This is a genomic window from Maribellus sp. YY47 (assembly GCF_023111095.1).
GTDB lineage: Bacteria > Bacteroidota > Bacteroidia > Bacteroidales > Prolixibacteraceae > Draconibacterium.
Genome location: NZ_JALGYW010000028.1, coordinates 1 through 57,671 on the forward strand (window position 1 = coordinate 1; position 57,671 = coordinate 57,671).

Annotated in this window: 44 protein-coding genes (1 of these 44 running past the window's edge); 13 read left to right on the plus strand and 31 right to left on the minus strand. The window is 42.0% G+C overall.

Going from position 1 to position 57,671, the window contains the following annotated elements; genetic code table 11:
- Window positions 1–161: 161 nt before the first annotated feature.
- The 12 genes from MR764_RS18080 to MR764_RS18135 form a co-directional block, all read right to left on the minus strand.
- Window positions 162–1,148: a hypothetical protein gene (locus tag MR764_RS18080; protein WP_247980860.1), complete on the minus strand. Its 987-nt coding sequence runs from the start codon at window positions 1,146–1,148 to the stop codon at window positions 162–164.
- A gap of 109 nt (window positions 1,149–1,257) precedes the next feature.
- Window positions 1,258–2,142, minus strand: coding sequence for a transglutaminase-like domain-containing protein (locus MR764_RS18085; RefSeq protein WP_247980861.1), 885 nt, complete (start codon window positions 2,140–2,142; stop codon window positions 1,258–1,260).
- A gap of 89 nt (window positions 2,143–2,231) precedes the next feature.
- A complete protein-coding gene (locus tag MR764_RS18090; RefSeq protein ID WP_247980862.1) occupies window positions 2,232–3,128 on the minus strand; it encodes a LamG domain-containing protein in 897 nt (298 codons plus the stop codon).
- A 325-nt stretch (window positions 3,129–3,453) separates the two neighbouring features.
- Window positions 3,454–4,800, minus strand: coding sequence for an alpha-L-fucosidase (locus tag MR764_RS18095; protein ID WP_247980863.1), 1,347 nt, complete (start codon window positions 4,798–4,800; stop codon window positions 3,454–3,456).
- Window positions 4,801–4,951: 151 nt separating this feature from the next.
- Window positions 4,952–5,323: a heavy-metal-associated domain-containing protein gene (locus MR764_RS18100; RefSeq protein WP_247980864.1), complete on the minus strand. Its 372-nt coding sequence runs from the start codon at window positions 5,321–5,323 to the stop codon at window positions 4,952–4,954.
- A gap of 85 nt (window positions 5,324–5,408) precedes the next feature.
- A complete protein-coding gene (locus tag MR764_RS18105; RefSeq protein WP_247980865.1) occupies window positions 5,409–7,613 on the minus strand; it encodes a TonB-dependent receptor in 2,205 nt (734 codons plus the stop codon).
- Window positions 7,614–7,715: 102 nt separating this feature from the next.
- On the minus strand, window positions 7,716–8,192 hold the full coding sequence (locus tag MR764_RS18110; protein WP_247980866.1) for a hypothetical protein: 477 nt from the start codon (window positions 8,190–8,192) through the stop codon (window positions 7,716–7,718).
- 221 nt (window positions 8,193–8,413) lie between these two features.
- Window positions 8,414–9,592 carry a TolC family protein gene (locus MR764_RS18115; RefSeq protein ID WP_247980867.1) on the minus strand — a complete coding sequence of 393 codons (1,179 nt, stop codon included), beginning with the start codon at window positions 9,590–9,592 and terminating at the stop codon, window positions 8,414–8,416.
- Window positions 9,589–12,690, minus strand: a complete 3,102-nt coding sequence (locus MR764_RS18120; RefSeq protein ID WP_247980868.1) for an efflux RND transporter permease subunit — start codon at window positions 12,688–12,690, stop codon at window positions 9,589–9,591. The genes MR764_RS18115 and MR764_RS18120 overlap by 4 nt, the downstream gene beginning before the upstream one ends.
- An 11-nt stretch (window positions 12,691–12,701) precedes the next feature.
- Entirely contained in the window at window positions 12,702–14,216 is a 1,515-nt protein-coding gene (locus MR764_RS18125) for an efflux RND transporter periplasmic adaptor subunit (RefSeq protein WP_247980869.1), read from the minus strand.
- Window positions 14,217–14,417: 201 nt separating this feature from the next.
- Entirely contained in the window at window positions 14,418–14,864 is a 447-nt protein-coding gene (locus tag MR764_RS18130; RefSeq protein ID WP_247980870.1) for a DUF6769 family protein, read from the minus strand.
- A 155-nt stretch (window positions 14,865–15,019) separates the two neighbouring features.
- Entirely contained in the window at window positions 15,020–16,582 is a 1,563-nt protein-coding gene (locus MR764_RS18135; protein WP_247980871.1) for a Zn-dependent hydrolase, read from the minus strand.
- Window positions 16,583–17,429: 847 nt separating this feature from the next.
- Here MR764_RS18135 and MR764_RS18140 point away from each other — a divergent pair.
- Window positions 17,430–18,314: an SDR family oxidoreductase gene (locus tag MR764_RS18140; RefSeq protein WP_247980872.1), complete on the plus strand. Its 885-nt coding sequence runs from the start codon at window positions 17,430–17,432 to the stop codon at window positions 18,312–18,314.
- Between the two features lie 116 nt (window positions 18,315–18,430).
- Here the strand turns inward: MR764_RS18140 and yidC are convergent, their stop codons facing one another.
- From yidC to MR764_RS18190, 10 genes are all read right to left on the minus strand, one after another.
- Entirely contained in the window at window positions 18,431–20,386 is a 1,956-nt protein-coding gene (gene yidC / locus MR764_RS18145; RefSeq protein ID WP_247980873.1) for a membrane protein insertase YidC, read from the minus strand.
- A 3-nt stretch (window positions 20,387–20,389) separates the two neighbouring features.
- A complete protein-coding gene (locus MR764_RS18150) occupies window positions 20,390–21,997 on the minus strand; it encodes a CTP synthase (protein WP_247980874.1) in 1,608 nt (535 codons plus the stop codon).
- A 616-nt stretch (window positions 21,998–22,613) separates the two neighbouring features.
- Window positions 22,614–23,123 (minus strand): flavodoxin, encoded by a 510-nt coding sequence (locus tag MR764_RS18155; protein WP_247980875.1) that lies wholly within the window; start codon window positions 23,121–23,123, stop codon window positions 22,614–22,616.
- A 12-nt stretch (window positions 23,124–23,135) separates the two neighbouring features.
- Entirely contained in the window at window positions 23,136–25,187 is a 2,052-nt protein-coding gene (locus MR764_RS18160) for an alpha-ketoacid dehydrogenase subunit alpha/beta (protein WP_247980876.1), read from the minus strand.
- Between the two features lie 7 nt (window positions 25,188–25,194).
- Window positions 25,195–26,508 (minus strand): dihydrolipoamide acetyltransferase family protein, encoded by a 1,314-nt coding sequence (locus MR764_RS18165; protein ID WP_247980877.1) that lies wholly within the window; start codon window positions 26,506–26,508, stop codon window positions 25,195–25,197.
- Between the two features lie 265 nt (window positions 26,509–26,773).
- Window positions 26,774–27,685: a dihydroorotate dehydrogenase gene (locus MR764_RS18170; protein ID WP_247980878.1), complete on the minus strand. Its 912-nt coding sequence runs from the start codon at window positions 27,683–27,685 to the stop codon at window positions 26,774–26,776.
- Window positions 27,679–28,455: a dihydroorotate dehydrogenase electron transfer subunit gene (locus MR764_RS18175; protein WP_247980879.1), complete on the minus strand. Its 777-nt coding sequence runs from the start codon at window positions 28,453–28,455 to the stop codon at window positions 27,679–27,681. Before MR764_RS18175 ends, MR764_RS18170 begins: the two co-directional genes overlap by 7 nt.
- 754 nt (window positions 28,456–29,209) lie before the next feature.
- On the minus strand, window positions 29,210–29,623 hold the full coding sequence (locus MR764_RS18180) for a helix-turn-helix transcriptional regulator (protein WP_247980880.1): 414 nt from the start codon (window positions 29,621–29,623) through the stop codon (window positions 29,210–29,212).
- 921 nt (window positions 29,624–30,544) lie between these two features.
- Window positions 30,545–33,424: a hypothetical protein gene (locus tag MR764_RS18185; protein WP_247980881.1), complete on the minus strand. Its 2,880-nt coding sequence runs from the start codon at window positions 33,422–33,424 to the stop codon at window positions 30,545–30,547.
- Between the two features lie 102 nt (window positions 33,425–33,526).
- Window positions 33,527–34,228, minus strand: coding sequence for a DUF975 family protein (locus MR764_RS18190; RefSeq protein WP_247980882.1), 702 nt, complete (start codon window positions 34,226–34,228; stop codon window positions 33,527–33,529).
- 180 nt (window positions 34,229–34,408) lie between these two features.
- Here MR764_RS18190 and MR764_RS18195 point away from each other — a divergent pair, with 180 nt between their 5' ends.
- Window positions 34,409–35,353: a LuxR C-terminal-related transcriptional regulator gene (locus MR764_RS18195; protein ID WP_247980883.1), complete on the plus strand. Its 945-nt coding sequence runs from the start codon at window positions 34,409–34,411 to the stop codon at window positions 35,351–35,353.
- Between the two features lie 114 nt (window positions 35,354–35,467).
- On the opposite strand, the gene MR764_RS18200 is transcribed toward MR764_RS18195, so the two are convergent.
- From MR764_RS18200 to MR764_RS18225, 6 genes are all read right to left on the minus strand, one after another.
- The gene (locus MR764_RS18200) at window positions 35,468–36,718 is read right to left on the minus strand and encodes a tetratricopeptide repeat protein (protein ID WP_247980884.1); all 1,251 of its coding nucleotides are present in this window, start codon (window positions 36,716–36,718) and stop codon (window positions 35,468–35,470) included.
- A gap of 260 nt (window positions 36,719–36,978) precedes the next feature.
- The gene (locus tag MR764_RS18205) at window positions 36,979–38,397 is read right to left on the minus strand and encodes a M56 family metallopeptidase (RefSeq protein ID WP_247980885.1); all 1,419 of its coding nucleotides are present in this window, start codon (window positions 38,395–38,397) and stop codon (window positions 36,979–36,981) included.
- Entirely contained in the window at window positions 38,381–38,776 is a 396-nt protein-coding gene (locus tag MR764_RS18210; RefSeq protein ID WP_247980886.1) for a BlaI/MecI/CopY family transcriptional regulator, read from the minus strand. Before MR764_RS18210 ends, MR764_RS18205 begins: the two co-directional genes overlap by 17 nt.
- Window positions 38,777–38,868: 92 nt before the next feature.
- Window positions 38,869–39,267, minus strand: coding sequence for an energy transducer TonB (locus tag MR764_RS18215; RefSeq protein WP_247980887.1), 399 nt, complete (start codon window positions 39,265–39,267; stop codon window positions 38,869–38,871).
- A gap of 228 nt (window positions 39,268–39,495) precedes the next feature.
- Entirely contained in the window at window positions 39,496–40,179 is a 684-nt protein-coding gene (locus MR764_RS18220) for an energy transducer TonB (RefSeq protein WP_247980888.1), read from the minus strand.
- Between the two features lie 278 nt (window positions 40,180–40,457).
- Window positions 40,458–41,228 (minus strand): amidohydrolase, encoded by a 771-nt coding sequence (locus MR764_RS18225; protein ID WP_247980889.1) that lies wholly within the window; start codon window positions 41,226–41,228, stop codon window positions 40,458–40,460.
- Between the two features lie 479 nt (window positions 41,229–41,707).
- Here MR764_RS18225 and MR764_RS18230 point away from each other — a divergent pair, with 479 nt between their 5' ends.
- From MR764_RS18230 to MR764_RS18245, 4 genes are all read left to right on the plus strand, one after another.
- Window positions 41,708–42,634, plus strand: a complete 927-nt coding sequence (locus tag MR764_RS18230; RefSeq protein ID WP_247980890.1) for a glutaminase — start codon at window positions 41,708–41,710, stop codon at window positions 42,632–42,634.
- A 187-nt stretch (window positions 42,635–42,821) separates the two neighbouring features.
- Window positions 42,822–44,090 (plus strand): metallophosphoesterase, encoded by a 1,269-nt coding sequence (locus MR764_RS18235; protein WP_247980891.1) that lies wholly within the window; start codon window positions 42,822–42,824, stop codon window positions 44,088–44,090.
- Window positions 44,091–44,147: 57 nt separating this feature from the next.
- Window positions 44,148–44,378 (plus strand): hypothetical protein, encoded by a 231-nt coding sequence (locus MR764_RS18240; protein ID WP_247980892.1) that lies wholly within the window; start codon window positions 44,148–44,150, stop codon window positions 44,376–44,378.
- Window positions 44,368–44,712 (plus strand): type II toxin-antitoxin system PemK/MazF family toxin, encoded by a 345-nt coding sequence (locus MR764_RS18245; RefSeq protein WP_247980893.1) that lies wholly within the window; start codon window positions 44,368–44,370, stop codon window positions 44,710–44,712. Before MR764_RS18240 ends, MR764_RS18245 begins: the two co-directional genes overlap by 11 nt.
- A gap of 100 nt (window positions 44,713–44,812) precedes the next feature.
- Here MR764_RS18245 and MR764_RS18250 read toward each other — a convergent pair whose 3' ends face one another.
- Entirely contained in the window at window positions 44,813–46,417 is a 1,605-nt protein-coding gene (locus MR764_RS18250; RefSeq protein ID WP_247980894.1) for a fumarate hydratase, read from the minus strand.
- A 398-nt stretch (window positions 46,418–46,815) separates the two neighbouring features.
- Between MR764_RS18250 and MR764_RS18255 the strand changes: the two genes are divergently transcribed.
- The 3 genes from MR764_RS18255 to MR764_RS18265 all read left to right on the plus strand — a co-directional run bounded on the left by MR764_RS18255 (window position 46,816) and on the right by MR764_RS18265 (window position 52,197).
- A complete protein-coding gene (locus MR764_RS18255; protein WP_247980895.1) occupies window positions 46,816–48,765 on the plus strand; it encodes a sialate O-acetylesterase in 1,950 nt (649 codons plus the stop codon).
- Between the two features lie 87 nt (window positions 48,766–48,852).
- Entirely contained in the window at window positions 48,853–51,261 is a 2,409-nt protein-coding gene (locus tag MR764_RS18260) for a carboxypeptidase-like regulatory domain-containing protein (RefSeq protein WP_247980896.1), read from the plus strand.
- A gap of 102 nt (window positions 51,262–51,363) precedes the next feature.
- Window positions 51,364–52,197: a PhzF family phenazine biosynthesis protein gene (locus MR764_RS18265; RefSeq protein WP_247980897.1), complete on the plus strand. Its 834-nt coding sequence runs from the start codon at window positions 51,364–51,366 to the stop codon at window positions 52,195–52,197.
- On the opposite strand, the gene MR764_RS18270 is transcribed toward MR764_RS18265, so the two are convergent.
- On the minus strand, window positions 52,184–53,428 hold the full coding sequence (locus tag MR764_RS18270) for a PQQ-binding-like beta-propeller repeat protein (protein ID WP_247980898.1): 1,245 nt from the start codon (window positions 53,426–53,428) through the stop codon (window positions 52,184–52,186). The two genes, MR764_RS18265 and MR764_RS18270, sit on opposite strands and share 14 nt — an antisense overlap.
- A gap of 115 nt (window positions 53,429–53,543) precedes the next feature.
- Here MR764_RS18270 and MR764_RS18275 point away from each other — a divergent pair, with 115 nt between their 5' ends.
- From MR764_RS18275 to MR764_RS18290, 4 genes are all read left to right on the plus strand, one after another.
- Entirely contained in the window at window positions 53,544–54,251 is a 708-nt protein-coding gene (locus tag MR764_RS18275) for a class I SAM-dependent methyltransferase (RefSeq protein WP_247980899.1), read from the plus strand.
- A gap of 253 nt (window positions 54,252–54,504) precedes the next feature.
- A complete protein-coding gene (locus MR764_RS18280; RefSeq protein WP_247980900.1) occupies window positions 54,505–54,735 on the plus strand; it encodes a hypothetical protein in 231 nt (76 codons plus the stop codon).
- Between the two features lie 266 nt (window positions 54,736–55,001).
- Window positions 55,002–55,811 carry an FRG domain-containing protein gene (locus MR764_RS18285; protein ID WP_247980901.1) on the plus strand — a complete coding sequence of 270 codons (810 nt, stop codon included), beginning with the start codon at window positions 55,002–55,004 and terminating at the stop codon, window positions 55,809–55,811.
- A gap of 81 nt (window positions 55,812–55,892) precedes the next feature.
- On the plus strand, window positions 55,893–56,816 hold the full coding sequence (locus tag MR764_RS18290) for an aldo/keto reductase (protein ID WP_247980902.1): 924 nt from the start codon (window positions 55,893–55,895) through the stop codon (window positions 56,814–56,816).
- Window positions 56,817–56,882: 66 nt separating this feature from the next.
- On the opposite strand, the gene MR764_RS18295 is transcribed toward MR764_RS18290, so the two are convergent.
- On the minus strand, window positions 56,883–57,671 hold the 3' portion of the coding sequence (locus tag MR764_RS18295) for a Gfo/Idh/MocA family oxidoreductase (RefSeq protein WP_247980903.1). Its footprint extends 261 nt past the window's final position; only the last 789 of its 1,050 coding nucleotides appear in the window; the start codon falls outside the window, past its right edge — the gene reads right to left on this strand; the stop codon is at window positions 56,883–56,885.

The following is a 57,671-nucleotide window of genomic DNA, read 5'->3' on the forward strand; positions in this document are numbered from 1 at the left end:
ATAATTGCTTGTTTGCATGCAAAAATCCGTATTTTCAATTCAAATCGTCACGCTATCAAAAATCGCTACAAGTACGACTAACAAAGAATTTCAAAGAACGTCTATTAATTTTTAATACCCACTAGTGGATTAACTTCTATATCAACGCCTGTTCAGCGCGTTTATTTTCTTAACTCTTTCGATGTTGCCAGCGCAATTACCCGGCCGCTATCACCCACCGCATTGTAAAAATGGTATACCACTCCGTTCCACTTTATCACCCAGGGTTTATGGGCATATTGGGCGTCGTAATCTTCCGACGGAGCCACCAAGTCCTCGCCCTCCCAGTCTGTCCAGTTGATCAGATCGTACGAACAGGCAAAACGCTCAAAGGCGCCGGGTTTCCAAAAAGCGCCAAAATAGAACATGATGTAAAGATCGTTGTATTTGGCGATTTGCGCATCGCCACAAATTCCGGCTCTGCGTGTAATAACCGGATCGTTGCCGAAACGTTTCCAGTTTAAAAGATCGTCAGAAACAGCCATTCCAATGCTTTCGAAATTGCCGGAACCGCCTTTGGCATTATAATACATTACAAACGGATAACCTGTTTTTAAAGTAGTATCGCGAATTACGAGGCTTTTATAAATGGTTTTATTCTCAAACCAACGGGCATCTTCATCTTCGGGCGATAACACCGGACTGCTGTTGGTTTCCCATTCACAGGCTTTGGTCAGCGTATCAGAACTTGCAATCCCGATTTTTAGCACTCCGGCTTCATAACCGTCTGTGCTACCCCCCAAGTATGTCATCCAGTATTTATTCCGGAATTTTCCGGCAGAATAATCGCCACCCCAATCGGTGTTTACCAACGACAGATAACCCGCTTTTTGATTGGCATCCCAGGCACCTTCCGAAAAAGAAAGTAACTTCCCTTTCACATCCCAATGAAGCAAATCGGAGCTCTCAGCCAGCCAGGTTTCGTAGCCCTGTCCGTCAAAAACAATGTAGGTCATGTACCAGCGGTCATTCTCCCTGAAAATGGTGGGGGAATCAATCATTTTCGCGGTATAAGGGTGCTGAAGAACGATCCCGTATTTGTAGGGCGTTTTTATTTCCTCGTAAACGCTTTGCATTACCTCAGGCGCTACCGGATTTATTGAAGCCATTTTTTTCTGATTGCAAGATACCAGTAACTGGATGATTAAAACCATCCATGAAAATTGAAGTAATAAAATTCTCTTCTTCACCATATTTTGCAATCAGATTTGTTATGGTTTACACTTTAGGCTTTTGATAGAAGTCTTTTAGCGAATGTGTATAAAAACAATAATTGATTTTATTACTGCGCTGAAAAACTGTAGGTTCCTTTTCTCCCAACGGAACCAGCATCAGTTTTGTTTTGCCGTCGATGCTTTTATAATCAGTTTCGTGCTTAATTTGCTGATCAAACAACACATCGAAATAAAACAGGTATTTTCCGATCCAATCTATATACGCTTGTGAATCTTCAGGCGAAACATTACCATCCATATTCACCATTTCAATACTTTCGCGATTGCTGATAATTGCCTCCTGGAATTCAACTGCATTTAAAGGAATCCCATGAAGCAGAGGCATCATATTCATTTGCGGATCCATGAAGATCCACTTGTTGTATTGCTGCGAATAAGCCTCAGTAACCACATGTCCTGCTCCCATTCTCACCTTTTCAACATCTCTCGTTTTAAGTCCAAGTACACGGGCCGGAATTCCTATGCTGTTCAGGCAAGACGATGCCAGAATCCCGTACTCCACACACCTGAACTGTCTGCCATTTCTTGCTTCTTTCAGGATCGTCAAAGCATCAGGATTAGACGGAGAATTGCTGCCATTGTGTTCCCATTGCGTGGCCGACCAGTTTAGAACAGCTTTTATTTTATCGATTTCGCTATCGTACGATGCCGCCAGTCTATCAATCTCGTATGATTGACGTAACTCCCGCAAATAACTGTTATTTAAAGTGTCAGAATAAAAGAAAGTGTATTTCGGGTTGAGAGCGTCATCCGAAAATGAGATCTTCTTTACTTTGGCTGACGGGCTATAATTCAGCATTCGGGCAAGCGGAGCACAAGCCCCGGAAATAAGGCCAATCAACAGGATTCCAAAAAGTTTACTTTTCATCGGTTAGTCGGTTATGAATTATACGTTGGTATATAAGTATGTTACAGTCTTTTAAAAAAGCAGAAAAATGGCAAAACGTAATTAAAAACTCATTCCCTGCCTTTATTTGCAAACATAATAATTTCCTTTTCATTTAGGGCACGATTAAAAACCGCTAATCCTCCTATCTGCCCTTTAAAGAAATTTCCCATACCGCGTTTAAGCAATACGGCGCCTACCGTAAAGTCCGATCCGTTGTTTCCCATCCCGTCGGGAAAATGATACGGATTTTTACGTTGGATGATCCCGTCAGGATAACCGTCAAAGCCTTTGGTATGATCGATCAATTCGGGCTCACGTGCTTCAAACTTTCCATTCAGAAACGATTTTATGTATTCGCCATCGTAGGTAAAAGCAATCACACACCACTGATTGGCAGGAACGGTTTGTTTACTGGCCGAATAATCGATAGAATAGGGAAACGGCGACGTGGGTCTGCCTGTTTTTGAGATATGGCCGCAAACCTGGTTGGCTCCGTTGTAATATGGCAGCGACACAAACAAGCCGTATTGCCGTTTCCCGCCGTCCTGATACTCGTTCCACATGCCTCCCACAAAACCGGTTTGTTCGCCGGTCCATTTTACCCAGGCCACAACCGTTACTCCCTGGTTTTTACCGTAAATATTTAATTCGGCGGTTTTGGCGTTCGAAAGCCGCAAAAAATTATCACCGTCAAGTTGAATCGAATATCCGGAAACTGGACCTTCAGCTATCCGTTCAACCGGACCGTTTCCTTCCGCTAAAAGAAATTTCCCCTTCCCTACTGCTTTTCGGGCTTTTCCGGGCTTTTCATTGAATTGCCACAAGGCAACAAATCCGTCAGTGGATGTCAATTGTTTGATTAAGGTTTTGTTCGGATTTTTATAATCTTCCTGTGCACCCAAGGTTGATACTAAAAACACGAGAGCGAAAAGAATAAACAGGCTTATGATTGGTTTGCTGGTCATAGGTTTCCTCTTATGTTTCATATTAATTTAAACCAGCTATTTCGTTTTTCAAAATACCGGCAATCGAATATTACAGAAGTTGAATTTAACGAAATAATTGATCTATCGAAGCAGAATCCGGAGGATTCGAATGTTTATAGCACCAATACGCCACCTGCTGCGATACGACTCCGGCCGGAGTCGAACCTGTTAACCGGCATGTGCTTTTTACAGACATTCAATTCCTCCGGGATTAAAAAGTTCAGGCAAAAATCGAATACTTTTTCATAAAATAATTTTATCCGAAATGCGCCAAATTCCAACGCAAACCACCAGATCGCGAATTTTATTCATTAACATCCACTTCGGTTACTTTAACGACAACCGGATTATTCCATTTACGGTCGTTGTAGATTCTTTGTGACCGTGTAACCGATATCTCCATCCCGTTGCTCGTCTGCTTAACATTTGGAGCAGGATTTGCATCCTTGTTGTACTCCAAAACCTTTCCGTTGTGCCCCAACACAGCTATCTGGCTTTTATCGGTTGCGTTAAAAGCTTTAATGGTAAATGCCTTACGTTCGCCATGTCTCCATTCGTCCTCGTCAATAAACAGGTAAGCTGTTTTCCTGTCTTTCGTTGTTAAAAACCAAATATTGTCTTCCCGGATGATTTTGTTTGGTATGGTTTGATTAAAAGCTTCCTGATTAATAAACATCCACAACGAAATTTCATTCAGAATTCCCAGTTGTTCAGGCGGAAAATTACCTAAAGCATCAGGGCCGAAGTTTAACAACAAGTTGCCACCTTTTGCCCTTATCTCAATCAATTTGAGAATGGCATCTTTGGCTGTTTTGTAATTTTCGTTTGTAGGGCGGTATTGCCATTGATCACCAAGCGTATAACAGGCTTCCCACGGTGACGGGATCGGGCTTTCAGGCGTTTCCTGTTCCGGTGTATTGATGGCGCCACGAGTAACCACCACATCCGGATTGATTTCCCAACACACCTTTGCCAACTCCGTTTTTGCAAACTGCTCCATACCGTCTAAAAACACAATGTCAATTTTGCCGTATTGAGTCATGAGCTCCCTCATTTGCTCTTTCACATACACATTTAACTCCGGATTACTGCTGGCAAGCGCCTCGTTTCTAACCCTCGAAATAAGCGTTCCCTGTTGATGAAGAAAATAAAAATCGTCGGGTGAGAAATACAACCCGACGGCAATACCTGCTTCACGACAAGCATCCACAAACATCTTTGTAATATCTTTTCCGTAAGGGCTGGTCATAATCCCAAAATCGGTTGTTTTGGTTTTGAACATACAATAACCATTATGGTGTTTAGTGGTAAAAACCAGGTATTTCATACCGGCAAGTTTGGCCGCACTCACCCACTTTTTGGCGTCAAAGTCTACCGGATTAAAGGTCTTCGGAAGTTCATTAATGTACCTGTCGAGATACTCCCCGGAGGCACCTACCATACTGTGACTGATGACCATCCCCAATTGCACATCCATGCTCCAATGAATAAACATCCCGAACCCAAGGTCGGTAAACCATTGTTCCCTTTCTGGTTTATTGAGATTTAACGGAGGCTCTTCCTGTGCGTAAACTACTGTCGTCAATAAAAAGCACAACAGCGTACAGAGGATTGCGAAGCGAAATTTATCTGTTGTTAGTTGTAGTTTCATGGTAGTCGGTTTTGGTTTATCGTTTTGATTGTCATCGGAATAAAAATAAACATAAAACCAATCCGGATGATCAAATAGCTGATTAAAAACGAAAAAAGGATTTCATCCTCCAACTGACGAAATCCTTTTCGATACCAACATCTCTTCCCTGCTATTCCCGCTCCTTATGTTGTTCGTGCTCATGTTCGTGACCAGCTTCCTTGACATGCGCCACTATTTTATCGTAAGCTTCGGTACTAATTTTTTCGGCTTTGTAGCCTTTTTTCTCCACTGCTTTTGCCAACGCTTCGTCGGTGTTTTTTCCGTCCTTGTACTCCACCCGAATGGTATTCGAAACGTGGTCCACTTTCAGGTTTTTCACCCCTTTTTCAAATTTCAGGTATTCCGAAAGTGTTTTTTCACAATGCGAGCAGTCCATGTTGCTTTTAAAACAAACCACTTTGTTGCCTTCTTTCTGCGCGTACAACGGATTGGAAACGATACCAATCAGCAGTACAACGGTCATCAATACTAGTTTTTTCATTTTTTTTGTTTTTTAGCTGCGAGTTTATAGCTGCGGGCTACGGGCAAGAACCGCTCGAAGCTCGTGGCTCACATCTCGTAGCTTCTTATTCATAATTCAAATTAAATCGTAATCCTAAATAAATCTTACGTCCCATAACCGGTCCCCACACTTTGGTGGCATCGAAATTGGGTCCGAAAGGATCATCGGCTCCCTGAATCGGATGGTGCTGAGTAAAGTCAGTCAGGTTTTCCGATCCGAGGTAAACGCTCCAGTACCTGAAATACTTGGTGACCTGCGCATTCATCACAATGTAAGGATCGAACGTAAGTGCACCGGTATTTGCTTCTCCCGGATAAGTAGGGATACGGCCACCGCCGTTAAACTGAGCCGTATAATCAAACATCCATTTTTTCAGGCGGGTGGTATAATTCAGGTTGATTAATCCTTTGTAATCGTTCGACAGCGGTTTATCCACCAAATTACCACCAATGGTTTGTTTGATGTTGTTGATGCGGTATGCGAGCAGCATGTCCAACCGTTCAATGGGTTGCCAGCGCAAATCAAACTGTAAACTGTTGGCAAACGAAGTTCCGTTTAAAGGCATCAGCTTTACGAAATCAGCCGATGTTTCACGGTCCACAATTAACTGTGTATCAAAATTCGTCCTGAAGAATTCGGCATTCAGCGTTAGCTCCCGTCCAAGCAGTGTATAATTCTGAATAAAGGCAAAACCATAATTCCAGGCTTCTTCCTGCAGGGCATCTTCGGTCCATTGCAAGGGCCGCGACCCTGACAAAAGGTAAACATTTTCTGAAAGTACGTTGGCCGTTCTATAGCCTTTCCCCGCGCTGGTACGAACCGTAAAATGTTCAGCAAAATGATAACGGAAATGCATACGCGGCGTTACAAAGGTGCCGAACAGGTTATGAAAATCGGTGCGTAATCCGGCCATCAATGTCAGATTCGGATTCGGTTTAAATGTATATTCGGCAAATAACCCGGGTACTTTTTCGGTACGTTTGATGTTCTGGTCATAAATCGCCTCATTGAAATCGTCGTACACAAAACTGGCACCGGCGTTCAACACGTGGAGTGCGTACTCATCCAAATCCTGGGTAAGAACTGCATTGGCATAAAAACGGGTTTCATCGGCATCGTAATGTGTCAAACCATAAAACGACTCTGTCTCGTGACGCGAGAAATTCGACAACCATGCCACGGCCGATTTACCTCTGTTAAAGGTATATCCCGATTTAAAAAAGGCATCAATCCGGTCGTTTTTGATATTCACTCCGTAAGGATTGCTGATTGATGGTTCCATGTTCCATTCCACGTCTTTCTGTCCTCCAAGGCGTTCTTCCGTAAGAATATTCAAATAAGCCTGCGCCATATATCCTTTCTGGTTGTTGTATTTCCAGCGGTTTCCTACCTGGAACATCTTAGACATCGGCTCATCCAGAAACCCATCGTGGTTATGGTCGTTCCGTTTTGAAAGGTCGTGCCCGTGAACGAAAATTCCGGTGGTTAGCGTATCGCCTTTTACTTTAATATTTCCGTTTCCGTTGAATTCCAGTCGGCCATCAATGTTGCCAAACAGGTTTAGAAAAAGCTTTTCATCCGAATCGGGCTTTTTAAGTTCTGCATTAATTTGCCCGGCAATGGCATCGTAACCATTCACTACAGAAGCGGCACCTTTCGAAACCTGGATCGATTCCATCCATGGCCCGGGAATGTAGGTCAGCCCAAAGGTCGTTGCCAATCCGCGCAGGTTGGGCATATTCTCGATTTGCATCAGCGAATAGGTTCCGTCGAGACCCAGCAACTTAATTTGCCTAGCACCGGTAATCGCATCGCTGTAGCTCATATCCACCGACGGATTGGTTTCGAAACTCTCGGCCAGGTTACAGCAGGCCGCTTTGTGCAGCTCAGCCCCGCTGATATTTTCAACCTGAATCGGGTTGATCGTAGACAAATAAGTTCCGCGGTTCTTTTTCACCACTTTCACTTCTTCGATTTCCAGATTGGGTTCAAGCACCACTTCGAGCGCTGCCATTTCGTGCACATGAACCACTTTCTTTTCGAACCCCACAAAACTAAATACCAGCATGTGCTGTTCGTTTTTCTGGCTGATGGAAAAGCTACCGTCAGCTGCTGAAGTGGTTCCCTTGGTGCTTCCTTCCCAGTAAATATTTACCCCGGGAAGCGGTTGTGTGTCACTACCCTCTTTGGCATATACTTTTCCTTTTATTTCATCGGAAAAAGAAAGGCCCGGTAGTATCATTAAGATAAATAATAAATATTGTTTCATTGTTTAAGATATTGCAGCCGAAATAAAACGCAAAAAGCGTTATTTCAACCGTTTAGAATTGATTAATACAGTAGCCGGCCAAAAGCCGGACATTAAACGATCTTAAGCCAATGAAGGGATTTTAATTTGCTGAATGCTGATTAAAAAGTCGAACGAAGATGTGACTTTTAATGGCGGTGAATGAATTTCAAATTCATTTTCAGGCGCTTCGGTATCCGAAAGCAAGGCTTTGGGAACATCTGCTGTGAATACATGAAGGAGCTGCGGTGTTGAAACAATAAATTTGCTCCGTTCGCTGATCACATTGTCCTTTAACTGAAAAAAGTAAACCTCTGGTGAATCGCAACCACAATCATTATGTTGTTCACCTGAAGTATTACATTCGTGACATTCTCCGGCAGAACATGCATGCTCTTCTCCAGCTGTATCATGTTCGTGATGCTTATGAAAACTGGTTTCACAGGTTTCCGGGCGAACAAAAACACTGGTGTAATTCTCTCCCGAACACAAACATGTACTGGAATAGATCACATAGCCCGACGACGATAACAGAAATATCGACGAAAGGACTACAATCATTATGTTTCTGAAAACATTCACCCTGCAAATATAACACTAAAGGTTAAATTGAAGTTGTTAACATCTTGTTAAAGGCTATTTTATATTCTTGTCCGGCTTTCATCAAAATGAGACTCTCCGCAGCCAAGCTGGCAGGGAATCTCATTTCGTCAAAGATGTTTAACTTCTTTTAGCTACGCAAGTCAAAACTACCTGCGAATGTGCTAACAGAAATTCAAATACTATTCGTATTGCATCAGTTCCGCCTGGGTTTGGTGAAGTTCTTTTTGAATTTCAATCATATTGTTGAAACTCTCGTAATATACCGACAGTTCCATAATGTAATCGATCATCGAAATTTCCCCTGCTTCCAGCGCTTTGGCTGCAAGTCCCGTATTATTGCAAAGGTTCAACTCCTTTTGATAATCATTCAAACTGTTTTGCAGTTGAAGAGCTTTTGCATGCAAAGCTTTCAGCGAGTTATAGAACCTGAGTTTATTGTCGTATTCCACTGCCTGGGCCACCTGGGTTTGTGCACGCGCCTCTTTCACTTTATTTTTACTCTCCCACAAGGGTACTGAAACACCCACAGTAAGCCCCTGGAAATGCTCACCTACCACTTTTTCACTCATGTATCCGGCCTGAAATTTGGGCAAAGCGAGGGCAGAATTCAACTTTTCGTTTTGACGACCTACTTCGGTTTCCAGTTTCAGCCATGCCAAAACCGGATTTTTTTGTTCGGCCTGTGTATACCAGTTTTCAAAATCGTTCGGAATGAGAATTGACGGAAATTCAGCAAGTGTGAACTCAATTTCCTTTCCTCCATTCAAACGGGTTAATTCTGCCAATTGCTCTTCCCTGGTCACCTGCACCGCTTCCGCTTTTTTAGTCAGATCAAGCAAACCCAAACGGGCTTTGTTGTAATCCAGAATATTGGCTTCGCCGCTTTCAAATTTGGTTTGAAAAAGTGTAACCATTCGCTGCGCATTTTCAATTCGTTCCGAGTATTCTTTCAAAATCGAATTCAGATATATCAACTGATTACAAACCTGGCGGGTATGCAAAAACAAATCCTTTTGCAGTCGTTCGTATTCCAGTAAAACCTGTTCGTTCCTTAAATTCGAAAGATCGCTTTTGCGACTGTAAACCGTAGGAAAATCAAAACCCTGGGTAACGCTGATATCCGTGCGGTTGCCTATGGAAGACGGACTCCCGAATAAGTAATTAAATTCCACTTCGGGATTGGGTAACGACAGATTGGTTTTATTCCCAATCGTCTCAGCATCCACTCTTCGTTTTAAAGCTACCAGCGTAGTGTTATTTTGCTCCACTTCGCGCAGTACCTGCTCAATGCTTGTTTGCGCACCAGCATATACAGTTATCCAGAAAAATGCCAGAAAATATATTATTACTCGCTTCATTCTTTTTCGTTTTTGATGATTCCACGTTTTCTTAATTCAAAATACACAATTGGCACCAGGAAAATATTCAGCATGGTGGACGTAAGTAATCCGCCAAGAATCACTTTTGCCATTGGACTTTGAATTTCATTTCCGGAGACATTTCCGTTCAATGCCAGCGGAATTAAAGCCAATGCTGCAGTGAGCGCTGTCATTAAAATGGCATTCAAGCGATCGGAAGAACCTTTGATAACAGTTTCTTTCAATGTATCGATACCGGTATCCAGTTTATGATAATTGGAAATCAAAAGAATGCCGTTTCGCGTGGCAATTCCAAACAAGGTAATAAAACCAATAATTGCCGGTATACTCAGGATTCCGGAAGTAAAATAGATGGAAAACACGCCGCCAATCAATGCCAGCGGCAGATTCAGCAAAATAATTCCTGCCAGTTTAAAGTCTTTAAATTCCTGGAAAAGCAGGAAAAAAATCAGTAACACTGCAATGATCGAGGTCAGCATTAAAGTGCGTGATGCCGACGCTTCGCTTTCAAACTGCCCGCCGTATTCGATTCTGTAACCTTCAGGCAAGTCAATTTCCTGCTCAATGTTGGTTTGGATATCGTTTACCACACCGCGTAAATCCCGTCCTGCAACGTTAGCCGAGATTACTATTTTACGCTGAACATTCTCGCGTGAAATGGAGCTGGGACCAGCCACCGAAACCACATCGGCAACTTGTTCGAGCGGAACTTTTTTGCCGTCTTCAGTATCAATTAAAGCTGCTTTTATTCCATCAATGCTTTCTGTAAAGTTCTTGTTCAACCGCAAAATCAGATCGAAACTGCGTTGCCCTTCGTAAATATCGGCTTGTTTTTCGCCACCAAAAGCAACATCCACAAACTGGTTGAATTGTTCGAGCGAAATCCCATATTCAGCCAGCATATCACGGTTCGGGCGGATCTGAATCTGTGGAATTTCCACCTGCTGATCGACATTTACATCCACCAACCCGTCAACATCAGCAATGGCCGCTTTTACCTGATTTCCGATGGCGAACATTCGATTGAGATCAGTCCCAAACAGCTTGATCGCAATATTTGCACGCGTTCCTGAAAGCATGTGGTCGATGCGGTGCCCGAGTGGCTGCCCAACGGTGAACGCAATACCCGGAACATGTGCCAGTTTATCCCGAACATCTTCCAGAAATTCCTCAGAGCCGCGTTTATCAAGAGTAAATTTCACATCGATTTCGGCACTATTAGTAGTCTGCGAATGTTCATCGAGTTCTCCCCTTCCTGTTCTTCGTGCCGTGTGAGTAATTTCGGGTACCGACAATAATTCCGCTTCCACCAGGTTGCCGATTTTATTGCTTTCGTCCAGCGAAGTTCCCGGTTTGGTAATCACTGATATTGTCAAAGAACCTTCATTAAAGGCAGGTAAGAAGCTGCGTCCGAGTCCTGATAAAGTGATAATTGCCAGCGCTAACACTGCCAGCGTTGAAAAGACAATCACTCGCTTGTGATACAGCGCCCAGTTCAGCGCCTTTTCGTAGGCGGCCGAAAGTTTTCTTACCAGCCATTTTTCCCTTTCGTTTCTCTTCAGATACTTTTCGTTGGTAAGCAGCATTTTCGACAACAAGGGTGTCAAGGTCATGGCTACAATCAACGAGACAAAAAGCGATACGATAAACGAAATCCCGAGAGGCTTCAACATACGTCCTTCCATTCCCGTCAGGGAAAAAAGAGGTAAAAAGGCCACCATGATAATCAATGTTGCATTCAGAATGGAAGAACGAATCTCTTTCGATGCTTCAAAAACCACGTCAAATGCCGAATGTCTTTTTAATTCGGGCAATTGCTGATTTTGCCGCAGTCGTTTGTAGACGTTTTCCACATCAATAATGGCATCATCAACCAGCGAACCGATAGCGATGGCCATTCCTCCCAAACTCATGGTATTGATGTTCTGGCCCAGTAATTTCATGACAACAATGGCTCCGAGCAAAGACAACGGAATTGCCAGCAATGAAATCAGTGTGGTTCTGAAACTTCCGAGGAAAAGAAATAAAATGATCACCACCAGGATACTGCCTTCAATCAAGGCCTTTTGTACATTGTTTACCGAAGTCTCAATAAAATCAGCCTGACGAAAAATTCCGGTATCCAGTTTTACATCAGCAGGCAATGTTTTTTGCAAAAGTTCCAGGTTTGCCTGTATCCGGTTGGTAACATCGATCGTGTTGATATTAGGCTGTTTGGAGATCGAAATAATCACCGCCGGTTTTGCATTTTCAGAGGCGTATCCCATTTTTACAGCACTTCCAATTTTAACTTCTGCCACATCGCGCACGCGTACCGGCTTACCATCGTTTGATTTGATATAGGAATTAGCCAGTGTCTCTAAGTCAGAGGTTCTTCCGATCCCGCGAACTACGTACTCATTCCCAAACTGGCGGACCACACTTCCGGTAGAATTGCGGCTCAACGACTGACAAACTTCTGCCAGTTCAGTCATTGAAACACCAAAAAATCCCATTTTATAAGGATCGGCCAGCACCTGGTATTGTTTGTAATCACCTCCTATGATTGTAACCTGCGAAACGCCGCCGGTTGACAGAACCAATGGTTTTACGTTCCATTCGGCAATGGTGCGAAGATCCATCATACTGGTGCTGTCGGCCTGCATCCCGATAAAGAAAATCTCACCCATTACGCTCGATTGCGGGGCAAGCATGGGTTGCCCAACGCCTAAGGGCATTTGCGACGACACGCTGATCAGTTTCTCGCTAACAATCTGCCGGGCTTTAAAAACATCGGTTCCCCAATCGAATTCAACCCATACAAATGAAAACCCGTAGGCCGAAGTGGAACGCACACGACGCACATCGGTAGCGCCGTTTACGGCTGTTTCAATGGGAAAAGTTACCAGTCTCTCTACTTCTTCAGAAGCCATTCCGTGCGCATCGGTCATTACCACCACAGTAGGCGCAGTCAGGTCGGGGAAAACATCCACATCCATTCGGGAGGCCGTGCGGGTTCCCACCACAATCAGTGCCACCGAGCAAAACAGGATGAAGTATTTATTATTAAGTGAAAATCGAATGATATTATTCAACATAACTTCCTGTTTTAATGTACGTGTCCGGCGTGCGGGTCCAGCGCCCCGGTTGCCTGCGACAGTTTGATGAACATGGCTCCCTGTGTTACAATTCTCTCATTCGCAGAAATTCCTGATTTTATCTCGGTTGAAAGTCCGTCGGTCTCGCCTGTCTTCACTTCCCTTTTTTCAAATAATTCGGGCGTAAGCTGAACATACACAAAGAAATATCCCTGTTCTTCGAGTAAAGCTGAATTTGGAACTACCAACTTATTTTCTTCCGACGCGGTTTTAAGGTACAATTCAACAAAATCGCCCGGAATAAGATTAGCTGAAGCATCGGTTCTTAAATGAACCGGGATCATGAAATTTCCTTCGCTTGCACTATTTCCGCTGGCGATCAGTTTGCCATCCAAATCCTTTAAATCGTAGGTAATATTGCTTCCCATAGTCCGGATTACCGCATCCGAATAATGATTCATGCTTTCGCGGTATTTGGGCTGAATTTCGGCGTGCAACATAAATCCACGGTTACGGGTAATGGTTGCAAGCGCCTGACCAGGATTTACGTAATCACCATTTTTTACGAACATTTGCCGGATGTAACCACCGGAAGGACTTTTGACAATTTCGCCGCGATCGTTAAAATTGTTCTCCAGATTCTGATAAATTACCCGTGCGTTCTCATATTTATTCTTTGCTTCAAGCAAATCTTTTTCGGAAACGATTTTTTCCTTGGCCAATTCCTGTTTACGCTCGTAATCCAGTTTTGACGTTTCGTAGTTGTTTTTTGCTTCGGCATACATTACCGCCGAATTATTTACCGCCAGCTGGTTTCCGCTAATGCTCATTAAGTTTTCATTTTCAGAAACTGTTTTCCCTTCGACCAAATTATTGCTTAAAAACTGCACCATCCCGTTTGATTTGGCGGTGAGTGTCATTTCATCCGAAGGAGCCGACTGAACCTGCGCAACCGTTTTTATTACCTGCCCAAAAGGTTCGTTCGCAGGTAACTCGGTACAGAAGTCAATTTTCCAGGACTGCTCTTTGGTAAAAACCGAGGTATTAACGCTTGAAATTTCAGCTTCCTCTGCCGCCTCATGGGCAGCTTCATCATCCTGAAAAACAGTAATACCGGGAACCTCCACCTTGTAAATTTCATTACCCGATTGAATTTCATAAACCAGCTTACCGCTTCCCGCAATTTCAGGCTGCAGATTGAAACTGTAGATTCCCGGTCGATCCGAGCCTTCCAACGTTTCGCTCACTTCGCTTGTATTTACCTGCAGCTTTAGGGTAATCTTTGCATTTTCCAGCGGTTTAAAATTGCTCAACCAGGTAAAATGAGACAATATGTTGCTTTCTTCTCCCAAAACAAAAGGATCGGCTTCGGCAAAATATTCGAGGCTTTCGGAATAGCTGGTGTATTGAAACTTCACTTCCTCATGCTCGTGGTCGTGCTCCGAACTGATCTCCACTTTTGCATTTTCTTTACAACCAAATACCAATAACGAAAATGCCATGATAAAAGATAATATTCTTTTCATCTGTTTATTGTTGTACTATGAATTGAAATTATGATCCGTTTAAGATCTCTTGAAAAATTTGTGCACATTTATTCTGAAATACGCAATACGCTTAGGCTGAATTGATTTCAAACTAATTTTTTGTATTGGATTTCAAAAGGAAATGCAGATTGATTCCGGTCAGAAATCTGAAGAATTAAAAGCAGTTTCGGTCTGCCGGAATTAACAAAAGTAAGGAGGAGCCCGCAATCCAAAGGCACGGCTTGCCAGTGAATGATAAACCGGGATATGATCGTTGAAAACAATCTCGATAAAAAAATGTGGATTTGAAATCCCTGAATTTTCGTTGCCTTCAAGGGCAAAAAGCGAAACATGGTTTATCAGATCGTGCGAACTGATCGTTGCGCGAATGTTTTGTTTGATATCTCCGTTAAAGAGCGCAACAATATGAGAAAGCATGCAATCGTCAGAAGCTTTGTCCGAACTATGCTGATTGTGCTCAGTATCTGAATCGCAGCTTTTGTCGCAGCATTCACTCCCTGTGGTTTGCTCTGCAACAATGCCGTCAAAACAAAGGTTGCTATCGTGATGATGATGCGGAACAACAGCATGGACAAACAAAACCAGGTTTGCCATTACAATAAAAAATGCTGCCAGAATCCGTTTCATTTCGCGAATTTTGTTGCAAGATAAAAAATTTTCCGAACCCAATCTCTTCAAAATCAATAATTGACATGAGTAAACACTGCTACTACGTTTAAAATCAAAAAAAATACCTGTCTGGAAAAATCCGGACAGGTATTTTGTATCATTTCAACTTTGACCTACAATCCTACTACTTCAGGTCCCTGTTCAAATACAATATCGCGCGGAATGCCCGATTCGCCAATGCGATCGAGGTCTTTTTGCAAAGCTTCGCGAATAAAGCCTTTTTCTTCGATCATCTTTTTAGCGGTTTCATAGTCTCCGTCTCCCTGAATAGTCAAAATCGTTCTGGAAAGATCGAGCATTGCCTGCTTCATTTTTTCAAAATCAACCCGGTACGTTCCTGTGGCTTCATCGCGGGTAAATGCACCGGTTTCCTGGAAGTAATAAAATCGCATCATATTCGATTTTCCATGAGCACTGGCAGCTCCAAACCGCACCGAACGGAAAATACCGGCCATGAAAGTCACAAAGTTATCCATCATGTCTTTGTCGCCCAACTCTCCCATTTCATTGAGCTGATACACGCACCACAAGCCCAAGATATCAGCCTTTCCTTCTTCAATCGAGGTATAGGTTTCCTTGAGTGCTTCGCGTACGGTAGAACTTTTATCCACCGTGTTTCCCAGCCCCAGTCCGTGAGCGACTTCGTGAAACATCGTATTTTCGAAGAAAGCATCGAATTTCACGTGTGAACGCTGATCTTCAGCAATCAACAGATCAGCAATCGGCACTAAAATTTTATCAAATTTTGCCTGCATTGAGTTTTTAAGCTGAAGTTTACGGCTTCCTTTTGATTCGCGCACCTGCTCGTCGTTGGGTAAGTTGATCGCAATGGTTTTACTTCCCGAGTTGCAATCGCCGGCATAAAAAACTGCGTCGTAAACATTCATATCCGAATCTACACCCGGCGTTTCATTTTTGTAAGATTGCTCGCACGGAAGCGCTTTTTGCAAACCGGGTAAAAGAGCCGCATATTTCTCCAGCTTTTTACTCCATTGCAGGTCTTTAACCAGGATGTATGATTCGTGAGCCGCTTTGTAACCATACAGTTGGTCTTCGTAACTTTCAATTGGCCCAATCACAAAGTCGATGGTATTGTTTTTCATCTCCATCCAGGCTACATCGCTTTCGTAATACTCATCGGTCAGCAAAGCTTCCGCCCTTTTCGCCAGGTAATTTTTCAGACCCGGATCTTCCGCAAGTTCTGCCGCCTGCTTCAATAAGGCCGACGCATTTTCAACCTGCTCTTCAAAGGCGACGTGATAAGGAACAGATTTCAATTGGCCGTCTTCGCCCCTTCTGACCACTGTATAAAGGCTTGTTTTACTTTCTTCTTCCCATGCTTCGAACTCAGCTTTTGTCATGTCAGCCGGATAGAAATTGGCACCGGCCGGCTTTTCCCCGAAACCGGGCACAAATGGTTTATTGGCATCCAAACGCTCCCATGGACCGTAGTTGATCTGAATAAATTTCCGGGTATATTCATCCCAGTCTTTTCCCAACAACTCTTCTTTATCACCGTAAGCCTCCATCCAAAAAATGTCGTCCATAATTTTGGCTGCTTCAAACAACAAAGGCAGCATTTGTTTTTCTTTTTCTGAAAGTACGGATAAGTCGGTGGTCAACTTAAACGACGCAAATTCATCTGCCTTCTTTTTAATTTCCTGGTTCACTTCCATTGTATCTTGTTTTGTTTCCTTTTTTGAGGAGTTCGAACAACTGAATGTTGCCACAGACAACAACAGTATAAAAAAAGTGTTTCTCATTTTTTTTGATTTATGATAATTGATGCAGTAATTCCTATTCAAAGCTATAAAAGTTCGAATGAATTACCACATTAACGTCCGGGTAAAGTTCATGAAACCGGGGAGCAAAAAGCATTTTCAAAGATACCCGGATTCTGAAGCTCACGAGAAATCAAGAAAAAGGCGAAATTCGGTCGCAATTGAAGGCGATACCATCTTAAAACATCAAAAATGGGCTTGTCCCCAAAGTAAGTGTCACGCAAAGCACGCAAAGATTTACTCAAAAAAGCACGCAAAAAAAGAAGTAATGATGAGCAATCTGCGACCTTTGCGCTTCTTTTGAGTCTTTGCGAGAACCTGTTTTTGCCAACTTTTTGGAAAGCCCCCTGTTACATTAAACAACATCTTCTTCCGGATGGCCAAAAACAAAGACCGAAGACCTGAGTTCAAGAAAAAAGAATAAGAACTTCGCTCCTTTTTGATTAAAATAGCCGGCAAGTAAAGGTTTGCATGTTCAACAAAACAAGTATAGTTAAGTAGAAAAGTTAGTCCTCACTCAACTGTATTTTAGTTTGAAAAAGCAACCACGTTGAGCTCTCAAACAGGCACTTTCTGCTTATTGCTGAATTCGGGAAAAACTTAATTTTTTGAACAGTTCTGAACAATATTCGGTGCAAACAGTTAATTAAGGTCGAGTTTAAGTGGTAAAAAGTGCAAACTTTATATGTTTTATTTAAACTCAATTAAATTTGCATCTCAATATTTATAATTAAAAACCATCATGGGTAATAACTTATTAAAAGGAAAAAGAGGAATTATTTTTGGGGCACTAAACCCTGATTCCATTGCCTGGAAAGTAGCAGAAAGAGCACATGAAGAAGGTGCTAAAATTACGCTTACCAATACGCCGGTGGCCATTAGAATGGGAGAAACCAACGCGTTGGCGGAGAAAATTGACACCATTGTAATTGGTGCCGATGCTACTAACGTCGATGATTTAACCAACCTTTTTAAGGAATCGATGGAATACCTGGGAGGAAAAATTGATTTTGTATTGCATTCGATCGGAATGTCTCCCAATGTTAGAAAAGAAAGACATTACAGCGATCTGGATTATAACTACCTGGATAAAACACTCGATGTTTCAGCCATATCTTTCCACAAAGTAATGCAAACTGCCCGTAAACTGGATGCCATCAGCGAATGGGGTTCGGTTGTGGCTTTGTCGTATGTTGCTGCACAGCGTACTTTCTACGGGTACAACGACATGGCTGATGCTAAAGCGTTGCTTGAATCGTTTGCACGCAGCTTTGGATACATCTACGGACGTGAGCGCCGCGTAAGGGTAAATACCATTTCGCAGTCGCCAACCATTACCACAGCCGGAAACGGTGTGAAAGGTTTCGACCGTTTGCTGGATTTTGCTGAAAGAATGTCGCCGCTGGGGAATGCTTCAGCTGCAGCATGTGCCGACTACTGTATCACTTTATTTTCAGACTTAACCAAAATGGTGACCATGCAAAACCTTTTCCACGACGGAGGTTTCTCTAACATGGGTATGAGTTTGAGAGCGCTGGAACAGTACGAAAAAGGCCTTCATCAGGATTGTGCCTGCGGATCGGCTAATGACGATTATCCGGCAGCAGACGAGCATCGTTACGATTAAGAAATTAAATCTCCGCGATACGAAACCGTTCTGCATCAGAACGGTTTTTTTGTGCCCAGCTACCAACAAAAACAGCGACATAAATGCCGCTGTTTCTGTATAATATGGTGTCGAAATTATTTTTTGCGTTTCTGTACTTGTTGTTGCTGCTTGGCCATTTCTTCCAAACGCTTCTGGAATCCGGATGTCTTTTTAGCCGGTTTCTTTTTATTGGCGGCCAGCTGAGCCCTGATTTTTTCGTCGTCAACAAACTGACGAATGGCATAAGTTTGTCCGATGGTTATCACGTTTGCCAGGAAGTAATAATAACTCAGTCCTGACGGATAACTGTTCAACAGGAAGAAGAACATTACCGGCATCAGGTACAACATTGTTTTCATGCCCGGCATTCCCTGTGTACTTGCTGATGATTGGCTCAAGCGGGTAGAGATAATTGTAGTGATCGTCATCAACACCGTAAACAAGCTAATGTGGTTCCCCATGAAGCTTCCGATTAACGGAATATCAAAATTCCAGCTAATAATAGAATCATAGGTGGATAAATCTTTGGCCCACAAAAAGCTTTCGCCTCTCAACTCAATCGAAGTTGGGAAGAAGAAGAACATGGCAAACAAAATCGGCATCTGGAGCACCATGGGCAAACATCCACCCATTGGATTTACCCCAGCTTTACGGTACAAAGCCATCGTTGCCTGTTGTTTTTCCATCGCTTTTTCCGATCCACTACCAAACTTTTCATTGATTTCGTCGACCTCAGGCTTTAAGGCTTTCATTTTTGCCTGCGACATGTACGATTTGTAGGTAAACGGGAAAAGTACCACTTTGATCAGTACAGTGAGGATCAGGATAATCAGACCAAAATTATCGATGTATTGACGCAGGAAGTTAAATACGGGAATAATCAGGTATTTGTTCACCGGCCGAACAATAGCATAGCCTAAATCGATCTGGCTTTCCATATCCAGATCATACTGTTTCAGCGTTTGATAATGGTTCGGACCGAAATAAAACTGCAATCCAATATCTTCTTTCTGAGCTCCTTCGTAAGGGATAGCAATATCCGCTTTAAAATGTGCCAGATAATCTTGATTGTCTTCGTAATTGTATTTTTCCTGCTGAACAGATGCATTGGGGAACGATTCGCCAGCAATAATAGTTGAACTGAAGAAAAGCTGTTTGAAACCGATCCATTTGACGCGGGTAGCCAGCTCTTTCTCGTCCGATTTATTTTTATTCAGGTTATCTACTTCGTCTTCAAAAAACTTGTAGGTCATGTAAGTATAACGGTCTTCCCCAAAACGTGAGTAGTGCTCCTGGCGAGGAACATCGTATGCCCAATTAAAATTCAGGTACGACTGATTCTTGGCAATGTAATCGTTCATACCCGCCATTTTTACATCAAAACCTACCATGAAGGAGTTGTGTTCCAGGGTATATACGTATTCGATGAATTTTCCGGGTTCAGGTTCTAAACGGAAAGTAACCGATTCTTTTCCTCCGGGATGTTCACGGTTATATTTTAATTTACCTTCGTTTCCTTTTTTTACATCAGGACCGCTTACTACCACATTTTTACGGCCTCCTACCTGCTCGAAAAACAGTTTATCGGTTTCAATACTTCTGTTTTGTGCGAAAAAGTTTAAACCAAACTTAGTTTCAGGACCGTCGAATAAAACAAGAGCTGTAGAATCATAACGGCTGTAATCCTTTAATTCAACCGAATAAATACGTCCACCTTTATTCGAGAAGGTGATTTTCATCCGGTCGTTTTCAAGTGTCGAGAACTCCTCTTCTCCAGATGCGAGCGTTCCAAAAACACCAAACTCATCCATTTTCGCTTTTTCGACCTGCCTTTGAACGGTAGAGTCGCCCGCCATTAAAGCTTCTTGCTCGGCCGCCTGCTCGGCCAGAATTTTTTGTTGTTCCTGTGCGCGCAGAGCTTCAACCTGCGCAATGGAGTCCTGACGTTGTCTCGCCGCTTCAATTTCTTCTTTGGATGGCTGAAATATTAACTGCCAACCGAGCAAAATAGCAAAAATGAGAACGATTCCAATTATCGATTTTTTATCCATCTTCTATTTTTCAAGTATTGTATTTTTAATAAAATCAACAAACAAGGGGTGTGGATTAAGTACCGTACTTCGATATTCAGGATGGAACTGAACTCCTACAAACCATTTGTGCCCTGGTATTTCCACAATTTCAACCAGGTCGGTTTCCGGATTTATTCCAACAGGCTTCATGCCTCCATCAATAAATTGCTGACGGTAAGTATCGTTAAACTCATAACGATGACGATGACGTTCGTATACAGTAAGTTTATTGTAGGCTGTACAAGTATGAGACTTTTTATCTACAATCCGGCATTCGTAGGCGCCCAAACGCATGGTTCCTCCGTAATGCGTAATCCCTTTCTGTTCTTCCATCAAATCAATAACCGGGTATGGCGTTTTTGGATTCATTTCAGATGAATCGGCACCCTCCAGTTTCAGCACATTACGGGCAAATTCAATGACTGCCACCTGCATTCCGAGGCAAATTCCCAGGAAAGGAATATTGTTTTCACGTGCATACTGACAGGCCTGTATTTTTCCTTTCATCCCACGATGTCCAAATCCGGGAGCGATAATAACGCCATTTAAATGAGAAAGGCGTTCGGCGACATTTTCAGCATTTATTTCTTCAGAATGAATCCAATTCAGTTTCACTCTGCAATGGTTTTCGGCACCTGCGTGGGTTATGGCTTCGGCAATGGATTTATAGGCATCGTGAAGCTCCACATATTTTCCTACCAGCCCGATCTCCACTTCACGGGTTGGGTTTTTTAGCTTTGAAAGGAAATTGTTCCAGGCTGAAAGATCAATATCTTCTTTTATCGCCAGATCAAGCTTTTTCAATACCGTGATATCCAGCTTTTCTTCCAGCATTTTCAACGGAACTTCGTAGATCGTTGGTACGTTAACCGACTGAATCACTGATTCCAGGCCAACATTACAGAAAAGAGCTACTTTTTTACGTACCGAAAGGTCGATGTCGTGCTCTGTTCTAAGTACCAAAATATCAGGCTGAACTCCTGTTTCCAGCAACATCTTCACCGAGTGCTGCGTTGGTTTTGTTTTTAATTCGCCGGTTGCCGCCAGGAACGGTACAAGTGTCAGGTGAATTACGATCGCCTTGTTGCCCAGTTCCCATTTTAACTGACGAACCGATTCAATATACGGAAGCGATTCAATGTCACCAACGGTACCACCAATCTCGGTAATAACAATATCGTAGTTACCCTTCGATCCCAGAATTTTTATCCGGCGTTTAATTTCGTCGGTAATGTGCGGAATGATCTGCACTGTTTTACCAAGATAATCACCACGTCTTTCTTTCTCAATTACAGACTGGTATATTCTACCTGTGGTAACATTGTTGGCTTGCGAAGTTGCTTCGTTCAAAAAGCGTTCGTAATGTCCCAGATCCAGGTCGGTTTCTGCTCCGTCTTCCGTCACGAAACATTCTCCATGTTCGTATGGGTTCAAAGTTCCCGGATCGACATTAATATACGGATCGAGTTTTTGAATGGTAACGTTATACCCCCTCGACTGTAGCAATTTAGCCAGCGAAGCTGCTAATATTCCTTTTCCAAGCGATGAAGTAACTCCACCGGTAACAAATATGTATCTTGTTTCAGGCACGGTAAAAACTTTAATTATTTGAAGCCACAAAATTAATCAATTAAAGCTAACCGAAAACTTTAGCTGAACGATTTTAGCCCATATCTCAAATAGTTAATAACAACCTTTACTTAACAAAGCATTCTATTTAACAATAATTAAGTCGATTTCCTTTCCATATTTTCAGAAAGCTTTAGCAACGGATCGAAAAATCAAATTTCAACCAATACACAATATTCCCATTTAGTTCGCATAAAAAAAGCATCTGAAAACAAAAGAAACAGCACAGTTTACATATGTGATTACATTTGTAAATAATATTTTAACGGAATTCCTTTTTTCTGGTACTGCAATTCAATAATATAACAACAATTAAGCTCTCTTAGAAATGAAGCAAAAATCGAACGCTGACATAATGACACGTCCATTGATTACATATGTAAACACTCATTTTTAATGCTTATTGCAGAACATTATCACAACAACATTAAACAGGCTCTGTCGTTCAAATTATTCGATCACTTACCTAATATTCATACAATTAAACAAAACTGAACTGTAAATCAGAAGTATAAAAAAAGGCCGTCGGCCCGTCAATTGACGGACAAACAGCCTTCGCGATTGCAAATAGAAATCTTTAATTAAAGAAATCTGTTTTTAATTTTCCTACCCAGTTAGCAATTCTTTCTTTCGTAAGACGGGGCTGGTTTTCCTGATCTAATGGAAGACCAATGAATTTGTCGCCCCGCTGTGCCCTGGATGCTTCGTAGGTATATCCTTCAGTCGAGGTTTCTCCCACTATTTTTGCGCCGCATTCTTCCAGTATTTCAGCTAAAAGACCAATTGCATCGCAGAAATTTTCAGGATACCCTTTCTGATCTCCCAAACCAAAAATGGCAAAGGTTTTCTTTGAAAGATCCATTTCTTCCAGATCCGGAATAAACTCATCCCAGTAATTGGGCAACTCCCCATCAAACCAGGTAGGTGCACTTAAAATAAAGTGATCGTATTTTTCGAATGTATCTTTTGACAATTCTTCTGCATTCACCGCTTCAATCTCTTCTTTTCCGAAAGCTTCAATTATCTTTTCGGCAGCTTTTTTCGATTTTTGCGTGTGAAAACTGTATATAATCGCTGTTTTACTCATGATTCAAAGATTTTAGTATTCAATTAATTCTTTTGCAGCGTTGTAAATTCTCTGCATATCGGGCAGCACTGCACGCTCGAGGATGCGGTTGAAACCAACCGGAGTATAAGTCGAACCTACGCGTTTAACAGGAGCATCGAGGTGTTCAAATGCTTTCTCGTTCAGAATAGCGCTTAACTCGCCACCAAATCCTCCAAATACTTTGTCTTCGTGAACAACCAGCACCTTGTTGGTCTTTTTCACTGAATTAAGAATGGCTTCTTCGTCCAGCGGAACCAGTGAACGCAAGTCGATTACTTCCACATTTGCCAGGCCTTCTTCCGCCAGCTTCTTGGCAGCATCCAGGCTTAAATGGGTGGTATTTCCGTAAGTAATAATGGTCAGGTCAGTTCCTTCTCTTCTAACACGTGCCTTTCCAAACGGAACTTCAAAATCATCCGGAACAACCGTTGCAGCTTTTGGATCCTGGTACAAGGCCTTGGGCTCCATAAACATGGTTAAACCTTTTGAGCGCAGAGATGTACGCAACAAACCTGCTGCATCATCGGCAAACGAAGGATATACGATACGGACTCCGGGAATCGCTGCCAACGAACCTTCGATGTTTTGAGAGTGATACATTCCACCGCCGATATAACCTCCGGAAGCTAAGCGAATGGTGATGTTAGGCGAAAATTTTCCGTTCGATCGCCAGTAATCGTGGCTGGTATCAACGTATTGCTCCATGGCTGGCCAGAAATAATCGGCAAACTCGGCACCTTCCACTACCACACGGATTTTTTCGTCGTAACGCGACATCCCGTTGGCGGTTCCCAGAATGAAGTCTTCAGCAATCGGACCGTTAAACACACGTTTTTCACCAAATTCCTGCTGCATTCCTTTTGACACGTTGAAAATACCGCCCTTGTCTTTGTTGGCCATGTCCTGTCCCCAAATAAAGGTATCCGGATTTTCTCTGAATTCAGCTTTCAAAGTTTCATTTAATGCTGTGATGAATTTTTTCTTTTCACCTTCTGCATTGTGCAAACCTTCGGGATATTTTTCTGAAACCACAGGTTCAGCAAAAACAAAATCGTGAATAGATGCAGGATCCGGATCCGGAGCTGCCATAGCGGCTTTGTGAGCTGCTTTGATCACTGCTTTCGTTTCGGCTTCGATGGCTTGTAATTCTTCTTCGGTAAACCGATCGTAACGCAACAACAGTCTTCTGAATTTTGCCAGCGGATCGTATTCTATAACATAGTTCCTTTCTGCGTCAGACCGATAGAGAAGATGATCATCTGAATTTGAATGAGAGCCCATTCGCACGCAGTTGGCCTGCAAAATTACTGGTTTACCCTCTTCAATGGCATAACGCTTGGCTTCCGTCATTGCGTTCATTGAATCGAACACATCCTTACCGTTACAGTGGATGATTCTTGTATTTTTGAAACCAATAAAGTTATTGGCTACTTTTCGTTGTGCTGTTTGGTCTTTCTTTGGTACAGAAATTCCATATCCGTTATCCTGAAAAACGAACACAACCGGTAGTTCCTCTTTATCGGCCCCTGTGATGGCTTCGTAAACATACCCTTCGCTCACCGAAGATTCCCCCTGGCTACTGATGGAAACCACCTTTTCTCCGTAATATTTAATGGCACGGGCAACACCCACCGCATGAAGGGTGTGATTACCTGTGGCCGACGAAACACTGTGGATGTTCCATTCAGGCTTGGCAAGGTGATTCGACATGTGGCGCCCACCACTCGACGGATCGGTAGCCTTCGAAATACCATTCAGGATTATTTCTTCTGCTGTCATTCCACATGATAATGCGGTTAGCATATCGCGGTAATACGGAAAGACATGATCTTTATTCTTCTCAAAATTTTGCCCGATAGCCAACTGTATACCATCATGTCCGGCATAAGGCGCGTGGTACGACCACCCTATCGCCTGTTTCAGGTAATTCGGGGCTTTTTCGTCGATTGCGCGACCAACGGTAAGTAAACGGTACCATTTCTCCAGCGTTTCCTTGGGAGTGTTTTTAATCGTATAAAGTTTTGGTACTTTTAAATTGCTCATAATCAAATTAAATTGCGCGGTTTGTATCAAAGTTTTCTAAAATGTCAGCAATGCGGCGCAGGAATGCTCCACCCAAAGCACCATCAATAATACGGTGATCGTATGACAACGACAGGAACATTTTGTGACGAATTGCAATTACATCGCCGGTTGGTGTTTCCAAAACGGCCGGTTTTTTCTCGATAATACCTGTTGCCAGAATTGCTACCTGGGGCTGGTTAATAATTGGCGTTCCGATAATATTTCCAAACGAACCAAAATTTGTGATCGTAAAAGTTCCTCCCTGAATATCAGAAGGATCGAGTTTGTTGGTACGTGCAGCGGTAGCCAAGCGGTTCAACTCTTTTGTTATACCAATCAGGTTACGTTGCTCGGTATTTTTGATTACCGGCACAATCAGGTTGCCATCGGGTTTTGCCACCGCAATGCCAACGTTTATATCTTTTTTAAGAATGATCCGGTCTCCGTCAACTGAAGAGTTGACCATCGGGAATTCAGCTAATGCCATAGCCACGGCTTCAGTAAATACGGGCATAAAAGTGATCTTTTCGCCATATTTTTGCTGGAAAGCATCTTTGTTTTTGTTTCTCCAAAACACCAGTTCAGTAACATCTGCTTCAACAATCGATGTTACGTGAGGAGAAACCTGTTTCGACATCACCATGTGATCAGCAATGAGCTTCCGGATACGATCCATTTCAATTACCTGGTCGCCTGCACCAACAGAAACCGGTGCCGGAGCTTTGCGTTCAACTGCAGTAGCTGCCTTTGGCGCTGAAACCTGAACTGATGGAGCAGCAGGAGCAGCTTTAATTTCCGGTTCCGCACCTTTATTTTCGAGGTAGGCCAGAATATCTTTTTTCTGAACACGCCCGCTTGCCCCGGATCCTTCAATCGATTCCAGTTCTTCAAGCGAAACGTTTTCCTGTTTAGCAATTGTTTTTACCAACGGCGAATAAAAACGGTTGGATAGTTTGCGGCTGTCGTCAACCGAACTTTCTTTTACATCAGCCTGATTTTCTGCTTTCTCAGCTTTTACTTCAGCTACAGAAGCTTCTTCTGCCGACTCTTCCACTTCGCCATCTAAACTAACCACTGCCAGTACTTCCCCAACAGCCACAAGACTGTCTTCGGGATATAAGATCTTTGTAATAACTCCGTCAACCGGAGAGGGAATTTCAGAGTCCACTTTATCGGTGGCCACTTCAAATAACATGTCATCTTCTTCAATTGTATCTCCCTCTTTTACAAACCATTTGGTGATTGTTCCTTCCTGGATACTTTCACCTAACTTGGGCATTACGATGTTAAAACTTGCCATACTATTAGATTCTTTAATTATATTATTTTGCTATTTGCAGTTTCTATAACGAAATTAAAATTGAAATGTTCACATTGCAATTTCATTTCGCAGCAAAAATATAACTAATAGAAAGCTCCCCCTAAAAGAGAGCAATAAAAAACACTAAATAGTATTTATCTCTTATAGATTTTATTGAAGAAGTTAACTGCGACCGCAGCTATCTCTTTTGAATATAAGTGAATTGAAAGTATAATTGGTCCAATACAAATGTACACAAGCGTAATTACATTTGTAATCCACCGACTAAATCATTTACATTCTGAATGTTATGACGATCCATATACTCTTCCAACTCCTTGATAATTTGAACAGCAAGCAAAGGATCTTTGAAAACTGCGGTACCAATTTGTACAACCGAAGCACCTGCCAGCATAAACTCAATAGCATCGGCAGCATTCATAATACCTCCCATTCCAATTACAGGAATTTTTACGGCATTGGCTACCTGCCATACCATCCGAAGCGCAATTGGCTTGATCGCCGGCCCCGATAAACCACCGGTTATGGTCGAAAGCTTAGGTTTGCGGGTTTCCGCATCAATCGCCATCCCCAGAAAGGTGTTTACCAACGATACTGCATCAGCTCCCTGGCGCTCAACAGCCTTTGCAATTTCGCTAATGTCTGTGACGTTCGGCGATAATTTAACGATCAGGGTTTTATCGTACACCTTGCGAACTTCACGGGTTACCATCTCCGCTCCCGGGCAACTTACCCCAAAAGCCATCCCTCCTTCTTTAACATTCGGACAGGAAATGTTTAATTCGATACCACGAATCTTGTCCAGCTCGTTAACTCTCTCGGTCAAAGCAATATAATCTTCAACAGTTGAACCGTTAACATTAATAATTAACTGCGTATCGTAATCCTTGATTTCCGGATAAATATTTTCGATAAAATAGTCGATCCCTTTATTCTGAAGCCCCACAGCGTTTAGCATTCCCGCAGGAGTTTCGGCCATCCTGGGGTATGCATTCCCATCCCGGTTTTTAAGCGTGCTTCCTTTCAGAAAAAATCCCCCAACAATTGACGGATCAAAAAAATCGGCCATTTCACGCGCAAAACCACAGGTACCTGATGCCAGGGTTATCGGATTTTTAAACTCCAGATCGTGTATTTTAACCTTTAAATCTACCATTTCAAATCTTTAATATTAAACACCGGTCCATCTGTACATACACATAAGTTACCTTTTTGAGTCGGTTCAATACAGCACAGGCAAACTCCAAAGCCGCAAGCCATAAGATTTTCAAGCGAAACTTCACAAAAAACATCTTCAGCTTTTGCCACTTTAGCAATGGCACGCATCATTCCGTCAGGTCCGCAGGCATATATTTTGTCATATTTACGCAGACCGCTGGTAAAAACCGAATGCTGAGTTACAAAGCCTTTCTCGCCCTTCGAACCATCTTCTGTAGCATAATGAAGTTGTGCATATTTAGAGTAGTGTTCCACATCAATATGATCCTCTTTTGTACGCGCGCCAAGTAATACATCAACCTGCGTTTTATCTAAACCAGCTTCTTTAGCCAGGAATAACATAGGAGCTACACCGCTTCCGCCACCAATCAATAATACTTTATCGGTTGAAGACGGATAAGTGAAACTTTTCCCCAAAGGATAGACTAAACTAACCTGGTTTCCGGGTTCAATTTCAGTGAGTTTTTTCGATCCTCGTCCAAGTATTTTAACGATCATTGAAAGTGTATTTTCTTTTTGATCGACTTCAAATATTGAAAAGGGGCGACGCAAAAATATTTCTTTTGAATCGTTAATTTCGACATTAACGAATTGCCCGGGAAATATGGGCGGCAGAGTAGAATCACTCTTTACTTTTATCAGAAAATTGGTAGCATTCAGAGGTTTATTTTCGACTACCACAAAATTAGCTACGAATTTTTTTGTCATGCGCTTCATTTTGCGGGCAAAGATAATAGATTATTCTGCTTGGATAAATAAAAAAGACCGTCGGAAACGGCCTTATATCGAAATTTATAATTAGATAAAAAATAAAGGGTCTTGTTTTATACGATACAAATGTAACCATTATTTTTACATCTGCAAATTATTTTCATTTTTTTCAACAATAAAACACACATTCCTATAAAAACCAGAAAGGCCACTATTACTAGTGGCCCAAGCGACTTCTGGATTTATCAACTAAAAATTGGGTTTGTAAAAATTATATCGTGTCTATCATCTTGTCTTTGTTCTTCGTTGTAATTTGATTACGCAACAAATGTAAATACTTAAATTTACATATGCAAACTTTCTGTTGTTTATTTTTGTGAATTTTCAAGTAATTTTTCAATTGTCCGCTTTTTGTGTTTGTTTACATTTGTGCATCAAGAATAAATGCTGGGGATATTGGATGCTCCAGTCAATCAAAGAATAACATTAGACTAATTGTGTAGTATTAATTGCGTTGATATATAAATATATATAGTATATACAAAAAAAACAGAAAGACCAATGGAATATTAGTCTTTCTGTTCTCCTTCCTTTACCCTTGAAATAAGTAAAGGCAATAAAATTTGACTTACAAAAGTTCTCTACAACAACAACTAGTTACAAATGTATGTATTTGATTTTACATTTCCAACAACTATAATTTTAAGTATTCAACGAAATGAAAACCAAAAACATTAGGAGTAAAAAACATCTATCTGTTTTTATGCGTAGTGAAAGTACCATCTTTGTATATCAGTATCACTTTTTCAATGGCATCTGAAGAGAAGACAGACTTTACAACAGGATCTGATTTAACCTTGGTTATTTGTTCCTGGATCATAGGTTCTTCAACCGGCTCTTTCTTTACTTCATGAGGTTTCTCCTCTTCTGCAGCAGGTTTTGCGTCTTTAGCACTATTCTCGATCATTTCCCCGGCACCTGTCAATAGCCATCGGGCATCCAGGTCAGGAAATACGGTAAGCATCTTTTCAATGAAAGCCGCGCCCGGCTTATTTCTGCCATTAAGTATATGAGAGATGTTGGAACGCTGTACATCTAACATCAATGCCAGTTCTCCCGCATTAATGCTTTTGTAATCCATATACTCTTTGATTCGATCTTTCATTTTTTCATAATTAGATTAACACTTGGCAATCCAATTAAGTTGTGCGTCCAGTTAATCATCGCTTTAATATCTACAAATGTAACACTATTTTTCACTTCACCAATTAATCGCACAATAAAAATGATACATAATTACGACAAATATCCAAGCACCAACAAACAATACACCTCATATAAAAACCGCAAATAACTAGTATATAGGCATATATATATCTGTCGTGCAAGTGATTTTTATTCTTTTTTATTTATATGTAATCACTATAGAAGTAAAGAACTTTAATTAATGTTCTTAATGTACTGATATAAAGAACTATAAAACAATTGATGTTAGTATGTGTGAAAGATTTTATGTACTGTTTAATCGATAACAGATATTATACAATTGTATTTTATATCTGTGAATCATCACACCTGTCTCCTATTTTTATATATGAATAATGTAAACCATGTATTAAAAAACGACATCACATAAGTAATGCCCCTAAATACATATGTATATTATAGCTATTTACACTTTTATTCTGTTACAAAGTCTATGAATTACAAAAGTAATTGAAGCCTAGTCTAGCATTGCTGTTCAGAAAACCGAATGCTGTCTAAAAATTTCTTATTGTTTGGCCTGGCATCTCTCTTATGGATAAAACAGCATTGGAATACTCTCAACGGAATTCATTCAGTATTTATGCGCAGCATTAAAAAACGGCTTCTCGCCTGCGTCCGGTTCAAATTATATTTAACGAAAGACTTATGTTTATGATCAATGGGGCGTGATTTCAAAAATATTCAATTCTCAGGGACTTAAAAACTGTAATTTTTAAAGATAATCAACAATAAATGTGAACATTACGAATGAACTTAACTCGTTGTATTTTGAAACCAGAAAATTCAAACGGTCACTTTTTCGCCATATTTTCAAAAAATGTTACAGAGATGAGAAGTCAACCGATAAAAGCAACGCAACGTTCGTATGTTTAATCTCGGGTAAGTAAGAAACACGACCTCCAATTTGTACCGGAGCATAAAACCGAAGGAAATTTACGTCACCCAACAATTCTACCCCGCAGGAAGAAATGTTTTGAGAAAAGGATCCGGTCACCTGGCCGTTCGAATAATAATTGCGAATCATATAAGCGTAATCGAAAAATACCGAAGCTGTGATTCTTTTTATATAGCTCAGACCACCGATGCTTAAATCGGGATAAAGCAAGGGAAATTTATAATCGATATTGCCGACCACCATTTCTCTGGTTGAAATTCGTCTCCAGCCACGGGGAAACCGAATATCGTCAGAGTAACTAAAATGATCGCCGTTGATGCGTTTCTGTCCGCCTCCGTATAACCTCAATCCGTGATTCGCTTTTAGTCCCGGTAAATACATAATTCCTTCTCCACTTAATAAACTCCCTAAATCGTTGTCGCCAAGAGGAGAATGAATATAGCTTCCGTCCAGGATAAGACCAAAGTCGGGCAAAACATCCTGATAACTGCTTTTGCGGATCTGATGATAATACATCCGGTAAGTGAACGATTTATAGGTACCCCCCGGAAATGCATCGGGAGCGTTTACACCTGTTTTGTAATTTGTATAGTCGAAACCTAATTCGGGCTGCAACAAGCGGTAGTAGATTCCACGGGTTAAATTTACCGGAAACTGAATGGTGGTACTTAAATTATTCTCTGTCCAATCATAACTTTTAACTGTTGTATCTCTCGAAACAACCTGCCCATTTCTAGTGTATTCCGTAATCTGACTGTATTGAGACGAGCGTTTACCCTGACTAAGTTCAACATCGATTACCGGATACCATCCTTTGTAAATAAAATGCGCATACAAATCTCCGTTGTTTTCCCCGGTATTCCACCTGTATCCCAAAACTGTTTCAGCCGTACCCAGCTTATTTTGAGACATTACGCTTACCCCCGACTGAAATTCGTAACTGTAGGGATCGACAAAAACCGGAGCCCAACTGTGGAATTTGAAAAGATGTGCCGCCTTGCTGTAATTTTCAGAAGCATATCGCGCCGTGTCGTCGCTGGCACTGAGATCAGGTATTCCCATCTCCTGACCGGCCAGCGCACCGGCTAAAGGATACTCTTCTTTTTCCACCTGTTTTATTTGCTGAGGCTGCAAATCCAAAGGTTTTATAAGGCGGTAACCGTCGGCGGTATAGTCGCTCAGCAATATTTCCCCGGTAGAACTAATGGCGGGGTAAGCAGCGCCAAAGCGCGGCTCGAAAAGTTGTTCCACCTTGCTGGTTGCGAGATCGAACGAGTAAAGTGCATCTTTTCCTGAGTATCCACAAATAAAATAAAGTTGATTGTTTCGGATCCGAAGTTGCTTGATTTCACCCAGGTCCTGATCCAGAAGAATACTGAATTTTTTCTTTTCAAGATCAATCTTTGCCAAACGTTTACCATGATTGGTTAGCAAAACAACAATCGCTTCATTATCATTTAACCACTGCGGCGACAAAAAATAGTTGTTCTCCGGTGTCTGATAACGGCTCATCATTTTACCCGATACCAAATCATAAACAGTGAGATAATAATTACTCGAGAAATCAGCTTCAACCACCAATATTTTATCGTGTGCAAATGAAAGTACGGGAGCAAAAGCTTTGTATTCGGTTTTTAGACTCCTTTTTTGCTTTGTCTTTATATTGAAGAGCTGAATGACTGAACGCCCGCTGTGTGACCAGCGAAGGTCTGGAATTTGTTCCGACCATACTATCCATTCTCCCGCATAACTCACCGATTCATCAAATATAGTCCCGGGACGATGAAGCACCTCTTCGCGGCCCGGCATATCGATCTTAACAAAGGCGGCAATGTCATCGAAACTGGTTTTGTAAGAAACCATTTCTCGGTCGTTTAGCCAATGGTTGTATTGATAATTGCTGTATTTTTCCGACGGTTTCGAAATTTTCAAACTTGCCAGTTCCTTATACAAAGCATCTTCTGCTTTCCACACCCGGGCCAAACTGTCAAACACCGACTGATACAGTTCCACCTTGTTCAATCCGGTTTCCGACCGAAGGGCTGAATTAAACGGCGTAAGTGAAAATGGTTTGTCTCCCACACGCTGCAACACTTTTTCCCACAATTCAGAACCATAGCGCTCGCGTGCATTTCCCACCAAATAATAGCCCAGATTATAATGATTGGGAACATATTCTTTGTACGATCCCAGGTAAGCTTTGTCGTACGAATCGATTCCGTTTTTCACGGCCAAAGCACGGTGCTCCATCAGAAAAGAAGGCAGTCGTCCCCGACCATACGAACTGAGCGCCGTTTCGGTAACTACCGCATCGCCTTCAATAAACCACCAGGGCAAATAAGCGCCAAAAACCAGGGCTGTTCCCTGTTCACCCAACAGCAGTTTGATGATCTTTGGCAATTCTGAATTGATCTTGTCGATCTGGACAACATGCCGGAATTCGTGAACCGCTAATTGCTCCAACCAGTCGAGCGGAAAAATTGCCTGATGTGGCGTGGTGTAAAACTCGGAGCGTTTGGGCGCATAAGCCACCAAACCATTCGAATTTACGGTTTGCGTGTGCAAAATCACCGATATTTTTTTCGGCCGGTACTTCAGCGAATAACTGGCATAAGCATAAACTTTCTCCAATTTTTGCCCCAGGAGCTGTGCCTGACTTTCATAATAAACAGGATAAATAAGCTGAAAATTTTCGGTATTGATCTGCCGCCATTTTATCGAAGAAGGATCCTGTCCGGTTTGAAAATATTGCGCCTTCGCTACAGATACCGTTAGTAAAAACAGAAATAGGAGTAGTTTTTTCATGCTTGCGTAAATTGACACCCAAAATACTCAAAGCAATTCAAAAAAAAACAAAAGCCCGGAAAAATCCGGGCCTTTTGCTTGCTTTTGTTTTTTGTTTTAAATCTATTGCTCGTTAACACCGAGTATCGGAATTGGATTATCATCTTCAGACTGGTTTAGCACCGACTGATAAAATGTAGCGAAAGCTGAATGCCTCCACATCCGTGCAAAAATGATCCCCACAAAGAATACAATCAAACCACCGATGGCAATAAAGAACGACAGAATCAACATTCCAAATATCTCCCATCCGTGACCACGACTCATCTGCCAGCTTTTTTCGATCGCTTTCATTGCTTCCAAATTTTTATCCATAACCAGATAGGGTACGAATATCAGTCTGCACAATACAATAATCCCGGGAACGATGAGCATTATGGTTCCTACGGCCACCAGGGCTAACACAATGAGGTTGGCCAGTATAATATTCAGGTAGTTTTTGCGAAACCCTTCAAACAATGTTTTTATTTCTGCTTCTTCGCCACGCATTGCATGTAGAAACATCAAATCGCGGCCGTATTTAATCACGGGTAGAAATAAGAAAGCGTAGGCCAAACCAAACAGGGCCGCCGGCAATAAAATCAAGCCGGTAAAAAGCGAACTGTGATCATTGAATTTTAATCCTGCCGAAGGGCCGTTTAGCAGTCCCATAATGATGACTGCCACAAACAGTATCAGAAAAGATTTTCCAAACATGGTGCGCCATCCGTAGCTAAAACTTCCACCAATTGATGGAACCTGGTTGTAATAATATTCGTTTTCCATTTTTTTAGATTTTAAATTGTTTCTGAACGTTGTTTTTTGTTTTTGCTGAATCAAAGCTACGGCATCTGCCAAAAATTTCCTTCCTACTAAAGTTGGATTTCCTAAATTCACTACTTTCGTAGTTAGCTGTAAATACAGGTAGTTCGTAAAATTGCACAACACTACTTTAGTTCCAGAACCATGTGGCTCGAAAATCTTGTTTACATTATCGCATTTATCATATCCGGTGGAATGACGGCACTGGGAATTCTTACTGCCATCCAGTTGTACCAGGCAGAAAAGAAGCCCGTAATGGCCATGCTGCTTTATCACCAGATCTTTCTTTTTTCATTTTTGATTTACAGTGTATGGGGAAACGCGGCCCTGCATCTTTTGCTCAACGACCTGCAACTTAGCACCGAGCTTAGCTCCAAACTGGCGTTTTTCTTTCCAATGATTGGAATTCCGTTTATGGTGGTGAGCTGGTTTATGTTATTGAAATTTTCAATCCTGGAAAACGGTCATACCATCAAACCGCTGTTTGCCTTTCTCTTTTTCCCGGTTTTAGCCCTGTTGGTTTTCCTGATTGATTTTTTAATCTACACCGGAATTATTGTGATGCCTCCCAATGCTACCCTCTTTGTTATTCGAATTTTGATCGCCCTGAATTTGCTGATACATCTCCTTTTTATGCTACCCTTTTTTATTTCATCAAAACAAAAGCATCTCAGCACGAAATCAGGATTTGGGAAAAATCAAGCCCTTTTCTACCTGATGACAGTCATCGTCTATTCGGCAGCAATGAGCTTTTTCAACCTTTTCGACTATATCTCGGAAGGCATTGCTATTGTATTGCTTTTTGCCTCCGGAATTTTTATTCCGGTAACCATCAGGTTAAACCAGAAACCGGCTTCTTCTGAAATAAATATGGATTTTGAAGCTTTTTGCGCCAATTATGAAATATCCAGACGGGAAGCAGAAATCATACTCGAAATTTGCAAAGGCCACAGCAACAAGATGATTGCAGACCGGCTTTTTATTACGCTGCAAACCGTGAAAGACCACAACCACCGCATTTTTACCAAAACCGGAGTAAAAAGCCGGGTGCAACTGGCCAACCTGGTTCGCGAAAAAACCGGAAATTAAGTTCGTTAATCCACTTCTTCTTTTAAGGCAATCAAAACCGTTGTTGAAGCTTCGAATTAAATATAGAAAACGAACTTTCGGCAATCAAAATCTCATGGCTGTTCCACCTCAGTTTTACTCGTCAAAAAACAGATCTTCTTTAAGCTTTTCGATGCGATCTAAGGCATACGAAATGTTCTTTCCGGCTTCACCCGCTTCTTTAATGTAGATGTTGTAGTAGTTCATTGCCAACGTTTTATTGGAGTTAAACTCTTCATAGGTCGTGGCAATTTCGAATAATACTTCCACTTTCCCGGGATTCAGTTCCAGGGCTTTATTCAGTGCATCGATCGATTCTTTAAACATGCGTTGTTGCCCAAAAATTTGCCCCAGGTGATGATACATTTCGGCAACATAATCGGGGGTAGAAGCATCGATTGCCCATTGCATCAACTTCCCGGCCTGTTCAAAATCTTTCATTTTTTTGTAGCACAAACTTTGGTAGTAGATGACCAATGCATCGTTCGGATTGACTTGATTCAGTTTATTGAAAATTTCAAGCGCTTTATCCTCAAAACCGGCAAAATAGGTGGCAATCCCATAGTTCATTTCAACATCGTACGGCACCTGCTCTTCCACTTCTTTATACTTCTCAAATGCGATCATTGCCGGGCCATAGCGTTTGGTGGCATAAAAAAACATCGCTTTTTCGAGCAGCAAATCCGGATCGGCAGGGAACTGAGCCAGCCCTCTTTCGATGACGGCCATTATCCGGTTGCCATCTTTTCCGGTACTGTAGCAATTAATCAGATTTAGATACGAAGTGTAGTCACGTGGATTGGCGAAGAGCACCTTTTCGTACAAATGAATTGCTTCTTCTCGCCTTGCTGCTTTAAATGCACAATATGCCAGTTGCTTGTTCCAGAACACATTGGAAGAGTCGCGCGCATAAATCGAAGAAAAAACATCGTAGGCATTTTTATGGTCTTTCAGGTTGATATAAACACGGCCCAGTTTTCCGGCCAGCACCAGGTCATTCGGAGCCAGACTCACTGCTTTTTTATAAAATGAAACCGCATCCTGGTTATTTCCCAAAATCGCAAAACTCTCGGCAGTTTCTCCCAGCATTGTTACGTTCTCCGGTTCGTACATCAGTCCTTCAGAAAACGCAGCTACAGCCTGCTGGTAATCTTGTAAATTCTGAAAAACAACTCCTTTCTTCAGGTACAATTCGGCAGATGGTGATTTTTCCAGTTGCTTATTGATTTCAGCAAGCGCCCGGGGGTAATTTTTACTGATAATCAACTGATCGATTGAATGCTGAGCTTCAGATAGAAACGGAAGCATCAGTAAGCTTAGCAAAAGACATTTAAACGGGTGTGTCATGAGTGTTTATTTTTAAGTTGATGATAAAAGCCTGAACTTCATATTGCTACTTTAGTTTCTGTAAGTCTTATTTTTAAGCATGAAGGCCGAAGAAAACCGAAATTTACTTCGGACTCCATGCTTCAGTATTCCGGTCAACAAGCAATTAATTCATCCATTTTCAAAAGGATGATAACCGAAATGTTTCCTATGCTTTGTGGTTAAATTCCATCCAAATTTCCACTTCACCTATGTGAATGAACTGTATTTTTAAGCCTTTTTTATTGCAACACAAAATTGATGGGAACCGTGTAACTTACATTTACCGGTTCGCCCCGTTGTATTCCTGGCTTCCACTGAGGCAAAGTATTCACCACCCGCAAAGCCTCCTTATCAAGCACGGGATCAACCCCTCGGGCAATACGGGCATTCTTTACAAAGCCATCTTTCCCGACTACAAAGGTCACATACACCTTTCCCTGAATTCCGTTTTCCTGCGCGAGTACCGGGTACTTCACCGAATTTGCAATGTATTTACGCAAACCATTTTCTCCTCCGGGAAAAACCGGCATATCTTCAACGATCAGAAAAACCTGGTCCAGTTCTTCATTTCTGGCATAAATTGAATTTGGCGCTTCTTCACTCCACATATAAGTATTTCCCAAACTGTCTTTTGATACCCGAATGTTACCGGCCGACAGAATATCTTCCACTTTTTTAATATCCACATCATCGCCCAATAGCTTAATTTTTCCGTCTTCCACCGAAATTTGCAAAGAAGCGGCCTTTTCAGCTGCCGACTCCACTTCGATCGTTTCCTTATTCTCGCAGGCAAAAACAGTTACCAATGCGACAATACTAATTGCACCGGCCAGGTATTTTATGTTAGCCAGTTTTGATGATTTTATTCCTGATATCATTTTTATACGTTTTTTAATTAATGATGAATTGAAATGATTAGCAACTTCAGGTTGCAGGCCCAGTACCTGGTTCAGCAGCAACTGTTTGTAACGGCCGGCATTAACACCTGAACTCAAGACAGCGCGATCGGCGAGAAATTCATGGTTTTCGCGAATCACCTTTTTTAAAATCCACATAAATGGATTGAACCACTGCAGAACCGTCAGCACCTCCAGAATAAGAACATCAAAGGTATGTCCCTGGCGTATGTGTTCCATTTCGTGCGCCAGCACTTCTTTGTAATCGTTGTCCTCTCTTCGGTGCGGATTAATAAATACATAATTGAGGAAAGAAAACGGACTCATTTCCTTTTCCAGCAGCACAAATTTAATCCTGCCACTTGCCTGAACCGGATTTCTTCGAATCAGCGCGAAAACCTGTGCCAATTTCAATCCTAAACGGAGGGTAAAAAACAGCAGTCCCAGCAGATAGCCAAAAATGATCAATCGGCTCGAACTAATTGTATTTACTACTGTTCCGGAAAAATCCTGTCCATAAATAGTTACTGCCTCCAACAAATTTTTGTACGGGGTAACGGTAACTTCGGCCAGCAGAATGGGCTGGCCTTCGTAAACCCGAAAATGCAGGAAGGGCAGCAGCACTGAAAAAGCCACCGAAACCAGCAGGAAAAAACGGTTGAGTCGAAAGAAAGTTTCCTTCCTCAAAAACAGAATGTAAATAAGCGAGAGTAACGCAAGGCTCACTCCCGACTCCACCAGAAAGTTAACTGCGCTGTTCATTTTCGTCAGTATTTTCGGTTTCAAGATCACGTTTCACATCTTCCATTAACTCGTCCAGCTCCGAAATACTCATGTTGTCTTCGCGGGCAAAAAACGAAACCATTTCCTGAAAAGAGCCACTAAAGTAGTTGCGCATAAAATTTTTCATAAAGGTCCGCGTATATTCCTTTCGGCTTACCAAAGGAAAATATTCATGAGTTTTTCCGTAGGCATAGTGCCCCACAAAGCCTTTTTTCTCCAAAATCCGAATAATGGTTGACACCGTATTATAGGCAGGCTTGGGATCTTCCATCATTTCTACTATGTCTTTTACAAATGCTTTTTCAAGCTTCCATAAAAATTGCATCACCTGTTCTTCAGCTTTTGTTAGCTCTTTCATACCCTAAAATTTTGTACATCTTTCTCTATCAAAAACTATACCTAAGACGTTAGTCTTGTAACTATTTTTTTAGTTATAGTAAATAAATTTTTTTAGCTCAATGCAAAACTAATAGGAAGAGTGTACTTTACATTTACAGGTTTTCCTTCTACTTTCCCGGGAGTCCACTTTTTTAAAAGCTTAACCACCCGAAGAGATTCATTATCCAAGTCGGTGTCAACGCTCCGCGATATTTTTGCCTGGGTTACTGTGCCTGTTTTATCTATGATAAACTCGACATACACTTTTCCCTGAATACCTTTTTCCTGGGCTTTCACCGGATACTTGACATTGTCGCTAATAAATTTGAACAAAGCTTCCTCTCCTCCGGGATAAACCGGTTGTTCATCTACTTCCGTAAAAACCTTATCCTTGTTTTTATCGGTTTTTTGTGCCTGGACAGCAAACGTTGCCACAAAGCACATTAGAATAAAAAATAAACTTGTTTTCATACCATTACGATTTAATTAAACACTCTATATCTCCTACTATTTAAAGTTGAAAATTGCTCATTAAAGGTTCTTAACCATTCCCTATTAATCAAACAATATTGTTTTACATTCGCTTTAACAAACATATAACTAATTTCTTAGTTTTCAAACTAAAAAATTAGTTATGTGGTATTTCTTTCTTAAAACAGAATCGTATATTACTATCTATTAATCCATTAGTAATTAAAACTAATTCTGCAACTGGAAATTAATGATAGCGGTGTAGTATACTTTGACCTTTTTACCTCCTTGCATGGCAGGTTTAAACCTGGGCAAACTCTGAATAACACGTATGGCTTCTGCATCAAGAGAAGTATCCACTGAACGTCCAACGGTTACATTGATGGCATCTCCGTTTTGATCAACCACAAAGTTGATATAAACTTTTCCCTGTACCCCGTTTTCCTGGGCAATAATGGGGTATTTTACGTGATCACTGATGTATTTGTACAGCGAGCGTTCGCCTCCGGGGAATTCAGCAGGTATTTCCACAGAATTGACAAATATCTTTTCTTCCTCCTCTTCCGGAGGATTTGTGGCCACCACCGGCAAATCAAGAACCAGCGGATCTTCGGGTTCCGCAAAATCGAAGTTCGGATCGATAACCTCAACGCCGTCTTTTACGATGTTAATAATTTCGATGGTTTTGGGTTGTTCAGGTTCCGGAAGTTGCTCTTTGGGCTCTTTTACAATGGGAGCAATTTCATCTTCTATTACATAAACAGGAGTTCCGCCGGCTAGAGTGGCTTTTCGTGGCTGAGTGGTCCATTCGAAGGCTGTGAAAACCAGGCCGAGTGCTGCGACCAATCCGATTAAGAAGAATGTGCTTCTTTTTCCTTCCAAATCTGCTTTCAATGATTTTTTTCGTTTCATGACTCTTAAAAATTTGGTTTAACAATACTTTTACCGCTCAGTTTGTTATACCATTCTTTCAAATCAATTGAACATCAACAGATAATGAATTAACATAAATCTGTATGTTGAAATGACTGATTCACGAAAAAAACAACTTGAATTGAACCGATGATCTCCTGACTTTTTCCTCTCCGCAGGTTCTTTTCATTAAACACTTTTTAACAATAACTATGCCGAGATATAAGAAGTGTTCTTAGTGTTCGAACCCATGCAAAATCTGCTGGCCAGCAATTAAATCAAATTTCAATTATAAAGCTGTCTTTATCGTCAAGCAGTGGAAAGCTTTTTCTGAATTTGTGAAGATCGCTGTAAGAAATTTCAAAAGTTTGCACACTCTCCTCTTCGGGCATAAAATCGGCAAAGCCTTTAGGCGAAACACAAGCCGAATTACCTTTGTAACTTAATCCGGCACCATCGGAACCCGAGCGGTTAATCCCGACGCAGTAACATTGGTTTTCGATAGCACGTGCAACTAACAGGTTCTTCCACACATGATGGCGGGGAGACGGCCAGTTGGCCATGTAAATCAACACATCGTAATCTTCGGCATTCCGCGCCCACACCGGGAAACGCAGATCGTAGCAAATCAGCGGGCAAAACTTCCATCCTTTGTACTCAATTATGGTTTTCGAGCGTCCGGCTTCGTAATAAAGGTGCTCCTTCCCCATGGTATATAAATGCCGTTTATCGTAGCTCTTCACTTCCCCATCGGGAAAAACCCATACGGCCCGGTTATAAATAAGTCCGTTTTCTTCAACAATCAAACTGCCCACCACCGATGCATCTTTTTCCTTCGCGATATTTTTCATCCAACTTATTGTCGGCCCATTCATTGGTTCTTTATGTTTTTCAGGATTCATTGAAAAACCGGTTGTGAACATTTCAGGGAGAACGATCAAATCGGGTTGAATTACATCTCCGATCAAACGGGAATATTTTTCCAGGTTCGCAGTTATATTTTCCCAAATGATATCAGGCTGAATGATCGTGATTTTTAGATTTTCCATGGTAGTTATATAATGCTTTTCGTTCTTTATTAATAAAACCATACCGGATTATGCTTCAATAAAACAACGCTATAAAACTATTCTGAAGACAAATTCCGGGTTAGCTGTTCAACTGGTATAAAAGTAGAACATAATAACCAGAGTTTCGTTGCTTGTTAAACTTATTCTCTGCAACTGGTGTCCGCGTAATAAAATGCAAATCCAAAAAACAAAATAACGGCGTAAACGGTGCCCAGGCGCTTTTACCATTTATAGAAAGTAACACGCGAAAAACAAACTCATGCTTTATATGCGAATCATCACAGGTAAAATTGCAGTAACATCCCCGCCCGGCCCATCTTTTTCAATGAACAGGTATTTCTTCTTGTTTTCAGGTAAACCCCAACAAAACTCATAATTCACAAACGCTGTACTTTTTATCTTCACTCCTATTAATTAAGAAACGAAACCGCGCGGCATAGTGCAAGAATAGAAACATAATGACCATAAAAATGGATTACGGCGACATCATCAGCGAGATATTTGAAGCGGTTAAAAACGGAGAAAACACAGGCGAAGTGGCACAGTACATACCGGAGTTATCGGGGGTCGATCCGGAAAAATTCGGCGTTTATCTGACCACTCTTTACGGCAAAGGCTTTGGGACCGGCGACTGTGAAACCCGTTTTTCCATCCAAAGTATTTCAAAGGTTTTGTCACTGAGCCTTGCCTACGGTATTTTGGGCGATAAAATCTGGGAACGCGTCGGCGTTGAACCGTCGGGAACGCCATTCAATTCGCTCATTCAGCTGGAAACCGACAACGGCATTCCGCGTAACCCGTTGATCAACGGAGGTGCGCTCGTAATATGCGACATGCTCATAAGCGAACTCAAAGATGCTCCTGTTGATTTTCTGGCCTTCGTCCGTAAACTGAGTAAAAACTCCGGTCTGGAGTATTCTGCCGGAATTGCCCGCTCTGAAAAGTCAGTGGGTTACCGGAATATTGCGCTTTGCAACTTTATCAAATCGTATGGCAACATTCGGAACGAACCTGACGAAGTGCTCGATTTCTACTTTAACATGTGTTCGCTCGAAATGAACTGCCGCGAACTGACCCAAACCTTCATGTACCTGGTAGATACCCATCATGTGATCAGCAACAGCGCTACTTTGTTAAATATGAGCCAGACCAAACGCTTAAATGCCCTGATGCAAACCTGCGGCTTTTATGACGAATCGGGTGAATTCTCGTTTAAGGTGGGATTACCCGGGAAAAGTGGTGTTGGAGGCGGCATTGTGGCCATTCATCCCGAAAAATACTGTATTGCCGTGTGGAGCCCGAAACTCAACCTCAAAGGAAATTCGTACCGTGGCATGAAGTTTCTGGAATTATTCACCACCCGCACCGAATTATCGATATTTTAAACCAGCGAGACCTCTGTCCCAACAAGTCGAAGCAATGTTTCCTGTTTGTTATTTGTCATTCATCAAATTAGGAATAGTTTGTAATTATAACAACATTTTCAGAGTAAACCTGTTTTTAGCAGAGTAATAGGATGTAGATTTAAACGTTGAATCATTTGAATCGCATACCGAAAAGAATTACCTGTAAATGAGAGCAAGTATATTTTTATTAATTCCACTGTTTCTTTTTATGTTGCTGGTAGATTTTTACACCTTCCGCGGCATAAATCCACTGATCGCCCGAATCAGATTTTCGGTAATCAGAAAAGCCTTTAGAATTTTATTCTGGGGCATTTCGCTGATCGTTTTCGCAGGTTTTTGCCTTTTTATGTTTGGAATAAAACACGTAAAACAATCAGATGCCTACATATACGTGGGCTACCTGGTGGCTGGTTTTGCGTTGTTCTACATACCCAAGTTTGTATTTATACTTTTCGTCCTGCTTAAGGACATTCAAAGAGTGACAATGGGAACCATCCAATGGTTCAGAGGGAGAAAGAAAAAGAGTGTACCACAGTTAAACGCGACGAAAAAAATGGAGAGATCCGAATTTTTGTACCAAATGGGCCTGTTTATAGCGGCCATTCCGTTTGCCTCCATTCTGTACGGAGTGACAAAGGGGAAATTCAATTTCAGGGTGATGCGCGAAAGGATCAGTTTTGACAATCTTCCGGCATCGTTTAAGGGTTTAAAAATCGTTCATATTTCCGACATGCACCTGGGAAGTTTTAACCGAAAGTTCGACCAGGTGTCCAAAGCAGTGGAACTGATAAACGAGCAGGAACCCGACCTGATTTTGTTTACCGGCGACCTGGTAAATAACTTTGCGGAAGAAACCGAAGATTGGGCACCGGTTTTATCAAAAATGCAAGCCAGAATAGGGAAATATTCGATTTTGGGAAATCACGATTACGGCGATTATTCGGAATGGAAGTCGCCTGCAGAAAAAGAGAAAAACCTGGATGCCATCAAAAGGTTTCATAAAAAAATGGGCTTTCGTTTACTACTGAACGAGTCAGAAAACATTCGGATCGACGATGAAGAAATTGCATTGATCGGTGTCGAAAACTGGGGCAAACCTCCGTTTCCGCAACATGGTGATCTGAAAAAAGCGACAACAGGAATTGATGCGAATCGATTTAAATTACTGATGAGTCACGATCCTTCGCACTGGGATGCCGAGGTTTTGGACAAAACCAATATCGATCTAACTTTTTCGGGACATACACACGGCATGCAGTTTGGAATTGAACGTGCCGGGATAAAATGGAGTCCGGTTCAATACAAATATCCTCGCTGGGGAGGCTTGTACAATGAACGCAAACAATACCTATACGTAAACAGAGGTTTTGGCTACATTGGTTTTCCTGGAAGAATTGGGATGCCACCTGAAATTACGGTGATTGAGTTGGTTTAAACGGACTTGTTTTATATCATAAAAAGAAATACTTTTGGTATATACAATTCATCAGAAATGAAAACAGTTTCACTCAAAATAGACGACTCAATTTTTGGAGATACTGAAGAAATACTCCGGGAAATTAAAAAGCCAAGAAACCGTTACATCAACGAAGCATTGGAATTTTATAATAAGATTCAAAAACGCCGATTGATTGAAGAGAAATTAAGAAAAGAATCAAAACTTGTGAAAGACGATTCAATGTCTGTTTTGAAGGATTTTGAAGAGATTGAAGATGTCGATTAGTCAATACGAAATATGGATTGCTGATTTAAGTCCACAAATTGGAACAGAACCCGGGAAAACGAGGCCGGTTTTAATTGTTCAAACCAATCTGCTAAATAAAATTCCGCATCCATCAACAATTATCTGCCCGATCACCACTAATGTTCACAAAAAATCGGAAATACTTAGAATCCATTTGGAAACAGGTCAGTCAGGCTTGCATGAAGATTGTGATGTAATGATGGACCAAATCAGAGCAATTGATAACAAACGATTGATAAAAAGATTAGGTAAATTGCCCGATAATCTTATTGACACCGTTAAAGAAAATCTGTCAATTGTATTGGATTTGTAAGCCATCCTTGATAAAATTCAGTGAGTATCAACTCACGTTATTTTAAAACAAAAAACCGCTCTCCAAACGAAGAACGGTTTTCCTATTTTATAAAAATCTATTAAAGCGCTTTAAAAAAGTCGTTTCCTTTGTCGTCAACAATAATAAATGCAGGGAAATTCTCTACTTTTATCTTACGAACAGCTTCCATACCCAGCTCAGGGAAATCAACCACTTCAACTGATTTAATACTGTTTTTTGCCAGAATAGCGGCTGGTCCTCCAATCGAACCAAGGTAGAAACCACCATGCTTTTTACAGGCGTCGGTTACAGCCTGCGAACGGTTTCCTTTGGCCAGCATAATCATCGAACCGCCGTGATCCTGGAATTCGTCCACATACGGATCCATACGGCCAGCTGTTGTCGGACCAAAGCTACCTGAAGCCATTCCTTTTGGTGTTTTGGCAGGTCCGGCATAATATACCGGGTGGTTTTTGAAATATTCCGGCATTGGTTTGCCTTCATCCAGCATTTTCTTGATTTGCGCATGCGCAATGTCGCGGGCAACAATCAAGGTACCGTTCAAATTCAAACGTGTTTTAATCGGATATTTTGTCAATTCTTTTAATACTTCTTCCATCGGACGATCGAGGTCGATATCCACTGCAGGCTGCATAGCCGGAGCTTTTGAAGGAAGGAAACGTGCCGGATTTTTCTCCAGCTGTTCCAGGAAGATTCCGTCTTCAGTAATTTTTGCCTTAATGTTTCGGTCGGCGCTACAGCTAACACCCAAACCAACCGGACAGGAAGCAGCGTGACGCGGCAAACGGATCACCTTCACATCGTGCACAAAATATTTTCCACCAAACTGAGCACCTACTCCACTTTCCTGGCAGATTTTAGTTACTTTTTCTTCCCACTCCAAATCACGGAAAGCTTGACCGCCTTCGTTTCCTTCGGTTGGCAAATGATCAAAATAACCTGCCGACGCTTTTTTCACAGCAGCCAGTGTAGCTTCGGCTGAAGTTCCACCGATAACCAATGCCAGGTGATACGGAGGACAGGCTGAAGTACCCAAATCCATAATTTTATCTTTTACAAATTTGGTCAGGTTTTCTTCGGTTAGTAACGATTTGGTTTGCTGGTACAAGTAAGTTTTATTACCCGAACCACCACCTTTGGTCAGAAACAGAAATTCATATTTATTTCCCTGCTCAGCATAAAGGTCGATCTGGGCTGGAAGGTTGGTGCCTGTATTTTTCTCGTCGAACATAGTAAACGGAACTACCTGCGAATAACGGAGGTTCCGCTCGTCGTAGGTTTCAAAAATTCCTTTTGACAAATATTCGGCATCGTTGGCGCCGGTGTATACATCCTCGCCTTTTTTCCCTATTACAATCGCTGTTCCCGTGTCCTGACAGGTTGGAAGTTCACCTTCGGCCGAAACAGCCTGGTTCATTAACATGGTGTGTGCCACAAAGCGGTCGTTGTCGGTTGCTTCCGGATCTTCCAGAATTTTAGCCAGCTTTTCCAAATGGGCAGCACGCAGGAAAAAAGAAACATCGGTAAAAGCTTCTTTCGCGAGTACTTCCAACGCTTTTGGCTCTACTTTCAGAATTTTTCGGCCATCTATTTCAACGGTAGATACGTAATCCTTTGTAATTAAACGGTATTCCGTATCGTCTTTTAAAATGGGAAATGGTTTTTGATATTTAAAATCTGCCATAGCAAAATCGGTTTAAAATGAAATTTATTCAAAGATAAAACTATTCATCGGTTTGTCTTTCTTTTGAGCTTTTGTAAACAATAAATTTAAAGTAGTGGGACGCTAATTTGGGGGCAGCAGTTACTGGAGAAAGAACTGAGATACTCTGGCATGTGGTTTTTACCATTGGAGGTTTTACCTGTTATTGTTGACGATTTTTGGACAACTTTTCGGGAAAAACGTACCGAAAAGCAGGTAGAGGCTAACAAGAAGCCATTGAATCCTTTTCAGAATATTTTTAAAAACCCGGGAAGATGTGATTATGATGAATAAATACACTATCAATTTCTTTGTACTTATTCTCGCCTGAGTTTTTAATTCATTTTGATTAGATTTGGGAAAACTTAAACCAATTCAAAATGAAACATTTGAAACACCTGGTCATTCTGGCCTTTCTTTTCACCTTTCTTGATGCCAGCAGTGAAGTAAAACTGCCTCGGATTTTTAGTTCGAACATGGTACTGCAACAAGGAATTGAGATTCCTGTTTGGGGCTGGGCCGACAAAGGAGAACGAGTAATTATTAGCTTCAACAATAGCACTGTTCGCACGAAGACAGACAAAGATGGGAAATGGAGTGTTAAACTGCCGATACAGGAATACGGCGGTCCATACACATTGACTGTGAAAGGTAAAAACACCATCACATTTGATAATGTAATGATTGGTGAAGTTTGGGTTTGCTCCGGGCAATCGAACATGGAATGGATGCTAAGAAACACCAACAATGCCGAACAGGAAATCAGAACAGCCACGAATTCAGCTATCCGGCTTTTTACCGTTCCAAAACGGGTTGAACAGTTCCCCGTGGATGATCTGGAAGGCGGAGAATGGTTGGAATGCTCGCCTGAAACAGTGCCCGATTTCTCGGCAGTGGGTTATTTATTTGGCCGCGAGCTCAGTGAAAAACTAAATGTACCGATTGGTCTGATTCACACTTCGTGGGGAGGAACCGTTGCAGAAACCTGGACCAGCGAAGAAACCATTAAAAATGATCCTGACCTCAGCAAACCATTGGCTGAATTGCAGCAATTGGACCTGAGCAACTACCGGGAACAAAAAATAGCGTCGATCAAGAAAATTCTGGGAGGCGAATTTCCGGAAAAAGATATGGGCATGCAAAACGGGAAAGCGGTTTGGGCAGCTGCCGATTTCAACGACAATGATTGGAAAACCATAAAAACACCCGGTTTGTGGGAAGGAGAAGGTTATCCGGATATTGACGGAATTGGCTGGTACAGAACCGAAGTAAACCTCACAAACGATCAAATCAAGAGTGACCTGACTTTGCATTTGGGTAAGATCGATGACTCGGACCTTACTTTTGTAAATGGCGTACAAGTTGGAACCACCCACCAATACAACGAAGACCGGATTTACACTGTTAAAAAGGAAAACCTAAAAGCGGGTCGCAATGTAATAGCGGTTCGCGTTGAAGATACCGGCGGCGGTGGCGGCATTTTTGGAGATGCAAAAGATGTATACCTGACCGACGGCGTAAATGCCATTGATCTCGCTGGAGATTGGAAATTTAAATTATCTAAAGTGTTGGTTGGAAATTACAACATTGGCCCCAACTCCTATCCTACCTTGCTGTATAATGGCATGATAAAGGCTCTGATCCCCTATGCGATCAAAGGTGCAATCTGGTACCAGGGAGAATCGAATGCCGGCCGTGCGCTTCAATACCGAAGAGTATTTAAAAACCTGATTACTGATTGGAGGACACACTGGGGCGAAGGCGATTTTCCTTTCCTTTTTGTTTCGCTGGCCAATTTCACAGCGCCGGTAGATGTTCCATCTGAAAGCGAGTGGGCTGAACTTCGCGAAGCACAAACGATGACACTTCAACTTCCGAACACAGGCATGGCAATGGCAATCGACATTGGTGAAGCCGGCGACATTCATCCACGCAACAAGCAGGATGTGGGCAAGCGACTGGCTTTAAACGCTTTTAAAATTGCGTACAATATGGATGTTGTAAACTCGGGTCCATTGTACAAATCGGTTGAGTTTAAAAATGGAAAAGCGATTGTGACTTTCACAGAAACCGGATCCGGCCTGATGGCAAAAGATAAATACGGCTATGTAAATGCATTCTCAATAGCAGGCGCCGACCGGAAATTTCACTGGGCGAAAGCAAAAATCGTTAGCAACAACCAGGTAGAAATCAGCTGTGAGTATGTAAAAAATCCGGTGGCGGTGCGTTTTGCCTGGGCAAATAATCCTGACGATCTGAATCTGTACAACAAAGAAGGCCTGCCGGCGATTCCATTCAGAACCGATGACTGGCCCGGAATTACGAAATAGATAAAATCGAAAATTTTTAAACCCCCATTCACAATTAATTTATCAATAAGAAGTTGATAATAGAACCGGATTTGTAGATTTGCGCCTATGAAGCAACTTTATTTTATGCTCTGGCTTCTTCTGACGGGTTTAACAACCTGGGGACAAAGCAATAATGCCACCTTAAAAGGCACCCTTAAAGATACAAAAGGCGTTCCTCTTGATATGGTTAACATTGTTATCAAAGAGTATCCTACCTTGGGGACGACCACCACCGCACGCGGAGAATTTTTGTTGCGCATTCCGGCTCAAAAACATTTAACCATCGTTTTTTCGTCGCTGGGTTACCAAACATTCCAGGATTCGGTGTTTGCCAAAGCCGAAGAAACAGTGATTAAGGAAATTGTGATGCCCGAACAAAACCTGGAACTGGCAGAGGTCATCGTAAAGGAACAACGCCGCAACGGGGGCAATCTAACCAGCATCGACCCGAGGATTATCAACATCATTCCGAATGCTTCAGGCGCTTTGGAAACCATGCTGAAAACGCTGCCCGGAGTATCGTCCAACAACGAACTTAGCTCGCAATACAGCGTTCGCGGAGGTAATTTTGATGAAAACCTGGTGTATGTCAACGATGTGGAAATATATCGTCCCTTCCTGGTGCGTTCCGGCCAACAGGAAGGCCTCAGTTTTATTAACAGCGATATGGTTTCAACGGTCGATTTCTCGGCGGGTGGATTCAATGCCAAATACGGCGATAAAATGTCGTCGGTACTCGATATAAAATACAGAAAGCCCAGCGATTTTAAAGGATCAGCAACGGCAAGTATGCTGGGGGCTTCGGCCCATTTCGAAGATGTAGCTTTTAACGGAAAATTATCGCACATTTCCGGAATCCGTTACAAAACGAATAAATACCTGCTAGGGAGCCTCGACGAAAAAGGTGAGTACGATCCCAACTTTCTCGATTTCCAAACTTACATCAGCTATCAGCTTTCAGAAAAAACAGATGTTTCATTCTTGGGAAACATCTCGCAAAACCACTACAATTTTATTCCACAAACCCGTCAGACAAGCTTTGGAACCTGGCAAAATCCTCTGAATACAAAAATTTATTTCAGCGGACAGGAAGAAGATGTTTTTAAAACCTACCTGGGTGCTGTTACTTTTAATTACCATCCATCGGTTAACCTGAACCTCAAGCTCATTGCATCTGCTTATCATGCAAAAGAAGAAGAGACCTATGATATTTTGGGGCAATATTACCTGAACCAGCTGGAACGCAACATGGCTTCAGGAGAATTTGGCGACAGCATTTTAAACCTTGGGATCGGCGCATTCCTTAACCATGCCCGGAATTACCTGAATGCGACCGTTTATAGTTTCTCGCACAAAGGAGCTTTTAACTCTGAAAAACACCTGGTGAACTGGGGCATTAAATATCAGCACGAAAAAATTGAAGACAAGCTGAACGAATGGATTTACCGCGATTCAACCGGATATTCCATCCCTTATTCTGATTCAGAGGTACTTTTATACTACTCGCTCAATGCAAAAAGCAACCTGAATTCCAACCGCTTTACGGGCTACATTCAGGATACCTGGAGCGTTCCGGTAAAAAGTGGCGATTTGTACCTGACTGGAGGAGTTCGCTTTAATTACTGGGATTTCAACGATGAATTGCTGATCAGTCCGCGAATGACGCTGAGTTATTACCCCGAATGGGAAAAGAAAATGTCGTTTCGGTTATCAGCCGGGATGTATCACCAGTCGCCGTTTTTCAAAGAACTAAAAAACAGCGACGGAAGCATCAACTACAACTCGACAGCACAAAAATCGTTTCAAATTGTTGGCGGAAGCGACCTGATTTTTACGGCTTGGGACCGACCGTTTCGGTTTACCACCGAGGCGTATTACAAATACATGAATCATCTGATTCCCTATCAGGTCGACAACGTGCGCATCCGCTATCTGGGCGAGCAGGAAGCTACGGGTTATGCAACCGGGCTCGACATGAAAGTGAACGGCGAATTTGTCAGCGGATTGCAATCGTGGGCAAGTCTTTCCTTCCTGCAAACACAGGAAGACATTAAAGATGATGGACACGGAATGATTCCCCGACCAACTGACCAATGGATGAATTTTAGTCTTTTCTTCCAGGATTATCTTCCCGGTAATCCGAGCTACCGCATGCAGTTATCGGGTTTTTATGGCGCCCGTCTTCCCACCGGTCCTCCCAATGGCGCGCGTTACCAGGATGTATTCAGAATGCCTTCGTACCGGCGTATCGACCTAGGTTTTTCGAAAGTATTTATCAGCGCTGCCAGCCCAAGTAAATCTCCGTTTTTCAAACACATTACCGACATGTGGTTGAGCTTGGAAGTGTTTAACGTGCTCGATATCAACAATACAATTTCCTATTTCTGGGTGTCGAGCATTTACGGCGACCAGTTTGCAGTACCCAACTACCTGACGGGCAGAAAACTCAACTTAAAACTGACGGTAAAATTCTAGTGTCTGAGAAATTAATGTAAAAAACGTCGTTCGCTAAATTCGATTATTTCGGCAATTCAATAATAATTAATAGGTTGCAGAATAAATTTCAACCTACTAATTGTGTATGCGATAAAATCAGAAACTTCTACATCTATTCCGGGCTTAACAAAGCTCCCTCTTTTTCAGGTTGATGCTTTTGCTGACCAGGTTTTTTCCGGTAACCCGGCGGCGGTTGTTCCTCTTAAAACTTGGCTTCCCGACGACATACTGCAAAAAATTGCATTGGAGAATAATCTTTCTGAAACAGCTTTCTTTTGCGAAAACAATGACGGTTTTAAAATACGCTGGTTTACACCTTTGGCCGAGGTCGATCTCTGCGGACATGCAACACTTGCATCGGCCCACGTTCTTTGTAATCACCTGGGTTATGACAAAAAGGAAATTGTTTTTGAATCACGAAGCGGAATTTTGCGGGTAAACTCCAGCGACAATATGATTTTACTCGATTTCCCTGCTTCACCCATAGACGAAATTACAATGCCTGCAGCGTTGAAAGGAGCTTTTAATATCCATCCAAAATCATGTGTAAAAGGGCGCAACGATCTGATGTTGATTTTTGAAGACGAAAGTGAGGTTCTGAGATTACAACCCGATTTCGAATGGCTGGTAAAAGCCCAAACCCGCGGAATAATCTGTACTTCGCTATCAGAAAAGTTCGATTTCGTTTCCCGTTTTTTTGCACCTTCCGTCGGAATAAATGAAGACCCCGTTACCGGTTCGGCTCACACCATGCTTATTCCGTATTGGTCAAAACAACTCGGGAAGGCCGAAATGGTAGCCAAACAGGTATCAAAAAGAGGAGGTATTTTGTATTGCCGCCACTTAAACGAGCGGGTTGAAATCGGAGGAAAAGCCATAACCTATTTACAGGGCGAAATAACTATCCAGCTTTAATATTGTAGGCCATTAATGCATCTCCGTGCCGTACGTACAAAATACCGTTGTGAATCACCAAATGTGCCCAATGCTCGTTGGTACCCATTGGAACGCTAAAGCGACTGATAATTTCAAAACTTTCAGGACGAGCTTCAGCCAGAGCCACTTCACCATCGCGTTCAGCATAGCAATAAAAGCGATTATCGGCATAAATAACTGATCCGCCGCCCAGTTCTTTATTTTGAACCAAGGTTTCTCCGGTATTCCAGCTGATCACTTGCCAGTCTTTTTTCAGATAAGACGAGCCATACAAACAGGTGTCGAGTTGAATCAAACCTCCCATCAGGTTGATGAATTTATTGTTTCGCCAAACTTCTGATATACTTTTGCCATCTTCCGACAATTGCATCTGTACCATGCCCGAATTCTTTTCGCGCCCTGCTGTTACCACTAAAATTTTTCCATCAGCATACAAAGGTGTGTTTGCATGAATTTTGTTCTGCTGAATCTGCTCCACGCGCCAGTATTTTTCACCGGTTTCTGCATCAATTCCCATCACCGAGTTTGAAGTCATCGCAATAACGAGTTTATGCCCGTTATGATTGATTAAAATCGGTGAGTTATAAGTAGCTATTTCTCCTTCGCCGGGGCAACTCCAGATCAATTCTCCGGTAAAACGGTTCAAGGCCACCACGTTGTTTTCTTTTCCTCCCGGCACACAAATCAGCTGATCACCGTCGATCAAAACCGACTCCGAATAACCAAATTGAATAACAGAATCTACTCCAAAATCCAGGATAAAATCTTTAGACCAAATTTCTTCACCGCCTTCCGTGTTAAGGCAGTAAACCGCGCCCATTCCACTTTCAATGTAAATCCGGTCGTCTACCACCACAGGAGCCGATCTTGTTCCATGAAAATTCAGACTAAAATCCTTTCCGTATTCTTTTTCATAGAGCTTATTTCCCTGCTCATCAAAAACGAATAAAGTACCCATTGAAGCGATCGTATCTTTCATTCCCGTCACAAAAACACGATGATCGAGAACAGCAGGAGAACTGTGTCCATATCCCAATCCCTCAAACGACCACAGCAATTCCGGCCCCTTCTCCGGCCATTTCTGCAACAATCCTTTTTCAGGATAGATTCCGTTGCGGTCAGGGCCACGCCAATCGGAGATTTTGGTTGGTTTCCGGCACGAAGCCATCAGCAATAAAATAAGGAATAGCGGTATAAATAAATGTTTCATTTTTGGTTTTTGTCAGGATTGTCAAATTTATAATTATCAAAGGATTTGTATCTTCGCAGCGGTCAGAAATTACACTCTGCACCCGATAAAATTCCATTCAATAAATATTATTTTGATGAACGATCCGTTTGGCGCAGCAATAAAAGAGTATTTCGAGCAGGGGAAAGCCCCTGATATAGCGGTAAATTCGAACTACACCGAAGACGAAAGCATCCCCGTGGCCTACTTTTTCAGGAATGAAAATGAGATGCCCGAACTCGAAAAAAAGGCGCTGCAATTGTGTCGCGGAAGTATTCTGGATGTGGGGGCTGCTGCCGGTTGTCATGCCCTGATGCTTCAAAACAACCAAAAAGATGTAACCGCACTCGAACAATCGGAACTGGCCGTGGAAGTTATGCAGGCGCGCGGGATTCAAAAAACCATCACCGCTGACATTTACAGGTACGAAGGCGCCAAATTTGATACCATTTTGTTGTTGATGAACGGCGCAGGAATTGGCGGCACTGTAAACGGCTTAAAAAGGCTGCTTTTTCATTTAAAGACCCTTCTGAACGAAGGCGGACAAATTCTGATTGATTCTTCTGACATAAAATATCTTTTTGAAGAAGAAGATGGCTCGATGTGGATTGACCTTTCAAACGATGGCTATTATGGAGAAATGGAATATGAAGTATCGTTCAGGGATCATCATTCGGAATTCGATTGGTTGTTTATCGATTTCAAACTGCTGCAAAAAACGGCAATGCAAACGGGTTATTCCTGCGAACAGATGTTTACAGGCGAACACTTCGATTATTTGGCCAAACTGGAGATTTATAAATGATTTGACACTATTGTTTTTTTTGTTTTCTGATCCCTTAACTTACATTTCGTAGAAAAAAACAGGTCGTTCGCAGAAAAACGAAGCAGATTGACCGATATCATTTCTGTCTTTAGTGTCGTTTACATAATTTGCAGAGAATTCGAAAACAGAAACCGATAATGAAACGAGCATGTAAACTATTTACAACTGAGAATGTGATTAAACTACCTGCGAGTTACATACTATAGCTTTCTAAACAAACAATTTCAGTAGTATGAAAACAATCATTCTGATCTCCTCTATTTTTTATATCCTCGGATTAAAAATCTCCAACAAGTTCGATTTCGTAAAAAGAAGTACTCCTGCAGAGAAGATTATTATTCACAAAGCCAAACCTGTGGCACCTGAAAAAACAATTGATTTTAAGGAGGCTGAAACAGAAAAATCAGCTAAAGATACTGTTGCCGGAAGCGGCACTTCTGATACTATACTGGAAAAAGAATAACTTTTCAAATCACAGATAAATATTTCATTGTTTACAATGAATCGTTTAAGGGGATGTTTCATCCTCTTTTTTTCTGAAAATCAATTTTTAAAGAATATCCAACAAAATCCGGCAAATTGGATCCGGGGAATTTCACGTTGAATATTCTGCATTAAAAATTAAAAACAATTCCCCGATAGGAGTAAAATTTTTACGTTCATTTTTGTTGGTGATTCCTTAGAATCGTGATTGTTTTATTACTTTAGATAGCGTAAAAAAGTCAACCGATGAATTGCAAAATCACCTCTAACGATATCCGGATTTCAAATTGGGATCAGCTTGTTAACGAAGTATATCACGATTCGTGGAAGCCGGGAATGGGACGATTCAGAAGCGATTATGCATTCAGGGGGCTATCGGATTGCCAGTATCAACTGGAAAACAGTTTTCTGCGAAACTGCGGATTTCGTCCGGAATTGGAATATCACATTCTGCGCAACTTTCGGAAATACGCCCGCACAGAAGACAACCATCAAACCAGCACGCAACTGCGGGCCCTGGTACTGGCCCAACATCACGGTTTATCAACCCGGCTTTTAGACTGGACCTATTCGCCTTTTGTGGCCATGCACTTTGCAACCGCCAACACCGAAAAATTTGATATCGACGGAGTGATCTGGCAGGTCGATTTTGTTAAAGTGAACGAGCAAATTCCTGCTCCATTAAAAAAGCTGCTCGATGTTGAAAAATGCAATGTTTTTACAGTCGAGTTGCTGGAATCGGAGGCGCCATCGGTACAAAAGCTGGATGAAATATTAGGTGGCGGTCATGTTTTGTTTTTTGAACCACCTTCGCTCGACGACCGGATTGTAAACCAGTTTGCCCTGTTCTCGATCATGACAAGTCCAACCGCCATTCTGGACGATTGGCTGATAAAACATCCCGAAGTTTACCGGCGTATTATCATTCCGGCCGAATTAAAGTGGGAAATTCGCGACAAACTCGATCAGGCCAACATTACAGAACGGGTTCTTTTCCCCGGGCTTGACGGCTTGGCTCGCTGGCTGAAACGCCATTATCAACCAAAAATCCCTTAATTTGTTATCTTCATACAGTCAGAACTTTACCACGAGAGATAAAAGTACCGGCTAACATTATGAAATCTAAAACTTAACTCTATGGCAGGCTTAAACATTCATCGCAGAAAATTTATCGGAGCCCTTGGTTTGGGCACGGCTCATTTGCTTTTTTCAAATCCGCTTTATGCCGAAGCTACCCGTTTTTCCAGTCTCGATCCGTTTCAAAAAGTAAGCCTTGGAAAATCAGGGATAAAAACCACCCTACTGGGATTAGGCACCGGTGTTCATGCCACCAACCGCACCAGTTTTCTTACCCGGCAGGATAAAGCCAAAAGTCTGGAGTTATTGCATCATGCCTACGAAAAAGGAATTCGTTATTTCGATTTAGCCGATACTTACGGAACGCATCAAATGCTGGCAGAGGCGATGCAAAAAATGGATCGCAGCGAACTCACGCTTACCACAAAAATATGGGAACGCAGCGGCGGAATTCCCGAAAATGAGCGTCCACCGGCGGATGTTGTAGTAGACCGCTTCCGAAAAGAGCTAAACACCGATTACATCGATTTGGTGCAGTTGCACTGTATGGTTGACGATGACTGGACCGACAGCATGAAAGCTCAAATGGATGTTTTGGAAAACCTGAAGGCCAAAGGCATAATTCGTGCCCACGGTGTTTCGGTTCATTCGCTTTCGGCAATGAAAGCAGCGCTCGAAAGTTCGTGGGTAGATGTGATTCATGTTCGGATCAATCCTTATGGAATTGCGATGGACAAACCCGATCCACAGGAAGTGGTTGAGGTCATACATCAACTTCATCAATCGGGAAAAGGAGTTATCGGCATGAAGCTAATTGGCGATGGCAAACTGCGCGACGACAGCGAAAAAATCGATAATGCACTTGCCTTTGTTCTTGGGCTTGGCAGCGTAGATATGATGATTGTCGGTTTTGAAGAAAAGGAACAAATCGACAACTATGTAGGTCGCATGGAAAGGGCCTTGTCAAAACTTAACCGATCATAAATCGTTATTGTGCCTAACTAAAGACAACAATAAAAAACCTCCATTTTAATTGGGCGAAGACTTAAATTATAACAAAGCAACCGTGCACTTCTCGCGGTTGCTTTGCAAACAGGCTTCCAGTATGCGGATAACGCCAGCAACCTCTTTGGGTTTTACGGCCAAATCTGCCTTATTTCGGATAGCCTCAAAAACATTATCGTAAAAAAGGTTATAATTTCCGGGGACGGTTTCCACCAGCATTTCAATTTCTTCGCCGTTTTCTTCGTAAATCAGGGTTCCCCATTCTTCGGGTGGCTCTGCCCCCCAATCCTGGCCTGTTGGCAAATGCCCGGCCTTTAATAATTCTTCCTGCGGATCGATCCCCCATTTGTAAAAAGTCCCCAACTCACCGTGAATCGTATACCTTGGCCCCGGATCCTTCACCAGGTAAGAGCATTTCAGCAAAGCAGCAAAACCATCGTATTCGAGCCGAATATCGTAATAATCGTAAACCACTCCCCCTTTTCTGACGATTCTTAAATGCGCCGTCACCGCTTTGGGCATCCCAAACAACACGACTGCCTGATCAACCATGTGCGCACCGAGGTTATAAAGAACGCCCACATACTCGTCTCCTTCTTCTTTCCAGGTGTTGGGCGCCACATACGTCCGGTAACGGTCAAAATGCGATTCAAATTCCACCAGCCTGCCAAATTTTGCCTCCTTCACCACCTGTTGCACTGTCCTGAAATCAGCATCCCATCTTCGGTTCTGAAAAACGGTGAGCATCAGTTTATTCTTTTCAGCCAGAGTTATCAATTTTTCTGCTTCTTCAGATCGCAAAGTCATCGGTTTCTCTACTACCACGTGTTTACC

Excerpts from the sequence above, each read along its gene's own strand:
- MR764_RS18115 (WP_247980867.1), bottom strand. The coding sequence starts at position 9,592 with ATGAAGCGAGTAATAATATATTTTCTGGCATTTTTCTGGATAACTGTA.
- MR764_RS18105 (WP_247980865.1), bottom strand. The coding sequence starts at position 7,613 with ATGAAACAATATTTATTATTTATCTTAATGATACTACCGGGCCTTTCT.
- MR764_RS18220 (WP_247980888.1), bottom strand. The coding sequence starts at position 40,179 with ATGAAACGAAAAAAATCATTGAAAGCAGATTTGGAAGGAAAAAGAAGC.
- MR764_RS18285 (WP_247980901.1), top strand. The coding sequence starts at position 55,002 with ATGAATTGCAAAATCACCTCTAACGATATCCGGATTTCAAATTGGGAT.
- MR764_RS18235 (WP_247980891.1), top strand. The coding sequence starts at position 42,822 with ATGAGAGCAAGTATATTTTTATTAATTCCACTGTTTCTTTTTATGTTG.
- MR764_RS18180 (WP_247980880.1), bottom strand. The coding sequence starts at position 29,623 with ATGAAAGATCGAATCAAAGAGTATATGGATTACAAAAGCATTAATGCG.
- MR764_RS18205 (WP_247980885.1), bottom strand. The coding sequence starts at position 38,397 with ATGAACAGCGCAGTTAACTTTCTGGTGGAGTCGGGAGTGAGCCTTGCG.
- MR764_RS18170 (WP_247980878.1), bottom strand. The coding sequence starts at position 27,685 with ATGGTAGATTTAAAGGTTAAAATACACGATCTGGAGTTTAAAAATCCG.
- MR764_RS18090 (WP_247980862.1), bottom strand. The coding sequence starts at position 3,128 with ATGACCAGCAAACCAATCATAAGCCTGTTTATTCTTTTCGCTCTCGTG.
- MR764_RS18190 (WP_247980882.1), bottom strand. The coding sequence starts at position 34,228 with ATGGAAAACGAATATTATTACAACCAGGTTCCATCAATTGGTGGAAGT.
- MR764_RS18130 (WP_247980870.1), bottom strand. The coding sequence starts at position 14,864 with ATGAAACGGATTCTGGCAGCATTTTTTATTGTAATGGCAAACCTGGTT.
- MR764_RS18260 (WP_247980896.1), top strand. The coding sequence starts at position 48,853 with ATGAAGCAACTTTATTTTATGCTCTGGCTTCTTCTGACGGGTTTAACA.
- MR764_RS18095 (WP_247980863.1), bottom strand. The coding sequence starts at position 4,800 with ATGAAACTACAACTAACAACAGATAAATTTCGCTTCGCAATCCTCTGT.
- MR764_RS18120 (WP_247980868.1), bottom strand. The coding sequence starts at position 12,690 with ATGTTGAATAATATCATTCGATTTTCACTTAATAATAAATACTTCATC.
- yidC (WP_247980873.1), bottom strand. The coding sequence starts at position 20,386 with ATGGATAAAAAATCGATAATTGGAATCGTTCTCATTTTTGCTATTTTG.
- MR764_RS18085 (WP_247980861.1), bottom strand. The coding sequence starts at position 2,142 with ATGAAAAGTAAACTTTTTGGAATCCTGTTGATTGGCCTTATTTCCGGG.
- MR764_RS18160 (WP_247980876.1), bottom strand. The coding sequence starts at position 25,187 with ATGAGCAATTTAAAAGTACCAAAACTTTATACGATTAAAAACACTCCC.
- MR764_RS18225 (WP_247980889.1), bottom strand. The coding sequence starts at position 41,228 with ATGGAAAATCTAAAAATCACGATCATTCAGCCTGATATCATTTGGGAA.
- MR764_RS18210 (WP_247980886.1), bottom strand. The coding sequence starts at position 38,776 with ATGAAAGAGCTAACAAAAGCTGAAGAACAGGTGATGCAATTTTTATGG.
- MR764_RS18200 (WP_247980884.1), bottom strand. The coding sequence starts at position 36,718 with ATGACACACCCGTTTAAATGTCTTTTGCTAAGCTTACTGATGCTTCCG.
- MR764_RS18290 (WP_247980902.1), top strand. The coding sequence starts at position 55,893 with ATGGCAGGCTTAAACATTCATCGCAGAAAATTTATCGGAGCCCTTGGT.
- MR764_RS18240 (WP_247980892.1), top strand. The coding sequence starts at position 44,148 with ATGAAAACAGTTTCACTCAAAATAGACGACTCAATTTTTGGAGATACT.
- MR764_RS18125 (WP_247980869.1), bottom strand. The coding sequence starts at position 14,216 with ATGAAAAGAATATTATCTTTTATCATGGCATTTTCGTTATTGGTATTT.
- MR764_RS18280 (WP_247980900.1), top strand. The coding sequence starts at position 54,505 with ATGAAAACAATCATTCTGATCTCCTCTATTTTTTATATCCTCGGATTA.
- MR764_RS18255 (WP_247980895.1), top strand. The coding sequence starts at position 46,816 with ATGAAACATTTGAAACACCTGGTCATTCTGGCCTTTCTTTTCACCTTT.
- MR764_RS18100 (WP_247980864.1), bottom strand. The coding sequence starts at position 5,323 with ATGAAAAAACTAGTATTGATGACCGTTGTACTGCTGATTGGTATCGTT.
- MR764_RS18165 (WP_247980877.1), bottom strand. The coding sequence starts at position 26,508 with ATGGCAAGTTTTAACATCGTAATGCCCAAGTTAGGTGAAAGTATCCAG.
- MR764_RS18140 (WP_247980872.1), top strand. The coding sequence starts at position 17,430 with ATGGGTAATAACTTATTAAAAGGAAAAAGAGGAATTATTTTTGGGGCA.
- MR764_RS18135 (WP_247980871.1), bottom strand. The coding sequence starts at position 16,582 with ATGGAAGTGAACCAGGAAATTAAAAAGAAGGCAGATGAATTTGCGTCG.
- MR764_RS18270 (WP_247980898.1), bottom strand. The coding sequence starts at position 53,428 with ATGAAACATTTATTTATACCGCTATTCCTTATTTTATTGCTGATGGCT.
- MR764_RS18175 (WP_247980879.1), bottom strand. The coding sequence starts at position 28,455 with ATGACAAAAAAATTCGTAGCTAATTTTGTGGTAGTCGAAAATAAACCT.
- MR764_RS18230 (WP_247980890.1), top strand. The coding sequence starts at position 41,708 with ATGACCATAAAAATGGATTACGGCGACATCATCAGCGAGATATTTGAA.
- MR764_RS18250 (WP_247980894.1), bottom strand. The coding sequence starts at position 46,417 with ATGGCAGATTTTAAATATCAAAAACCATTTCCCATTTTAAAAGACGAT.
- MR764_RS18275 (WP_247980899.1), top strand. The coding sequence starts at position 53,544 with ATGAACGATCCGTTTGGCGCAGCAATAAAAGAGTATTTCGAGCAGGGG.
- MR764_RS18185 (WP_247980881.1), bottom strand. The coding sequence starts at position 33,424 with ATGAAAAAACTACTCCTATTTCTGTTTTTACTAACGGTATCTGTAGCG.
- MR764_RS18245 (WP_247980893.1), top strand. The coding sequence starts at position 44,368 with ATGTCGATTAGTCAATACGAAATATGGATTGCTGATTTAAGTCCACAA.
- MR764_RS18110 (WP_247980866.1), bottom strand. The coding sequence starts at position 8,192 with ATGATTGTAGTCCTTTCGTCGATATTTCTGTTATCGTCGTCGGGCTAT.
- MR764_RS18155 (WP_247980875.1), bottom strand. The coding sequence starts at position 23,123 with ATGAGTAAAACAGCGATTATATACAGTTTTCACACGCAAAAATCGAAA.
- MR764_RS18080 (WP_247980860.1), bottom strand. The coding sequence starts at position 1,148 with ATGGCTTCAATAAATCCGGTAGCGCCTGAGGTAATGCAAAGCGTTTAC.
- MR764_RS18215 (WP_247980887.1), bottom strand. The coding sequence starts at position 39,267 with ATGAAAACAAGTTTATTTTTTATTCTAATGTGCTTTGTGGCAACGTTT.
- MR764_RS18195 (WP_247980883.1), top strand. The coding sequence starts at position 34,409 with ATGTGGCTCGAAAATCTTGTTTACATTATCGCATTTATCATATCCGGT.